Consider the following 57,231-nt stretch of genomic DNA (forward strand, 5'->3'; position numbering starts at 1 on the left):
GGGTGTCGAATTCGGCGGCTTCGCCGGGGGTGAGGATTACGTCGTGATCGCCGAGGATCAGGCGGAGGCGGCCGTTGAGGACGTAGAGCCATTCGTAGCCCTCATGGGTTCGTGGGTCGGGCTCGTCGCGGGTGTTCGGAGGGATGACCAGTTTGTAGGCCTGGATGCCGCCGGCTCGGCGAGTCAGGGGCAAGTACGTCATGCCGTGGCGGTTGATGGGACGCAGATGGATGCGCGGGTCGCCGGTGGGTGGCGCGTCCACGAGTTCGTCCAGGGTGACGCCGTGCGCCTTGGCCAGCGGCAGGAGTAGTTCGAGGGTTGGGCGCCGGGCACCGGATTCCAGACGCGACAGCGTGCTCACGGAGATGCCGGTTTCCGTCGAGAGGTCGGCCAGTGTGGTTTCGCGCCGGCGGCGCAGCGCACGTAACCGAGGTCCGACCGCGTCGAGGGCTCGGCCGAGGTCGTTGTCCATGTTGCCAGCTTGCCATATCGGCAACATTGTTTGCCATTCTTGCCGACCGCCCTGCATGGTCGTCGGGAGGAGGTGGTCATGTGATCGAGCGAAGCGAGGGAACCAGTGAGCACAGCACCAACTGTCGCAGCGGAGCCGAGCGTCAGCGAGGCGCAGCTGTGAGCGATCGGCTGAAAGACGGCTATGACGTGGTGGTGGTCGGCGGTGGCGCGGCCGGATTGAGTGGCGCGCTGATGCTGGCCAGGATGCGACGGTCGGTGGTAGTGCTCGACGCTGGCCAACCGCGTAATGCCCCGGCCGAGGGCGTGCACGGACTGCTCGCCAGGGACGGGACCCCGCCGGGCGAGTTGCTCGAACGCGGTCGAGCCGAGGTCCGCGGCTACGGGGGACATGTGGTGAACGGAGAGGTCACCACCATCGTGCGGGATGCCGACGGGTTCGCGGTGCAGGTCGACGACCAGTCTGTGCGGGCTCGTCGGCTGTTGGTGACCACCGGGCTGGTCGATGTGCTACCCGAGATCGCGGGACTGCGGGAGCGTTGGGGCCGCGATGTGATCCATTGCCCGTACTGCCACGGCTGGGAGGTTCGCGACCAGGCCATCGGGGTGCTCGGGACCGGCCCGATGGGGGTGCACCAGGCTCTGCTCTTCCGTCAGCTGAGTGCCGATGTCACATACTTCTCGCACACCACGCCGCTGACCGCCGAACAGTCCGAGGAGTTGAACGCCTCTGGTATTCGCATGGTGGACGGTGCGGTGACCGCGCTGGAAATCGTCGACGACCGCATCGCGGGAGTGCGATTGAGCGACGGCACCGTGGTCCCCCGTGCGGTCGTGACGGTCGGCTCGCGGATGGTCGCCCGCGCGAACTTCCTCGCAACACTCGGGCTGCGACCGACCGAACATCCCGCCGGAGTCGGCGAATACATCCCCACCGATGCCGCAGGCCGCACCGACGTACCCGGCGTCTGGGCCGCGGGAAACGTCACCGACCTGACAGCCCAGGTCGGCGCGGCCGCAGCGGCAGGCGCCGCCGCAGCAGCCCAGATCAATGCCGATTTGGTCGCCGAGCAGACCCGCCGAGTCGTTGCCGCCTACCGCGAACCGTTCTCCGCCGCGTCCGAAGCGCAACTGCGCGAGGCCGAAATCGGCGAAGGGCGGCACGACAGGTAGCCGGGGCCACACCTCAGACCGTCGTCGGCTCGGGAGCCGGGGCGCTGGCCCGGCGCCCGAGCCGAACCGGCATCCGCTCATATCCGTGCAGCGTGAACAGCTTTCGGCGCTGCGGTTTTCCATCCAGTTGCAGGTCCGGGAATCGCTCGAACAAGGATTGCAGCGCGTACGTGGCTTCCATCCGGGCCAGGCTCGCCCCGAGGCAGGCATGGATGCCGCTACTGAATGTCAAGTGCTCCTTGGCATTCGAACGGCCGACATCGAAGACATCGGGATTGTCGAAGACCGCGGGATCGCGGTTCGCACCTGCCAGCGACAGCACCACGGTGCTGCCCTTGTGCAACCGCACACCCTCGAGTTCCAAGTCGGTCGATGCGATTCGCGCCGTTGTCTGCACCGGCGCATCGAAGCGCAACACCTCTTCGACGGCATTCGGCCAGAGATCGGGTTCGGCGCGCAATCGATCCAATTGTTCTGGATGAGTGACCAATTGGGCGATACCGTTGCCGATGAGGTTGACCGTGGTCTCGAAACCCGCGCCCATCAACAGGCTCGCGGTCGCCTTCAACGCGAAATCGTCGAGTTCATCCGCGGTGACCAGGCTGCTGAGAATGTCATCGCCCGGTTCACGGCGCAGCCGCGCGATATGGTCGTCGAGGTAGTCGTTCATTACCTCCATCGACCCGAACGCACGCCGGAACGCCCGCCAGGAAATCCCGATATCGAGCAGCGGGGTCATCCGATCGCCCCAGTCCAGGAATGACTTTCGGTCCTCTTCCGGGAAGCCGAGCATTTCCGAGATGATGGCGATCGGCACCTGTGCGGCATACGACTCGATCAGATCTGCCGAACCACCCGACGGCAGTGCACCGAGCAGTTCCTCGGTGACCGTCTCGACCCGTTCCCGCAGGCGGCCGATCGCGCGCGGAGTGAAGGCCGAGGCGACCGGCTTGCGCATCCGCGTATGCTCCGGCGGATCGATGACCAGCATGGATGGTGGCTCGACCGGATTGGGCGGCACGGGAAGTCGCTCGGCGAGTAACCGCAGCGGCTTCGGAATATTGAAGGCGTCGGTGGTGCGCACACCGAATCGGCTATCCCGCAGGACGGCGCGACACAGATCGTGATCGAAACTCGCCCAGGCGATCGAAGTGCGCAGCAGCCGCCCCTGCCCGCGCAGCCGCTCGATCAGTGGATAGGGGTCGGCGAGACCGTCCGGTCCGCCCATCAGTTGGGCGAACGGATCGCCGCGCCGCGCCTGGGTGCGCAGGGCCAACCGCGGCGCACCCTGCACCGATAACCAGCGGAACCAATACTGCGGCTTCATCTGTTCACCAACCCCATCGTCGCGCGACAATTCCACCGTACTGACTCCCCGATGCGGGTGGAATGTCCCGTGGTCGGACGCCGTCCTGTACCAGGGTAGGAGTCAGCCGCGCTGCGCGGTAACCCGCTCGGATGCGATGCGCTGCTCGCGCAGCACCGGATCCGGATTGACCACCTGCACCAGCGAGGCCCCGGCGACCAGCACCGCAACGAACCCGTCGATCAGTTCGGCGGCGGTATCCCAGGACGTGCTCGACAGCACCCGGTCACCCTCGGAAAACCCTTGTAGCACAGCGGATTTTCGGGCCACGGCGAGCACCTCGGAGACCGGCATCCCGTCCAGCGCCATCCCGGCGCCGCGTGGCATGAAGTGGTCTCCATGTACCCGCACGGAGGTGGCGAAATCGGTGATGCCGATCGGCAGATCGCGCACCGGCATGCCGAAGGCGTCCAATGAGAGCGCGGCGACCTCCGGAATATCGTCGGTTTCGTCCAATCGCGCTGCGGTCGCCAGCGCCAGATCGGCATCCGGATCGGGCCCGAGCACCACCTCGGTCCCGGCCCACCAGCAGCCGAGTAGCACTGCGGCGGTCTGCCAGTGTGCGGGCAGCAGCACCGCGACGCGCGCCCCAGGACTCAGTCCGAATTCGTCGCGGACCAGGTTGGCGGTCTTGGCCGCCCAGTTCGCCAGAGTCAGCCCGGATAGTTCGATCCGAGTGCCGGTGGCGTCGTCGTAGTAGGTAATACGCGGACCAGCCGGGTCGCGCTCGAGGATCGGATCCAGCACCGCCTCGGTGAGCGTCAGTACATGGTCGTGGTCACGCATCGGTCAATTCACGCATAGTCAATTCACGCATTTCGGTCCATTCTGGCGTGCGTCGATCGGTGGGGCCGGCGGCACGGGCGTAGCGGTGCTCGACGTTCCGGAGAAGTCGAACATGCGGCCCGCGGTCGAGCCGGGACCAGAATAGTCGCTCGTCAGCACGACGCTGACCGAATCCGGGGACAACGTGGTGTCCGCGATGACCGTCAGCCCGCCGAGTGCCTTCGCGACCTCCCTGGCCTTCGGATTCGAAGTATCCAGCGCGAGGACTCGACTGCTGGTGACGCTGGGCCCGGTGTAGTTGCCGACCAATCCCTGCTGGAATCCCTTGGCTATCAACGCCTGTGCCACCTGACCGGCCAGCCCGCCGATCCCGCTCGCGTTGAACACACTGACGCTCACCGATGCCGGATCGATCGTCGGCTCGGCGTGATCATCGGACTTGCCGTCGACCAGCGATGCCACAAACGACTTGACCGCCTTCGGATCCACCCGCACGACCGATTCACCCTCGCTGGTCGTGTCGTTGAGATCGGCGACCGGAATCGTCTCGAAACTGACCTGACCGCCCGAAAGATTCTTCAGCTGTTGCAGAAACGCGAGCACATTCCAATCGTCGTCCAGTACGATCGTGCGCCCGACCGCATCACTGAGATTTCGCAATTTGCCTGGATTGCTCAGTGTCTTGGCACTGAGCACCTGGCCGACCAACTGCGCCATGAAGACCTGCTGGCGCACGATCCGGTCCAGATCGCCGCGCGGCAGCTCATGGCGCTGGCGCACGAAGCTCAAAGCCTGTGGCCCGTTGAGCTTCTGGCGCCCCGCCCGGAAGTCGGCGCCGGACATCCATTCGTCCACGGGATTGTTCAGGCATACCTCGACCCCGCCGACCGCATCGGTCAGCAGCACGAAACCGACCAAACTGACCTCGGCGTAGTGGTCGACGGTGATACCCGTGAGATCGGACACGGTCTTGATCAGCGCCTGGCGCCCCGCCTGGGTGGACTGTTTTTCCGCCTCGGCCGCTGAAACGCCCTGGTTGATCAGCTTGCGCCGCTGGGTTTCCTTGGTCGAGCCATAGGCCGAGTTGATCTTGCCTTTGCCGACGCCCGGAATGTCGACGTAGGAGTCGCGCGGGATGGAGATGGCGCTGGCGGAGCGGCCGTCGTTCGGCACGCGAACCAGCACAATGGTGTCGGTATTGGTGCCGACCTCATCGCCCGCGTGCAACAGGGCGCGCTCGCTGCTGGTAAGTGGATTGCCGTGCGCGTCGGTGCGGCTGTCCACACCGACCAGCAGGATGTCCACGGCGCCGTCGCGGCCACCGCCGAGGCCGAGGCCGCCGATGCGTTCGATATTCGAGATCAGCGAGTCCACACTGTGCCAGGCGAATCCGGTGATGAGCAGGACCAGCACCGCACCGACCGCCACGAACGCGCGCAGCGGACCGACGCCGGCCCCAGCCTCGGCCAGTCGCGACGACGCTGTCGCCCTCACCTTCTGCGGCACCACTGCATCCTCTCGCCGAACCGAGCATCCCGCCCAAGCGGGCTGTGCTTGCCCTAGCGCTCCCAGCTGATGTTGCGACCGCGCAGCGCCGGTTTCGTCGAAGCCGACGCGGCGCTGACTCGACGCCCCGCGTCCGGTAGCCCCCGTATCCGTTGCCTCAAGGCTAACCAACGGCTACGACGGCGGACCCCAACCGCAGGTGCTACGGCGTGCCAGACTCGTGCCCGTGACCGCGATATCGTCCTCCTCGACCGTAGCCGCGCGCCTCGTCGTGACCGGAGCAGGTGGGCAGTTGGGACGCGAACTGTTGCGCCGCGCCCCCGACGCCCACGCCTTCGGTCGCGATGAATTGGACATCACCGACGCGGCCGCGGTGCGCGCCGCGCTCGAACCGGGTGATGTCGTGCTGAACTGCGCCGCCTACACCGCCGTCGACCAGGCCGAATCCGATCCCGAGGCCGCCTTCGCGGTCAACGCGACCGGACCGGCCGTCCTCGCCACCGCCTGTGCGCGGGTGGCTGCCCGATTGATCCATATCTCGACCGACTACGTCTTCGCCGGAAACCACGACAAGCCCTACGACACCGACGACCCGACCGACCCCGCGACCGTCTACGGCCGATCGAAATTGGCAGGCGAACAGGCCGTGCTGGAAACCGCGCCACACGCCCATGTGGTGCGAACGGCGTGGGTATACACCGGGCGCGGAAGCGATTTCGTCGCGACCATGCTGCGGCTGGAACGCGAACGCGACACCCTCGACGTGGTCGACGACCAACTCGGCTCCCCGACCTACGCCGGCGATCTGGCCACCGGACTCCTCGAATTGGCGGGTCGGCCGGATGCGCCGCGAGTGCTGCACGCCACCAACTCCGGCCAGGTCAGCTGGTTCGAATTCGCGCGCGCGATATTCGCCGGAGTCGGCGCGGATCCGACTCGGGTGCACTCGTGCGACTCGACCGCATTTGCGAGACCCGCACGGCGCCCGGCATATTCGGTGTTGTCCAACCGTTCCTGGGCCGATGCCGGACTGACGCCTCTGCGGCCGTGGAAGGTCGCACTCGGGGACGTGCTATCAGGGTTGTCACAGTAGGCTGCATGGCCGTGAGGAGCGTCAGCGAGTGAACCATCAACACAGCGTGCAATCGCGCACGACCGAACCGAGTGTCAGCGAGGCGCAGTCGTGAGTGATTCCGGATCCCCAGCCCCCGGCGGTCTTGTCGTCGTCACGGTGACTTATTCACCCGGCGAGCATCTCGAGCACTTCATCACCACCCTGGCCGCAGCCACCAGCGAAAAACCGCAGGTGATCCTGGCCGACAACGGTTCGGTCGACGGTGCGCCGGAGTTGGCGGCGGAGGCGAACGCGCACGTGCGACTACTGCGGACCGGCGGAAATATCGGCTACGGCGGTGCGATCAACCGGGCGGTCGCGGAGATCGATCCGAGTGTTGAATTCATCGTCATCGCCAATCCGGATATCCGCTGGGGCACCGATTCCATCGACACAATGCTCGCCGCGGCGAAGCGCTGGCCGCGGGCGGGCGCGCTCGGGCCGATGGTGCGCGAGCCCGACGGCAGCGTCTACCCGTCCGCGCGCTCGGTGCCCGGACTGCTCGACGGCGCCGGACACGCGATTCTCGGCACGGTGTGGCCGTCGAATCCGTGGACCCTGCGCTACCGCCAGGACAACGAACAGATCTCCGAGCGGGCCGTCGGTTGGCTGTCCGGTTCGTGTCTGCTGGTGCGGCGCGCGGCCTTCGATTCGATCGACGGCTTCGACTCGCGCTACTTCATGTACATGGAAGATGTGGACTTCGGCGACCGGATGGGCAAGGCGGGTTGGCACAACGTCTTCGTGCCCGACGCTGAGGTCACTCACGCCAAGGGACATGCGGCCGGACGCCATCCCGAAGTGATGCTCCCTGCGCACCACGCGAGCGCGTACCGATTCCAGGCCGATCGCCATCCGCACTGGTGGCAGGCGCCGTTGCGGTTGGCGTTGCGGGCCGGACTTGCGGTCCGCTCCCGAATTGCGGTTCGATCTGCGCTGCGTCAACAGGCGCGGGAAGCCCAGAGCTGAGCGAGCTGTCGGTGCCCTGCGGCAGGCTGCGGTCTATCCGGGGCACCGACACTGCTGCCTCGGGTGCGGGAGCCCGAAGCCCGAGCCCCGGGTGACCAACGTCCGTGGATGCCGACGGCGCCGGTGTGGTGAAACCAACATCGGATGAAGCGGAAACCGAAGTGCGCGGTCTCGTGGTGCGCGCGGAGGACATCCGAGCAGGATGGGTGCCTGGAAGTGCCGAAACTGGTTTCCAGACACGCTGTAACGTCACAAGTTCGGCACGCAAGGGTGCCGAATCTGCATCGCTGGGTACTGAAACTGGTGACGGTACCCAGCGGGCGCACTACCGAGCACACGATCCACTGTGAACATGGGAGCATGATGGCAGGAAATGCAGGCACCGACGCCGTGATTCTGGTCGGCGGCCAGGGCACGCGGTTACGTCCGCTCACCCTGTCGGCGCCCAAGCCGATGCTGCCGACGGCTGGACTGCCGTTCCTGACCCATCTGCTCGCCCGCATCGCAGACGCCGGAATCACCCATATCGTGCTCGGCACCTCGTTCAAAGCGGAGGTCTTCGAGGAACACTTCGGTGACGGCGCCGACCTCGGCCTGGAGCTCGAGTACGTCACCGAGACCGAACCGCTCGGCACCGGCGGTGGCATCCGCAATGTGCTGCCCAAGCTGCGCGCAGACAACATCATGGTGTTCAACGGCGACGTGCTCGGCGGCACCGATCTCGGTGCGATTCTGGATACCCACGAGTCCACGCATGCGGATGTGACGCTGCATCTGGTTCGGGTGAGCGATCCGCGCGCGTTCGGCTGTGTGCCGACCGACGAGGAGGGCCGGGTCACCGCCTTCCTGGAGAAGACACAGGATCCGCCGACCGATCAGATCAATGCCGGTTGTTATGTCTTCCGGCGCGAATACATCGAGAAGATCCCGGTGGGGCGGCCGGTGTCGGTGGAGCGCGAAGTATTCCCGGCGCTGCTGGCCGAGGGTGCCCATGTGCAGGGTCACGTCGACTCCTCCTACTGGCGCGATATGGGTACCCCGGAGGATTTCGTCCGTGGTTCGGCCGATCTGGTCCGCGGCATCGCTCCCTCCCCGGCCCTGCCCGGTCAGCGTGGTGAGTCGCTGGTCCACGAGGGTGCCGGTGTCGCCCCGGGTGCCTTGCTCATCGGCGGCACCGTGGTCGGTCGCGGCGCCGAAGTCGGGGCGGGTGCTCGCCTCGACGGCGCGGTGCTGTTCGACGGCGCCCGTATCGAGGCAGGCGCCACCGTGGAGCGTTCGATCATCGGCTTCGGCGCGCGCATCGGTCCCCGCGCGCTGGTCCGCGATGCCGTCATCGGTGACGGCGCGAACGTCGGCGCCCGCTGCGAACTGCTGCGCGGTGCCCGCATCTGGCCCGGCGTCGACATTCCAGACGGTGGCATCCGCTTCTCCACGGACGTGTAATACGTAGGCGCGCTTCGCATTGTGCGTGTGCGCGTGGACCTCAGCTGAAGCCGACGGCTTGTTCGCCCCATGCAGTGTGCAGATCGCGGTCCGGGTTGTCGACTACGCGGTCGAAATTGTCGATGAGGAGGGTGGTGCGCGTGCTGGGGCGGTAGGGCGGCCAATGTTTGGAGCCGTCTATCGCAGCCGGGACACCGTGGGTGGCGAAGGCGAGCCAGCGGCGTTGCATGCGACCGGAGACTTCCATCGCTACCTTGCGGCCGCCGAGCCAGAAGGTGGGGTCATGGTTCAAGGTGCCGAAATTGCCGAAGACATACGGTAATTCGGTGGCATGACCAGCGCCGACGCGGGCCGCCTTCAGCATGGGGGTGGCGTGGTCGAAGCGGTACGTCCAGGTCGGTGAGTGCTCGGCGTGGCCGTCGGCGACCCAGTGAGCTGGCATCCGGAAGGCTGCGTCGGTCGACATGGCAAGTGCGCCACGAATTTTCGTGAGATCCGGGTATGCCGAGGTGATTTCGGCGATGCGCTCGGGCGACATGTCCGGATGGTTGGCGGCCACATCGCGCAGCATGACGTTCACCGCGTCCGGGGTCACCGGCATGATCGGCGAGCGGAAGAGGCGGAACAGCGAGGCCTCGTCCTTATTGGTGCCGATGATCAGCGGCACGCGATGCGAGCGGCCCTGCTGGAAGCGATCGATCGGATAGGTCGGGACCAGATTGCCGTCGACGACGGGCGCGGCGGCCAGTCGGCCCGGCTCCTTCAATGGAATCTCGTCCAGCAGCACGCCCGCGGCGGTCACGATCCGTTCGATCGGGCATTCCAGCAATTCGCTTGCACGGGAATACGGTAGTTCGATCAGTTCCAGAAAGCGTTGGGCCACAGCGGCTGCCCGCGCCTGGCCGAAAACCGTTGTCGCGGGCGGGCTTTGCGCGATCGCCTGGTGGAACAGCCCGACCGCGGGCGGTGCGGTCAGCAGTGCGGTCACACATCCGGCGCCGGAGGATTCACCGAACAGGGTCACATTGCCCGGATCGCCGCCGAATGCGGCGATATTGTCGCGGACCCACTGCAGTGCGGCGATCTGGTCGTGCAGACCGAGATTCGGCGTGAAATCGTCGGAGAGTGACGACAAGTCGAGGAAACCGAGCGCGCCGAGGCGGTAATTGACCGTCACCACCACAACGTCGCCGGCTTCGGCCAGCTTGCGACCGTCGTAGATCGCCTGGGCCGCGGTGCCGAGGCAGTAGGCGCCACCGTGCAACCACACCAGCACCGGCCGCGGCACACCGGTATCGGCGGAACTGCGCGGTGACCACACATTCAGCCACAGACAGTCCTCCCCCATCCGCAGGCCGGAATCGACCGGGACCATAGTGCCCATTGTCTGCGGAGCGATCTCGCCGAAGGCCGTGCACTCGCGAATTCCGTCCCATGGCCGCGGCGGCAGTGGCGGCCGGAAACGGTTCGGACCGGACGGCGCGGCCGCGTACGGAATGCTGCGCCACACCGCGACAGGTCCGTCCCAGCGTCCGCTCACGCGGCCCCAGGTCGTTTGCGCGACCGGTTCGGTGTCGCCGACCTCGGAGCCCGGTTCTACCTCGAACCGAGTGGTCATGACTGCGCCTCGCTGGCGCTAGGCTCCGTCATGACCACTCGGGTGGCTGCACCTTTGATTCGCTCGCTCCGCTCGCTCATGTCCTTCCGCACCTCCTGCCTACGACCCGGGCAGTGCACTGCGAGTTTGCTCCGGCCGGGTCCAAGCACCTAGCGATCTCTCATTCGAGAGTACGTCCAGTCGGATAGTGGGATAGGTGATGAAGCACCTCTCGCCCTTGGCGCTACGCTGGCCCGATGCCGAGTTATAGCTTCCGGTGCCGCAGTTGTGGTGACACTTTCGAGGTCAACCGTCCGATGGCGGAGGCGTCGAATCCTGCGGCCTGCCCGAACGGCCACAATGACACGGTCAAGCTGCTGACCACATTTGCCACGGTCAGTAGGGGTGGCGGCGGTGCCGCGGCGCCCGCGCCCGCACCGCGCCCCGCCGGTGGCGGATGCTGCGGTGGCGGCTGCTGCTCCTGAATCCGGCGTGGTCGATATCACGCTCGGTCGGACGACGAGTCCCTTTTGTCGGCATGGCCGAGATCACGGTCCGGTGCGACGCGATCGCGCACGCGCTGCTTGAGTACCGCGATATCCGGGAATCCGCCGTCCGCCTTGCGCTCCCAGATCTGGTCGCCGTCGATGGTGATGCGGAAGACGCCGCCCGTGCCGGGTATCAGCGCCACCTCACCGAGTTCGGTGGCGAAGGTGCTCAGCAGTTCCTGTGCCATCCAACTCGCGCGCAGCAGCCAGCGACATTGCGTGCAGTATTCGATCGCGACACGTGGCATGGGTGGCACGCTACCCGTCACGGTTCGATGATGCCGTCGAGGTAGACCCAGGCGCCGTCCACGCGGTGGAATGTGCTGACCTCGTGCAGAGACCCGCGTCGACCGTGGACTCGGTAGTGGGCGATGAATTCCACGGTGCCGGTGTCGTCGAACGGTCCGCCGCGCTCGGTGCGCACGATTTCCAGGAATCGCCAGCGCTGGTCCGGATCCAGTTCGAGCGTTCGCGGTCGGGTGCGTGGATGCCAGGACCGGAGCAGGTATTCGGTATCGCCGACCGCGAATGCGGTGTAGCGCGAACGCATCAGCGCCTCGGCCGTCGCCGCGGACCGCTCCCCCGCCAGCACCGGTCCACAACAGACCCCGAACGCCTCCCCACGCTTACACGGGCACAGCTCCGACTCATCCATAACTGGAGAATCTTGCTCGCCGCGCGCCCCTTGATCAAGATCAGGTGGTACTGGCGGCGGAGGCTTCTCGGGCCGATGCCGCCATGGATTCCACCTGATCTTGATCGGATACTCGGGGGCTCAACGGCGCGAATGGATTTCGGAGTGGCGATGGTCCGGCGTGTCATGCGGAGTGTCGCGTCAAGGTGTGCTGACGGCGGCGATCCGGGGAGTTCAGAGCGACGAATCACGGTGTGAACGTGGGGAAGTGTCGATGACGATCAAGGAGCCCGCCATGGGACTGCTGAATGTGTTGAATATCTTGGGTACCGGTTCCGCGATTGCCTCGACCAGCATTTCGCTACTGACCAGCATCATCGGGCTGTTCGGTTCGTCCTGATACCGCGCGCCGCCAAGGCAATGCGGCGCAATAGCTTCGATGGATCCGTTGCGCAGTGGTCCGCAGGTGCGCGGGCGTGCCGATGCGCCGCAGCGTCGACCCGCGCGGCACAGATGAAGTTGGGCCACGCCCAGCAGACGCCAGGCCGGACGCGGAGACCGACACCAAGCCTCGGGCACATTGTTGATCACGTCGGCCGGTACGGCGGCCGACGTGGCGACGCGGGCCGATGCGCCCACGCGCTACTGCACTGGTGAGCGACGCCAGCAATGCGCCGCTACATCAGTGTGCGGCAGTGGCAATGCGTTGGTCAGCGAGTGACGGCTGTGGCTAGTGAGGTGGCGATCGCGGCGGTCTGCTCGCGCCAGCGGCGTAGTTCGGTGACGCTCGGGGCGAGTTCGTAATCGTGGTGGTGGGCAGCGCGGGACAAGGCCGCCCATACCGTCGCGACCTGCGCGGCGGTGTCGTCGCCCGCGAAGACACGCAGTGCGAGCAGTTGGGCGCGCATCGGACAGCGCGCCAATTCCGGTGCCACCCTTAGCCACAACTCGTCGACGGACTGCTCGAGCGCAAGCCGCAGAATCCACACCGTCGCCCGTGACCACAGCCCGTCGGCATCGGTCACCGACCCGTCGAGCAACCGATCCACCGCATCGAATCGCTCGGCCACCGTCGGCCGCGGCGGATGCGGTTTCCCGGTCCCCGGGTTACGCGCACCGCCCCGCCGCCCTCCGCCACCCGCGTTCCGCTGCCGAGCTCCCCTGCCCCGCTGAGTTTTACGCCCTTGTCGCCCCGCGCCGCCTTCCCAGCCCGGGTCGCCCGACCCACCTGCCCCGGCTTGCCTTCCCGCCCAGCCGATTCCGCCCTGCCTGATCGACTTCCCTCGCGAGCCACTGTCTTTCCGATCCGCAGCGTCCCGTCGTCCCTCGGCACCGCCTATACCCCCACCGGCTCGACGACCCGCTACCTCCCGCAGCTCCGCACCGCCCTGCTGCCCCTCGACTCTTCGCCGACTCCCCCCGCCCTGCCGTCCCTCAGCACCGCGAGGGTCCGCATCGCCCAGCCGATCTTCCCCGGCCTGCCGTTCCTCCACGTCTGGCCGACCAACAGCACCCCGCAAACCCGCACCGGCTTGTCGCCCCCTGGAACCCCGCAGATTCTCACCGCTCGGCTGATCCGCAGCACCTCCAAGGCCAGCATCATCCCCGGTGCGCCCGTGATCACCAGCGCCTCGCAATTCCGGGTTGCCCTGTTGATCACCATCTCGCGCCCGGCCGTCGTCCGCGGCGCCCGACGCGCCCGCGTCATCACGCGAACTCACCGCCGCCTCCGGGCTATCGATGCGCGGCAGTCGTTCATCGGCGTAGCCAGCCGACGAACTTCTCGGTGTCCGCGATCAGGTCGCGCATGCTGCGGCCGATCGGGACGTGGGCACCCGCGGTGGCGTCGCGGAGGGCGTCGACGACCCATTTGCCTTCGCGGGCGAGGTGTTTGTTGAGGTCGTCCACTCGGCCCTCGATGCCCATGACCGCCAGTGCGACCATGGCGCGGGTTGTCTGGGCGCCTTCGATATGGCGTTCGACCTCGCGGTGGTCCATGCCTTCGGCGAGCAGATTGCGCCGGGCTCTGGCCAGGCTGGCCGCTTCCACGGCAGAGCGGCAACAGGTGGCCACCAGTTCATCGGCGATCGCCGGGGGGAGTTGGGGCGTGCGGACGAGGGAGCGGGCGTCATCGAGGTAGCGGCGGATGGGGTCGCTGGATATCCGTACTTCCACTACCGATCGCTCGCGGCGCTGCACCTCCAGCACGCTGGCGTCGAGTTGCATGCGCCGCACCGCCTCGGCCAGCCGCTCGTCATGGGTGAAGACGATCACCTGCCGCGTCCACGCCATGACCTCGAGCACCCTGGCCAGTCCGTCCACCTTCGCCGGATCCATGGCCTGCACCGGGTCATCGATCATGACGAAGCGAAAAGGACTGTCCTCCACCGTCGCTCGCGGCAGAAACAGTGAAAGTCCGAGAGCGTGCAGCTCGCCCTGACTCATCACCCCGAGCGCGGCACCGTCCACCTCGTCGACGGTGACATCGAGCAGCACCCGCCGCGCGGTTCCGGCATTGCCCTGCAATCGAATCGCACCGAGTTCGACATTGCTCTGCTGACGCAGTGTGCGCCACACCCAACGCGCCGTTGTTTCCAGCGGCGCCATCCGCTCCCCGCGCAATCCGGCCGTCGCGGATTTGAGCCAATCCTCGGCACGCTTGAGTGTGCGCAGTTCGCTGCTGTTCGCGACGACCGCACGGGCCCCCTCCAGCCAGCCGCTGATGCGCGGCACCAGGGGCGACCACACCTCGTCGAGGCGGTTCAGTTCCTTACGGGTGCCCTGCTGCAGCAACTCGAGTTCATCGACCAGGCGGGTATGCGCACCGCGCAGCCGATCCGCCAGATCGGGCGTGTAATCGGCACCGGTAAGCGCCGCCCAGTCCGTCCAGGCGCGACGCACCGCGGTGGTGTCGACGGTAGGCGGATTGCGCGGGTCGAAATCCAGTTCCGGAGGGATGTGGTCCGGTAGCGCGCGGGCGTCGCGGACGGCCTGCCGCAGCGCGGCCCGAGCGGTCGCGAGCGCGTCGACTCGGGAGGTCAGCTCGGCAATGGCGGCTTCCGCCCCACGCAACCACGTCGCGTCCAATTCGCCGCGCCCGCAGACCGGGCAGGCACATTCCCCGCTGGCTCCGACATGCGCGCGCGCTCGCCGCAGCAATTCCAATACGCGCAGATCAGCCTCGGCATCCGCGGTCGAATCGCGAGCAAGCACCACGCGGCACTCTTCGAGGCGCGCGGCGATGGCTTCCACCTCGGCGCCCGAGGGCAAGACCAGCCGCACGATGGCCCGCAACCCATCCGGCCCCACCGGATTCTCTGCCGTGCCGAGGATTTCGCGACCGATGGCCGTGAGATCGGGGCGGTCCGGGCGCAGCAACGCCGCCATCCGCACCGCACGATCGTCGGCCACGGCACCGAGCGCGGTCACCAATTCTATGCGTTCCTGACGCGAATCCCGTGCGGCGCGTTCGAATTCCAGTCGACGGGTGCGAATCCGCTCCTGCGCCATGGTCAATTCGTCGAGGCCGAGCAGCCGGTGCAGCGCGTCGAACAGATCGCTCGGTTTACCGTCGACGAGCGCGCCGAGTTCGCTATAGGACAAGAAGGGGCGATACAGTTCCAGCAAACCCGCCCAACGATCGCCGTCGAAATCCGTTGGCGCGGAGCCTGATCGCTGCTCGGTCCAGTGTGCCTGGGCCAGATCGGCCTGCGGCGACCACTCTTTGGCGATGGTCAGTTCGGGATCTGGCCCGGCAGTGAGCAATTCGAGATCGATCCGCGCCTCGCCGCCGTCGTGCAGATTCCGCCAGCCCTCGCGCCACGCCGCCGAGCGGCCGTCCCAGCGGCGATTGCTGCCGGTGAGCACCAGTTCGGCGGCCTCGGCGAAGCTCGACTTACCACTTCCGTTGCGGCCCACCACCAAGGTGAGGCCGGGACCCGGCGGCAGCTGAAGCGTCGCCTCGGGGCCGATGCCACGGAAGCCGCGTACCCGGATCGCACGCAGGAAGATGCCGGAGCCGTCGAATTCGGTTGTCAGATCCTCGGATTTGCCACCGCCGAGGGCGCTGAGCACGGCATGCGTCACATCGGGGGTGACCGCGGGATCCGCTGCAAGCCGCCGGGATACCACTTCGGTCAGGCGGGGCACCGCCGCAGTATCGGTTCCGGGATCTGTACGCATGGGTAACCCCCTACACCACCGAACCGCGGCACATCCTCCAACCCCGCTTGGGGATCACTGTTGAAAGCTCAGCGAAACGGTACCCGATGGCGTCGAATTCGCCCACAGCGGAGCCGTTTCGCGTGGCCGGGCGGGGAAAAGCGAATCTGCCCGCGGGGATGGTATGGCCATCGAACAGGCTGGGCCCCACTCGATGTCCACCCCTCGCCAACCCCGGCGGGCAGCTCGATGGTGTGTCACCCGATGTGGGTGGCTCGGTCGGAGCCGAACAGGACAGAATGCCAGAATCGGGCAACCAGCGCAAGACAATGTGCCCGCCGAATCTGTCATCCGCGCAGCGTATTCCAGAGAAATACCCGCTCACCACGTAACTTGTCGGTGGGCTGCGATAGAAATTCGGCAACCGAGTAACGGGGGAAGACATGACATACAGCCGATCCGGGGCCACCGGATGAACCAGGCGGGAGCCATCACATGACCGCGCCGTGGACCGAGGAGCAGGTCAGCGCGCTCGCACCGGATGCGAGTTCGCTATCCGCCGCGCGCACGCTCGCCGGGCGCTGGCACGGCACCGGGCAGTTCGACACCGCGCTGTGGGGCCTGTGTCAGGGCAGCGGCGCCAAGCCGTATCAGACGATCGTGGATCTGGCGGGTCCGGCGTACAAGTGCTCGTGTCCCAGCCGCAAGTTCCCGTGCGAGCACGCACTGTCGCTGTTGCTCGCCTGGTCGGGCGGTGCGGTCGCCGCGGCGAGCGCGATCGCGGACTTCGCGGCGGAATGGATCAACGCACGCGTGGTCCGCGCGGCCGAGCCCGCCACCGCCCCGCAGGCCGGCACGCCCGATCCGGCGACCGCGGAACAGCGGCGGGTGCGGGTGACGGCAGGTCTGGCGGAACTCGATATCTGGCTCGGCGATCAGGTGCGCACCGGGCTGGCCCAGTCCGATCGCTCGTTTCGCGCTTTCGAGGCGATCGCGGCGCGCATGGTCGACGCGCAGGCTCCCGGTGTCGCCGCCGCACTGCGCCAGCTGCCGAACACGGTGGTGACCAGGGCGGACTGGCCCGATGTCGTACTCGCCGAGTATGCGCGGCTGCATCTGCTGATCGCCGCGCATCGCCGCCTCGACGAATTGTCGCCCGAGCTGCGGGCCAGTGTCCGCACTCATATCGGCTATCCGACATCGGGCGAATCCGTCCGTGCCGAACCGGCGGTCCGGGATCAGTGGCAGGTACTCGGCATCCGGACCAGCGAGGAAGAGCGGCTGTATACGCGCCGAACGTGGTTGTACGGCAGGCGAACTCGACGCTGGGGCCTGCTGCTCGAGCACTCCTTCGGTGCACCGAGCTTCTCGGCCGAGGTGCCGCTGCCCGGCATGATGGCCGAAGCGGATCTGCACTACTACCCGGGCGGCGCGCCGCTGCGAGCACTCTGGGGTGCACGGCATGGCCCGGCCGAACCGTTCACCACGCTGCCGGTCGCCGATGGGTCGATCGCCGCCGTATTGACCGAACATGCCGAGGCGCTCGCCGGCGATCCATGGCTGAGATTCCGACCGGTGCTGCTCACCGATGTCATGCCGGTATGGACCGAAAATGGCTGGTATATCACCGAATCCGGCGGCACGGCACTACCGGTTGCGGCCACCGAGCAGCCGTGGCGACTGCTCGGGGTGTCCGGCGGGCATCCGGTGACGCTAGCCGCCGAATGGAGTGTGGCCGGATTGGTGCCGATCTCGGTATTCACCGCGGGTGAGGTCATCGATGTCGGCAGCGCGGAGCTCGGCACACATGCGGCGTCGCATGCGCCCGCCGCGCCGGTGTCGGAGGAGCTGACCTCGGTCGCGCTGCTCGGCACGGCCCGCAGGGCGGCCGATCCCACGCGGCTCGAGGCTCCGGTGGCCGCCGCCGCGACCCGGTTGCGCACCGATCCGGCACTGCTGCTGCTCGAATCCGCTGCGCTGCGTGGCGCTTTCGCATGCGGCGGCGTATCCGTCAGCACGGCAACCAAGCCCGAACCCGCTGCGGACGACGACCGTCGACTCCTGCCCCGGGCTGCGGCATCCCGCCTCGCCCGTATGTTGCGGGATCGATCCGCTTTTCTGCCCGAATGGTTCGCGGCCGCAGCACCAGGCGAATATCGCGCCCCGGACGCACTGTGCGCGCTACTGCTCATGCAGGCGAAGGCGAATACCGAACTGCGCGAGCCGCTATTGCGCCTGGCCGGAACCCGCGGCCGCTGGTTGGCCGACCAGCATCCGGACTGGCGCGACCTGGTGCGGCAAACACCGTCCGATGCGCCGACAGAGCAGAGCTGGCAGTTCGGCCAGCCGCCCGAACGGCGCGAATGGCTCACCGATCTGCGTCATCGGGATGCCAAGGCCGCACGTGTGGCACTGACCGCGTCTTGGCCGAAGGAATCCGGTCCGCTGAAAGCGGAGCTATTGGCCCTCCTCGCCGAGGGGATTTCGGCCGACGACGAACCGCTGCTCGAGACGGCATTGGACGACCGGCGATCGGATGTGCGCAGAATCGCGGCCGGATTGCTACCACTGCTGCCGGATTCGGCATTCACGCAGCGCATGACTCGGCGCGCGAGCGCATGGGTCACGGTCGAACATTCGCCGCTGCATCCGAATCTGATTGTCCGGGTGCCGGAGGAGCTCGACGATGCCGACCGCAGGGACGGCATTACCGACCGCACCGTGGAGTTCACCTATCGCTGGGACGGCGCGCCGGATCTGCGGGCAGGTCGCCTGCGGCAACTCGTCGCGGCGACACCGTTGACGCACTGGGCGTCCGAACTCGGCGCACCGGATAAGGCCACCCGGGCCGAGATCAGTGACAGGTTCCGGCAACCGCTATTCGACGGTTGGGTGGATGCCGCACTGGCACAACATGATCCGACCTGGGCGCGGGCACTGTTCGATGCCGGGGTGCCGACCGATCTGGCGATGCTTCGGCGCCGCGAATTGTTCGCACTGCTACCGCTGCCCGATCGCACCCGGCATCTGCTGCAACTGGACGGCTCGTGGCTCTCCGAGCTCGAGGCGTTGCTACCGGCGATGGGCCATCCGTGGCCGGAACCCCTTGCCCAACACCTATTTCTGTTGTTATTCGAACGCGCACGTGCCGCGGCCAAACGCCCCGAAGCGCATGGCACCGGCCCGAGCGCACATCGGTCGCTGCTGTCTGCGGCGGCCGTGCACGTGCCCGTCACCGCGGCGCGGACGGCCACCTCGGTGGCACGCCGCTGCGCCGATCCCGATTGGGAGCGAGCCTTCGATCAGCTCGCCCACGACCTCAACCACCGCTCGATGATGCTCGAGGAGTTGCAGTGACCACTACCGATTCGATGCCGGAGCTGTTGCGTCCGCATGCCGAACAGGCCTATGCCGAGGAACTGCGCGCACTGGCCGCGATCGACGATCGGCCGCGGCCGCCGTCGTGGCAACTGTCGCCGTGGGCGGTGGTCACCTATCTACTCGGTGGCACGCTCGATGACGGCACGGTGATCACCCCCAAGTACGTCGGACCGCGCCGCCTCATGGAGGTGGCGGTCGCGACGCTGGCGACGGATCGGGCGCTGCTGTTGCTCGGCGTGCCTGGCACCGCGAAAACCTGGGTATCGGAACACCTTTCGGCGGCGATCGGCGGTGCGTCGACGCTGCTCGTACAGGGCACATCGGGCACTGCAGAAGAGGCGATCCGCTACGGCTGGAACTATGCGCGGCTGCTCGCGGAGGGGCCGAGCGAAGGTGCGCTGGTGCCATCGCCGGTCATGACCGCGATGCGTCGCGGTGCCATCGCCCGGATCGAAGAACTCACCCGTATTCCGTCCGATGTGCAGGATGCGCTGATCACCGTGCTGTCCGAAAAGACGCTGCCGGTACCGGAACTCGGGATGGAGGTGCAGGCCGCCAAGGGCTTCAATGTCATTGCCACCGCCAATGACCGCGACCGTGGCGTCAACGACCTGTCCTCCGCACTGCGCCGCCGTTTCAATACCGTCGTGCTGCCGCTGCCAGCCAGCGAGGACGAGGAGGTCGCCATCGTGACCCGCCGGGTCGAACAGCTCGGCTCCGCACTCGAACTTCCGACGGTTCCGACCGCGGCCGAGGAGGTGCGCCGAGTTGTGCGGGTATTCCGCGAATTGCGCTCCGGTGTGACCGCCGACGGCCGCACCAAACTCAAGACCCCGTCCGGCACGCTCTCCACCGCCGAGGCGATTTCGGTGATCACCAATGGCATTGCCCTGTCGGCGCATTTCGGCGATGGCACCCTGCGGGCATCCGATATCGCGGGCGCGGTACTCGGCTCGGTCATCAAGGATCCGGTGGCCGACGCCGTCATCTGGACCGAATATCTGGAAGCCGTTGTGCGCGAACGCCCGGAGTGGTCCGACTTCTATCGCGCCTGCCGCGAGGTCACCGGATGAGGGCGCAAGGCCGCCGACTGATTCGAACGCACCGCATGTGCAACCGGGGGGTGACACAGTGAGCAAGACGAACACGGCCGACGACGACCAACGCAGCGCCGCCCCGACAGGTCCGGTGACCCGGGTGTTCGGCATCCGCCATCACGGCCCGGGCTCGGCCAGATCCCTGCGCACCGCGCTGGAGCAGTTTCGCCCCGACGCTATTCTGATCGAGGGCCCGGCCGATGCCGACCCCTTGGTCGGTTACGTTGCGGCCGAGGGAATGTCGCCGCCCGTCGCGCTACTGGCCTATGTGCCGGACCAGCCCGCCAGGGCCGCGTTTTGGCCGTACGCGGTGTTCTCGCCGGAATGGCAGGCGCTGCGCTATGCGGTGGAACACGAGGTTCCGGTACGGTTCTGCGATCTGCCCGCGACCAATGTCCTGGCCGCCGAGAACGAACCAGGCGACCGCATCGACCCGCTCGCCGAGTTGGCCGCCACCGCTGGCTACGACGATGCCGAACGCTGGTGGGACGCGGTGGTCGAATCCGCCGCCGACGCGGACGCTTTCGAAGCGATCACCGAGGCGATGGGTGCGCTGCGCGAAGCCACGGAACGAGGCATGTTCACACCCGGAACTGCCACGGCCACAACCGAAGACCCTTCGCCGGGGCAATCGCCCGACCAGGAGCGCGATATCCCGCTGGGTGATCGCTCGGCCCTAGGTGGCGCTGGCGGCGAGGCGCTCGAGCCCGACAACGAACCCGCGTCCACTGCACATGATGGGTCGGTCAGCGACAACCCGCTGACCGACGACGCAGCGATCGAGATCGACACCAACAGCGCACACGCGGCGGCTGGGGGTCGAGTCCCTACCTCGCGCCCGGCATCCGATGACCTGCCAAGCCATGCCGCACAAAGATCGGCCAGCGACAACCCGGCGCGCGGCGACACAGTCGGCGAAGCGGTCCGGCTCGAAGATGCCGAGTGTGAGCCCATCGGCATCGACGCGCACACCTTGCGGCGTGAGGCGTATATGCGACAGACGATGCGTAAGGCGTTGAAGGAGGGAGCGCAGCGGCTTGCGGTGGTGTGCGGGGCGTGGCATGCACCGGTGTTGGCCGGAAAGTTGGGGCCGGCGACGGCCGATACCAAGTTGCTCAAGGGTCTTGCGAAGGTGAAAGCGACAGTGACCTGGGTGCCGTGGACGCATTCCCGGCTGGCGACGACCTCGGGATACGGTGCCGGAATCCCCTCACCGGGCTGGTACCACCACCTGTTCACCGAGACCGAGCAGCCGATCGCGCGTTGGCTGACGAAGGTGGCGGGGGTGTTGCGCGCGCACGATCTGCCGGTCTCGAGTGCACACATCATCGAATCCGTCCGGCTCGCCGACACACTCGCGGCGCTGCGAGCTCGGCCGCTGGCCGGGCTGTCGGAAGTCACCGAGGCGGTGCGGTCGGTGATGTGCGCGGGCGACGAGACGATGCTGCGGCTCGTCGCGTCCGAATTGGTGGTCGGCGAGGCGCTCGGCGCGGTTCCCGATGGCACGCCGACCGTTCCGCTGGATGCCGATCTGCGTGCCCGGATCCGGACGCTGCGGCTGAAGCAGGAAGCCCTGTCCCGCAATCTCGATCTCGACCTGCGCAAGGAGCGCGAAGTCGAGCGCTCCCGGCTGCTGCACCGGTTGCGCGTACTCGGAATCGAGTGGGGCACACCGACAACCGGCGAAGTACGCAGCACCGGCACCTTCCGCGAATCCTGGACCCTGCGGTGGCGGCCCGAATTCGCCGTCTCGATCATCGAGGCCTCCCGTTGGGGCACCACCATCCGCACCGCGGCGGAAGCCAAAATCCTCGATACCGCCGCTCGCGAAGACCGGACCGTCGGCAAGCTCACCGCCGCACTGGAGGTCGCATTCCTCGCCGACCTCGGCGACGCCATCAACGGCCTGATCACCCGCCTGGAATCGACCGCGGCACTCGACCACGACATAACCCATCTGCTCGCCGCCCTCCCCAACCTGACCCGCACGCTGCGCTACGGTGACGTCCGGGGCACCGATACCAAGACACTCACCCACGTCGCCGACGGTCTGCTCGTGCGGATCTGCGCCGGCCTGCCCGGCGCGGTCACCGGCCTCGATACCGAAGCCGCCGAACAACTCCGCACCCAACTCGATGCCGCGCACATTGCCATCCACACCCGCGACAACGACTGGGCCAGCGGCGAATGGCTCGCCGCCCTGCACCGCCTCGCGGATCGCGACGACGTGCACGGCGCCCTCGTCGGCCGCGCCGTCCGATTGCTCGCCGATGCCGGTCGCATCGACGAATCCGATTCCGCACGTAGGCTTTCCGCCGCACTCTCGATCGGCAATACCGCCGCCGCCAAGGCCGCCTGGATCGACGGGTTCCTCGGTGGTCGCGGTCTGCTGCTGGTCCACGACCGAGAGTTGTTGCGGCTCATCGACGATTGGCTCCGCGGACTCGGTGACGATATGTTCGTCGAAATCCTGCCGCTGCTCCGCCGTACCTTCGGGGCCTTCGAATCCGGCGAGCGCCGCGCCATCGGCCAGGCGGTCCGCGACGATGGCTGCGGCGCATCGCGGGCCGACGATGGCGCGACCTTCGATGTGGAACGAGGACTCGTCGCCATGCGCACGGTCGCGGATATCTTGGGGGTGCGGGTATGAGTCCGCGCGACCCACGCCAATTCAGCTCGCCGCGAGGTACATCGGCGTCGGCACAGCCTTCGATGCCCATCGCCGCCGGGACTCTCGGGAGCGTCGGGATGGCGCAACGCACCGAGACCCGGTCGCGGGCGCATTACACGGACCCGAGACAGTCGGGAATTGCGCCCGCCGGTCCGGCAGCACCACGCGCGCGAATTCGCCTCGCCGCAGCGTCCGATGCCGCGGTTACGGGAGGCAGTCCGCGAGCAGCCGAAGGCGATCCGGCAATACCGCACCCGGCCCGAACCACGATGTGGCGGCATCCTGCCGTCACCTACCTCCCCGGAGTGACCGGATGAACGCGATCGATGAAACCCAGGCCAGGCGTTGGCGTCTGGTACTCGGCACCGCCGCCGAACAACCCCTCGGCGGTTTGGGTTCCGCGGACGACGAGGCGATGGACCGAGCCTTGGGCGCGGTCTACAACACCGACGACCAGACCTCCGGTAAGCGCTCCGCCGGACTCGGCGGCTCCGCGCCGAAGGTGGCCCGCTGGCTCGGCGATATCCGCACCTACTTCCCATCCACCGTCGTCGAGGTCATGCAGCGCGATGCCGTCGATCGCCTCAATCTGACCCAACTTCTGCTGGAACCGGAATTGCTGGAAGCGGTGGAACCCGATGTACACCTGGTCGGCACCCTGCTGAGCCTCAATCGGGTCATGCCCGAAACCACCAAGGCGACAGCGCGAACGGTGGTCGAGAAGGTGGTCCGCGAAATCGAACAGCGCATTGCCGCGCATACCGTCGCCGCCGTCTCCGGCGCGCTGAATCGCGCCGCCCGCGTCACCCGACCTCGGCTGCGCGATATCGACTGGGATCGCACCATCCGCAAGAATCTCGCCAACTACCTCCCCGAGCATCGGACGGTGGTGCCCGAACGCCTGGTCGGCTACGGCCGCAAGTCGCAGGCGGTGCGCCGCGATGTCGTCCTCGCCATCGATCAATCCGGCTCGATGGCCTCCAGCGTGGTCTATGCCTCGGTCTTCGGCGCGGTGCTGGCCTCCATGCGCTCGCTGAAAACGTCCCTGGTCGTTTTCGATACCGAGGTCGTCGACCTGACCGAACAACTCGCCGATCCGGTCGAGGTCCTCTTCGGCACCCAACTCGGCGGCGGCACGGATATCAACCGCGCCATCGCCTACGCCCAATCCCTCATCACCCGCCCCGCCGACACCCTGTTCGTCCTCATCTCCGATCTCTACGAGGGTGGCATCCGCGAGGAGATGTTGCGCCGCGTGAATGCCATGCGGGAATCCGGCGTCCAGGTGGTCGTCCTGCTCGCCCTCTCCGACGACGGCGCTCCCGCCTTCGACCACGACAACGCCGCGGCTCTGGCCGCCCTCGGCATCCCGGCCTTCGCCTGCACCCCCGACAAGTTCCCGGACCTGCTCGCCCTGGCCCTGGATCGCGGCGATATCCAAGCCTGGGCCAACCGGAATGCCGGAACCAACTGAGTCACCGTGTCGGCACCGGCTGCGGACCCACCGGCCCCATCACACCCCACGCCGTGGCCGAGGCAGGCACCACCAGCGGATGCAGCAGCGCTGCCAACCCGAGCAGCACAACCGCGATTATCGCGTCGAGCCAGTAGTGATTGCCGGTCCCGACCACAACCACCGTGGTGAGTACCGGATGCGCGAGCGCCAGCCATCGCCAGGAACTACGGGTCGCCGCGACCAGGGCGAAGGCCAGTAGCAAGGCCCACCCGACATGCAGCGAGGGCATTGCCGCGAACTGATTCGAGAGCCCGCCGGAATCCGGTGAGCCATAGACGGATTGGCCATACAAGGCAGCGAGGTCGACGAATCCGTATTCGGGCAGCATGCGCGGCGGTGCGAGCGGTAACAGCACATGCACCACCAGCGCGGCTCCAGTCAATGCCACCATCAGATTGCGAGTCCAGCGATAGTGCTCCGGCCGGAAAACCCACAGCCACAACAGCACTCCGACCGCCACCGTGAAATGTGCGGTGGCGTAATAGAAATTGGCCGGTACCGCAAGAAAATCCCGATACCGGAATACTGCCTGCACCGTGGTCTCCTCCGGCAGCCCGAGCCTATCCTCGAATTCGAGTATGGCCCTGGCATTGCCGAGTGCATCCACGGTGTTGTCGGCGGTGCTCATCCGCCCGACCCGATAGGCCAGATACAGCACGGTGGTCACGGCGAGTTGTCGAACCGCATCGCCGCCGCGGCCGCGCACCGCCCTCATCTTCTCGGCGATGCCGCGCAACGCGGATGAAAAATCCACGTTCGGACCACCGAGACCCACTGCCACCATTGCCAGCGGCCTCCTTCCCCATCCAACCCCGGCCGCCATCTGCGTTAAACGGAGTAACAACCTCCGTTTAACGTAGCATCAGTCGTTAGCAAGGCTCAGCACATTGTGATCTGACAGACACAGCTGTGGATCACCATGCAGTTCGTGGATGGTGTCGATTCCGCGACAGCCGCCGCGGAATCCCGCCCGAGTGGCGCACCACGCTCGATGCCGGTCCGTTCATCGAACGCTCGGCCGCGGAATTCGGCATCGAATGTGGGGATCGGCCTGACCCGGCAACGCACTGTTCCTCGATGACCTGCGTGACCTCGGTGTATGCCGAGTCACGGTCGGCGGCGGCATCGGAACCACTGCGCCGAGCGACACCTCCCGTGCGTTGGCGGCGAAGTGGAACGCCTGCTATTTCCCGAGGTAGACCTACAGATCCGCGATGGCGGCCAGCGGTGGCGTACGGGCGGCCCGGATGCCCGGCCACAGCGCGGCGAGCACACCGACCACGGCCGAGCTGATGAGCACCAGCACCAGTTGGTTCCACGGGATGGCGATCTCGTCGATACCCATGTCACGCAGAGTCCGCAGGAAGCCGACACCGAGACCGAGTCCGAGCAGCATCCCGACAATCGCACCGAAGACCGCAATCAGCATCGATTCCAGATAGATGGTCCGGCGCACCTGCGCCCGTTGCATACCGACCGCACGCAACATGCCGATCTCCCGACGCCGCTCCACCACCGATAGCGCAAGGGTATTGACGATACCGAGAATGGCGATCACGACCGCGAGCGCGAGCAGTCCGTACAGGATGGCGAGCAGCGTATTGATCTGCTTGCCCTGCGCGCCCTTGAACTCCTCCCGGTCCTGCACCTGAACCACGACGAACTGCTCGGTCGCATTCTCCAGATCGGTCCGCATCTGAGTCAGATCGGCACTGGGCTTGGCCTTGACGAACATGAACAGGTTGGTCCGGAAGTTGGCCGGCATCACCTCTTCGTACATGGCCGGCGACACCACCAGCTGGCCGAGCAGCGGCGTTTTCTTGTAGATGCCGACCACCTTGACCGGAATCTTCTTGAACCCCAGGCTCGTCACGCTGACCTGATCGCCGACCTTCCAGCCGCGCTTATCGGCCTCCTCCTTCGACACCATCACATCGTGATCACCCAGCGTGCTGGTGCCCTTGATCATGTCGTAGTTGATGACGCTGTCGGGCGAGCCGTCGAATTCGGTGCCGCCGATCTGCTCGTCGCCGATCTTGAGCGCGACGCCGCGCAAGCCGACCACATCCGCCACCCCGGGCACCGATTTGCGCACGGCATCACCCGCGCCGAGCGGCACACCGATCATCTGCGGTCCGGCCAGCACATAGTCGGCCTTCACCCCCTTATCGACGAGCACGCTCACGCTGGCCTTCGCCGATGCGCCGAGCATGCTGATCGCGGTCACCAGCATCAGACCGAGGGTGAGCGCGAAAGCCGTCGCGGCAGTGCGCCGTGGGTTGCGCGCGGCATTATTGCGCGACATCCGGCCGATCGGTCCGAACGGCCGCAGCAGCACCCCGAGACCGCCCACCACTGGCCGCGACAGCGCGGGCGCCGCGAGCAGTACCGCGAAGATCAGGCCGAGCGCGCCGATCCCGACCGTCAACGCGGCATGGCCGCCGGTCTTCTGCGCACCGAGTACCACGAGCACCACACCCGCGACGGCCAACGCAAAGCCGATCCCGGTCCGCAGCCGCAGCGACTCACCGGTCGAGGCGAACTCCTCGCGCATGGCCTCCACGGGCGGGATCTTGGCGGCGCGGCGGGCGGGCGCATAGGCACTGACCACCGTCACCAGCAGCCCGATGAACAATCCGACGATCACCGTGCGCGGCAGCACCGTCAATGATCCCGTCGGCAGGCCGAGATCGAACGCGTTGAGCAGTGCCGAGAGTCCGAACGCCAGACCGATGCCACCCGCCAAACCGATTGCACTGCCGATCAATCCGATGACCAGCGCCTCCACCACAACGGATCGGCCGACCTGTTGTCGACTCGCGCCGACGGCGCGCAACAGCGCCAGCTCGCGCAACCGCTGGGCCACGATCATCGAGAAGGTGTTGTAGATGATGAAGGTGCCGACGATCAGTGCGATCGCGCCGAAGGCGAGCAGGAAGTAGTTGATGAAGTTGAGCGCGTTGGAGACTTCCTTCTTCAGATCGACGCGCACCTGATCGCCGTTCTGCACCTTGTAATCCACCAGGACATTGGCGATCTTGTCGCGCAATTCGTCGGCCGATATACCGGCAGCCGCGATATCGACGTAGGCGACATGCGAGCCGTCGGTGAACAGCTGGCGCGCCTGTGCGTCGTCGAACAGCACGCCGATGAATCCGCCGGTATCCGAGGAGACTTCGTAGATTCCGGTGAGGGTGACGTCGATCGGGTTGCCGTGTGAGGGAATCAGCACCTTGGTCTTGTCACCGACATGCAGACCCGCGCGTTCGGCGCCACCGGTATTGAGCGCGATTTCGCCCTCGTGCGCGGGTGGGACGCCCTGCACGAACTTATTCGGTTCGGCGACCGCCTTATCCGGCGGAAGGTAGGACTGACCGAAAGTCGGTGCGCCACCGGTCTGTACGGCCTTCTTACCGTCCGGATACAGCAGCACCAGCGGTCCGTTGACGCTCGGCGCGACCGACCGCACCCCATCCATCTTCGAGATCTGATCGACGACACTGAGCGGAATGCCCTGCGCCTGTAGCTTCTGCGGGCTCACCCGCACATCGACGCCCTTGGCCTGATTGGCGAAGATCCCGTCGAAGGTCCGCTGAAGCGTATCGGTGAACACGAATGAGCCTGCGATGAACGCGGTGCCGAGTACCACCGATAGCAGGGTCAAGGCCAGGCGCACCTTGTGCGCCGCGAGATTGCGCAAGACCACCTTGCGCATCGGTTTACCACTCATTACGCCTGCTCCAGCGACTTCATCTTGTCGAGCACCGATTCGGCAGTCGGATCGCGTAACTCGTCGACAATGCGACCGTCCGCGAGGAACACCACCCGGTCGGCATATCCCGCCGCATGCGGCTCATGGGTGACGATGACGACCGTCTGCTCGAATTCGTCCACCGCCGCGCGCAGGATCGAGAGCACCTCCTCCGAGGCGCGCGAGTCCAGATTGCCGGTCGGCTCGTCACCGAAGATGATCTCCGGCTTACCGGCCAGCGCCCGCGCGCACGCCACCCGCTGCTGCTGCCCGCCGGACAGTTCGCTCGGCCGGTGCGTGAGTCGATCGGTGAGCCCGAGCCGCTTGATGACCGTATCCAGCCAGTCCTGGTTGGGCTTGCGACCCGCGATATCCAGCGGCAGGGTGATGTTCTCCTGCGCGGTCAGCGTCGGCACCAGGTTGAAGGCCTGGAAGACGAAGCCGATGCGATCGCGCCGCAGCCGGGTCATCTGCTTATCGGAGAGTCCGGCGAGATCGGTATCGCCGATCCGCACGGTTCCGGTACTGGCGCTGTCCAGGCCCGCCAGGCAGTGCATCAGAGTCGATTTGCCCGATCCGGACGGCCCCATGATCGCGGTGAACTCCCCCTTCATGAACTCGGCCGATACCCCGTCCAGTGCCCTGACCTGTGTATCACCGTGACCATAGATCTTCACCAGGTCGACGGCGCGAGCCGCCACAGTAGTGGCGGCAGCCGTTTGCTCGAGGTCGGCACCCAGGGCATGCGAAGTCATGCAACCCAGTCTGTCGGGTCTCGCGCGCCCGCGCCATCCGGAACCTCCCCCAACCGTCGAGGTCACAATGAACCCTTAGAACTATTCCGACCCGCCAGACCGAAGACCCGCGGCCGATGGCCGAGTCCTTGTCGGTATCACTTGGCCAGCTGTCCGACTCGCTGGCGCGCTACACCGAGCAGAGTTGCGACATCGACGTCGGGAACATCTTCGCGCCGGAGCTCCTTCACGAGAGCACGCTGTTCAGCATTGAGTTGGTTCGACAGGCGGTCGATTTCCGCACGAAGTTCGGCAATGCGTTCGGTGCGCATTTGCAGGTCATGCGCGTCGCCGAAGTCGTCGACAATCACATGCGTTTCGACCCGAGAAAGCGGAACATCGAGCTTCGCGGCAATAATCGTGCGCGCCTCATAGCCGACGTCGGTCAGATGCCGTGCTTGTCCACACGGATCTTGCCCATACACATCAGGGATAGTGATTTCCCACCATCGCCCAACGCGGCTCGCGTGAATGTCGTAGGTGACAGCCTTACTCACTGTTCCTCCTTCGGGCAATCGCAGGAGTCAACGGCCCTGTTGATGGTGCGGACCACACCCGGCGAAATGGTGCGGTGGCCATCCGGAACACTCACGTCGTGCTTGCTGGTCGGACACCCGTAGATGGTGTGACTACCCGCACCATCGCGCAGCGGGGACCAACCGGCCTCCTTGAGTGCCTTGAGGACCTTCCTGGTCGGCTGCTCCGCGATCACGAATCACGCTAGCATGATAGCGAAAAATTCGGCAAGCCCACTTGCATAAGTCTAATGCGGCCGTGATCGCCGCGCTTGAAATTCCGGGACCGGCCGCTACTTCAGGATGAGCAGCGCCGATTTCTCGATGCGGTCGGCGATTTCGGAGTAGGAGGCATAGCCCATACCCGCGCGGACCAGGGCACCCGCGTAGACGAGTTCCAGGGATTCGACTACGTCCCGGTCGGCGTCGGGGCCGAGGGCGCGCACCAGCCGTTTGCGGATTTCCATCCCGATCCGCGCACGCAGGTGAGCCACATCCGGATCGCGGCCTAGCAGGGCGCTGGTCACCGCACCCGAGAGTTCTTGTTCGTCGGCGACCAGCATGGCGATATTGCGGAGTTCGGCGATGACCCGGATGGTGGGATCCGGGTCATCGCTGACCGGAGCCGAGCTGGCGAGCAGGCGACGCCAGAAGACCTCGGCGACGAGGTGTTCCTTGGAGGAGAAGTAGGTATATGCCGTGGCGGTGCCGACGCCGGCCGCCGCGGCGACCATGCGGACGGTCATCCCAGCGAAGCCTTCGCGCGCAAGCACTTCCACTGCGGCCCTGGTCAGCTTGTCGACTGTGTCGGCCTGCTTCTCGGTGAGGCGACGCCGGGTCGCCTCGAGGATGATGGACTCGCCTTCGGACATGTGTCCAGATCCTACTTTGCGGCGGCCCGACCGGCGCGCCGGCCATAGAAGCTGCCGTCACCGAGGGACGCACCGCTCACATAGCCACCAGCACAGAGCCCGGAGGTGCAGCGACCCGCGGCGAACAAGCCGGGAATCGGTTCGCCGGAGACGTGCAGCACCCGCGAGTCCAGATCGGTGTGCAACCCGCCGAGGGTGAACCCCGCGGTGAATCCGCGCATATCGAAGGCTGCGAGCGGGGTGCCGATCGGCTTGACCCACTCCGGCTTCTTGCCGAGCAATGGATCCTTGCCATCGGCGGCGTGCAGGTTGTAGCAGTCGATGGTGCCCTGCAATGCGCGCTCCGGCAGCCCCATATCGGACTCCAGCTCCGCGACCGTCTCGGCCACCCAGGTCGGCGGCTGCCGGAAGAACGGCGTGGATGTCACCGTGGCCAGCGCGGCCTCGAGCGACTCCTCATCGATGATCAGAAATGCTTGATTCTCCTGCTGGATCAGCGTCGCCTGCCCGATCCGGCCCGGATAGGTGTCCTCCGGGATATAGCGCTGACCGCGCCCGTTGACCAGAATGCCACGCGCCAACAGCTGCGGATCACCGAAGAACGCCACCTCGGTGGCGTCCATATGCGCCAACTCCGCGCCCAGCGCCTGCGCGACCAGAATGCCGATGCCATCGTGCTCTTCGATGGCGGCGGCGGGCCGCCCGATCAGCCGCGGCGCATAGCCCTCGACCATCTGCTGGTGGTAGGCGAAACTGCCGGTGGCGAGCACAACCGCGCGTTCGGCGCGAATCGCGACCTGCTTGCCGAAGCGGGTCGCGATGACGCCGACCACCCGATCGGTCTCGTCGATTACCAGCCGCCGGATCCGGATGTCGTATTCGACACGGACACCGAGACTTTCGGCGGTATCGGCGAGCGGCTTCATCAGCATGTAGCCGCCGCTCTTGGCACCGATCTTCTTATCCGCCATTTGCGGAACATGGCCGCGTGGAGCGGGTTTCGCGATCGCATTGAACGGCGCGGCATTCTCGCCGCCGGAGTACATCAGCCCTTCGTCGTGCGGCGGTTCCCAGCCGGGCTCACCCCAGAACTCCTGCTTGAACGGCACACCGCAGGAAACCAGCCAGTTGTAGTGCTCGACGCTGTTCTGGCAATAGTCCGCGATCTTGGCCCTGTCCTGTCCCGGCCCCAGCGCAGCCTGCAGGAAGGTCTCCATATTCTCCGGCGTGTCCTCGAAGCCGAGCGCCTGCTGCAAGGGGGTGCCACCACCGAGGTAGATGAATCCGCCCGCCATGGCCGCCGCACCGCCCCAGCCGCCGGTGCGTTCCAGGATCAGCACGTCGGCGCCGGCGCGCGCAGCCTCGATGGCGGCACAGACCCCGGCGATGCCGTATCCGGCGACGACGACATCCGCCTCGAAATCCCATGCGGCGATGGCGTCGGCGCGCAGCGGCCGGATCTTTGTAGCATCAGACATGTTTCGGGTTCCTCACTTGCTCACGTCTTGTCCACCCGCTGCCCGGCCGCCACCGCTCACCGATTCGCTGCGCGATGCCGCATTCATACATGCTCCGATACTGCCTGGACAGGTGTATGGAATATAGTCTCGGCGCCCGAATCGGCGCAAGAACTCGTTTCAGAATGACCCTTCGAAACCGCCCCGACCCTTGCCAAGAAGAGCCACCGCCGTAGCGCAGACCGAGCCCGAAGTTCAGCTCTGCGATGACGGATTTTTCAGGGAAAACTCTGTCGCTTCCCGTGCGCCGATGGTACCGTCCAGACACATGTCCAGCTATGTGTCTCTCATCGCTGCCGCGACACGGGTTATCGATGAGAACTGGTTCTCGAATACCGGGTTATCGCGATGACGGACGCCGCACTCGGGCCCCTGACCTTCAACCCCTACGACTACGCACCCGGTCCGGCGCCGCCTTCACCTTTACCAACCGCGGCATTCCGCTGCCGCTCACCGTCATTGGCTGAGAGTGAATTGCCATGTCCCACAACTTCGCCGACCTGTTCGAACATGCGGTCGACGCGATGCCGCAGCGTACCGCGCTGATCGAGGGCGATCTCACACTCTCCTTCACCGAACTCGACGCCCGCGCGAATCGCCTCGCCGACCATCTCGGCACGATCGGCGTCGGCCCCGGTACCCATGTGGGTTTCCAGATGCACAACGGCATCGAGACCATGACCACCCTCATCGCCTGTTTCAAGGCACGCGCCGTCCCGATCAACATCAACTACCGTTACGGGGTCGAAGAACTCGGCTACCTCTACGACAATGCCGACCTCGAAGCACTTGTGTGCCATCAGAAATACGCGAATGCGGCCCGGGAAGCACTGGCCGAAACGCCGTCGATCCACCTGCTGATCGTCGACGACCGGCCACCCGCCCCCATTCCCACCGATACCACCACCCCGGGAGGGCTTTCCACAGCGTACGAGCAGGCCCTGCGCTCGGGCTCGCCCATCCGTCGCGCCATCGAACGCACGTCCGACGACCTGTTCATGATGTACACCGGCGGCACCACCGGCCGACCCAAGGGCGTGATGTGGCGGCAAGAGGATATGTGGCGGGTACTCGGCGGCGGCATCGACTTCTTTACGAACCAACCGGTTTCCGACGAATATCAGCAGTCCCGGGTCGGTGCGGCGGGCGAGCCGAGCAACTGGTTCGTTTTGCCGCCGCTCATCCACGCCGCCGCGATGATGCCCTCCTTCATCGCCCTGTGGACCGGCAATGCCGTGATCTTCGAGCCCAAGTTCGACGCCGAGCGCGTGTGGCAGGTGGTTGAACGCCGTCGCCCGCACATCATGGTGATCACCGGCGATGCCATGGCGCGTCCGCTGATCGATGCCTATCGCGCCGCTCCGGTGGACGCATCCTCGCTCGGCGTTATCGGCTCCGGTGCCGCGCTGCTGTCGCAGCCGGTGAAAAACGCACTGCTGGAACTGTTTCCGTCGACGGTCGTCTCCGATTCCATCGGCTCCTCCGAAACCGGTTTCGGCGGTATCGGTTTCGCGCAGAAGGACGACAATCCCGGTCGCGGTCCGCACGTACAGAGGGGACGCGGTGTGATCGTGGTCGATGATGCCGGACGGCAGGTCGAACCCGGTTCCCAGGGCTGGCTCGCCAAGACCGGTTCGGCGCCGATCGGCTATTACAAGGACCCGGAGCAGACCGAGCGGCTGTTCAAGACGGTCGACGGCACCCGGATTGTGGTGACCGACGATCGCGCCAGGGCCGAGCCGGACGGCTCGGTGACCCTGATCGGCCGCGGCAATATGGTTGTCGATACCGGCGGCGAGAAGGTCTTCGTCGAAGAGGTCGAGAGCGTGGTGAAGGCGTACGAGGCCATTTACGACGCCGTGGTGATCGGGGTCCCGCACGAGCGCTGGGGCCAGCAGGTTGCGGCCGTGGTATCCGTCGCGGGCGCCGGACCGGTGGATTTCACCGCGCTGGAGCGCCATGTGCGCAAACATCTCGCGGGGTACAAGGTGCCGAAGCAGATCTGGGTCGCCGACGTCGTCATGCGCGCCCCGAGCGGCAAACCGGACTACCGTTGGGCGCGGGAGTTCACGATGGGCCGCGCGCCGGATCATCAGGTGGGTTGACAATGGCTCGGCAGGCATTCGACCAGGTCATCCCCATCAAGACCCGGACAGCCGCGCCGAGAACGTGTTCTAATTCGAGAGCATCTGCCGTCAGCACGGAGAAGGTCCGATGAATACCACCGAAGCCAAGAAGGATTCAGCACCGGCGCTGCCCGCACGGATCACCGAAGCGTTGATCGGCGGGCTGACCGACATGGTCACTGCCTCCGGCACCGCCGATCCGTATTCGATGGTCGAGGTCTACACCGGCGCCGTGGTCGGCGAACTACCGCAGTCGACCCCCGAGGACGTCGCCACCGCCTATGCGACCGCGCGAGCGGCCCAGCGGGAGTGGGCCGCCTGGCCGCTGCAACGTCGACTCGAGGTCTTCGAACGCGCACACGACCTGATCATCGCCGAATACGAGACCATCGCCGATCTGATCCAGATCGGCTGCGGTAAGACCCGCCGGATGGCCTTCGAGGAATCCTGCGACGTCCCGATGGTCATCAGCCACTACCTCAAGACCGCACGCCGGGTGCTGAAGCCCAGGCGGCGCGGTGGCCCGGTGCCGCTGATCACCACGTCGACCGAGGAGCATCGCCCCAAAGGTGTCGTCGCGGTGATCGCGCCGTGGAATTTCCCCTTCGCCATCGCGCTGTCGGATTCGATGCCCGCGCTGATTGCGGGCAATGGCGTCGTACTCAAGCCCGACAACAAGACCGCGCTCTGCGCACTGTTCGGGGTGGAGCTGCTGTACCGGGCGGGTCTGCCGAAGGGGCTGTTCCAGGTCATCTGCGGTGCGGGCCCCGATGTTGGTCCGGCCTTGATCGACAATGCCGACTTCGTCATGTTCACCGGCTCGACCGCGACCGGGCGGGTGGTCGGCGAAGGCGCGGGCCGCAATCTCATCGGCTGCAGTCTCGAACTCGGGGGCAAGAACCCGATGATCGTGCTGGACGATGCGAATCTCGACGAGGTGATTCCCGGTGCGTCCTTCGCGGTCTTCGCGAATTCGGGCCAGGCCTGTATGCACATCGAGCGGATCTATGTGCAGGACAGGCTGTATGACGAATTCGTGCGCCGATTGGTCACCGCGGCTCAGGAATTGAATGCCAAGATCGGCGCGGCCTACGACTTCACACCGGAATTCGGCTCGCTGGTCTCGGCGCCGCATATGGAGCGGGTCACGGCGCATGTCGAGGATGCCCGCGCGAAGGGCGCGACGGTACTGACCGGCGGCAAAGCACGGCCGGATGTCGGCCCGGCATTCTATGAACCCACGGTCCTCACCGATGTCACCCCCGAGATGACGCACGCGACCGCGGAAACCTTCGGTCCCGTGGTGAGCGTCTACCGGTTCACCGACGAGCAGGAGGCCATCCGGCTCGCCAACGACACCAGCTACGGTTTGAATGCCAGCGTCTGGAGCCGAGATCTGGCCCGCGCCAATCGAATCGGCGCCCAACTCGAGGCCGGGAATATCAATATCAACGACGGTTTCGTGACCACCTATGCCGCCAAGGGCACCCCGTCCGGCGGTGTCAAACAATCCGGCGTCGGCACCAGGCACGGCGATCAGGGCCTGCTCAAATACACCGACAGCGTGAATATCGGCGTGCAGAAGCGCCAGATGATGGCGGCCCGCGCGGGTCTGCCGTATGAGAAGCAGCTGAAGACGACACTGACAACCCTGCGACTCATGCGCCGACTCAGGCTGCGCTGAACCACTGTTCAATCCTCTGGAGATCGATGTGATGTTCCATGCGATCGTCGATGTAATGTCCAAGATCATCCAGGTCGCCGATCCGGTACGGTTGCGGCCGGGGTGGATCAACGGCATCAAGAACTGGCAGGTCCGATACGAATGAATATCCGCAATATTCCACTACGAACCCTCTCCGGCGACCCGGCAACACTGGGCGAACTGGTCGGAGATAAGGCAGTACTGCTGGTCAATGTGGCCTCCAAGTGTGGACTGACACCGCAGTACACCGGACTCGTCGAACTTCAGCAGACCTACGGCGACCGCGGCTTCAGCGTGGTCGGGGTGCCGTGTAATCAGTTCATGGGCCAGGAGCCGGGCACCGCCGAGGAAATCGCGGAATTCTGCTCGACCACCTATGGTGTCGACTTTCCGCTGCTGGAGAAGACCGATGTCAACGGCGACGACCGGCATCCGCTCTACCAGGCACTGGCGCAGACCACGGATGCCGAGGGCACGGCCGGTGATATCCAGTGGAACTTCGAGAAATTCCTGATCGATCGCGAAGGTGCGGTGGTCGGCCGGTTCCGGCCGCGCACCACACCCGACGACGCCGCGGTCGTCTCGGCGGTCGAATCCGTGCTTTAGCGATAGCGGCCGGAGCTCGTCGCCCGAGCTCCGGCCCGCATGCTTACGCCATGGCGAAATGCAGCAGGGCCTGCTTATCGCCCTGCTTTACCTTGCCCTTACGATTGAGCACCTCGAGCTGCCAGCTACCACCGCTGCGGAACGCCTTGGCCACCGCATTGGCGTTATCCGTGCCGAGCAGCGACGGCCAGATGTCGGCCACCTGCTGAGTGCTGCCGCCGGTCGCGTCGTAGATCTTGAACGAGATGTTATTGGCTTTCTCGAACGATGAGCCCTTTTTGAATGCCGCGGCCACGAAAACGATCGCGTCGATGGCCTCGGGCACATTCGCGAAGGTGACGTGCACCGCCTCGTCGTCGCCGGAGGCGGCGCCGGTCTGTTCGTCGCCGGTGTGCTGGACCGAACCATTGCCCAGCGGGTCGAGGGAGTCGAGACCGGCGAAACGCACCGGCTCGGCGCCCTGCATGAGAATGGCGATCAGATCCAGATCCACACCGCGCTTGCGGCGCAGCATCCCGAGCGCACCGCCGCTGGTGCCCCCCGACGGGTCCCAGCTCACTCCGACCGTCAGCTTGGTGATGCCGTTGAGATCGGCGGCACCATCTTCCTTCTTGAGCGTGATCATATCTTCACATTACAAGCGAATTCGCCAAGCCCCGTGGGGCACAGCATCTTCCCGCTCATACTCGCGTAACTGGGTGTTCGCCTGGGCCTTTCGCCGCTGGGGGTGGAGATCAGCGCGAAGTTCCAGCGCTGCGTGGACCGACCCACTGCACATTCCGACCGTCGGGGCGCGTGGTAGTGGACGCTATCCCGGCCTGCGCTGGAAGGCCCGCGCCCCAACGCCCGGTGCGTAGCGAGTAGCGGTGAGCGCCAACGCATCTCCGCATCCGACCGAACCCGATGTGCACCTGAGCGTCTTCCTGCACGGCGCGCGCTTCGACTACGTCGCCTGCCTCACCCCGCATTGCTATGCATCCAGGGACACCAAGCCAAGCACTACGCCGATGCCGTCACCATCGACCTCGCCGACACCGGCGCCCTACCATGCCTCCCCTGCGAACGCCTCTACCCGGAGCCCTGGGCCGATTGTTGCCGTTGTACCTACCAGCGCGGGTCCATCGGCCCTGCACACATCGCGTGGCACCGGCCGACACTGGCAGGAGCCGACGGATCGGTCATTCGAAGTCGAGAGCACGATGGAGGAAGCGCGATGAATGTCACGGATATTCTTGCTACCGCGAAGGACTCGATGACGGCGAAACGAGCATTCGCGGAGCCGGTCGAACGAGACGGCACAACGGTGATCCCGGCGGCCGCGGTCACCGGTGGCGGCGGTGGGGGCGGCACCGACAAAGAAGGACAGGAAGGATCCGGTGGCGGTTTCGGGATGGGCGCCAAGCCGGTCGGGGCATATGTCATCAAGGGCGGGCAGGTGCGCTGGCAGCCCGCGGTCGATATCAACCGACTGATCATGGTGGTCGGCATTGTCGCGGTGACCGCACTGCTTGTCGGTGCCCGCATCGCGAAACTTCAGGCACAGTAGCCCTATCGGACAGGGCCGATAGGATCAAGGGCGAAAGGTTGTTGAGATCGGTCTGGGTGAGTTGTTCGGCGGCATAGATGAAGGTGCCGCAGTCGGCCAATTCGTGTGCGGTATCGGGACCGGGCGCGAGCCATTTTTTCGCGCCGGCTCTGCAAATCAGTTCAGCGGGGCCGAACGCCACCAGCGCAGGACATCGTACATCCCGCCCGTCAAGCCGTCGGCGTATATGAGGAATTGGGCGCGTTTGCTGTCGCCGGTGAAAGCGGTGACGATCTTCGGCCCGTCGTTGACGAATTTGTAGTTGGTGTAGGACTTTCCACCGTTGGTGTCGGTCGACTTGGTGGCATCGGCGGGCAGGTTGCTCAGCGCCTTTTGTACATCGGAGGCGTTCTCGTAGACGTATATCGTGTAGAACGGGTCGTCGTTGTCACCGCCGCCGTAGCAATCCCATTGCGCGGCCCACGCGCCGAAGTCGGGCGTGCCCGGGGTAGGCAGGGTCAGGTCACCGGTCTTGTGGGCATTGCATTTCGCGCCGTTGTAGCCGACCGAATCGGATTCGCTGGCGGGCACCATGGCCGGGAACTCTTTGCTGATCGCGGCCGCAGTCGCGTCCAGCGCGCCGTTGCCGCGATTGGACGAAGTCGACGAGGTCGTCGAGGTCGTCGTGCTGCTGCCGCCGGAGTTCGATGAACCGCTGTTCGATACCACGCCGATGATCGCGAGCACGATCACCAACAGCATGACCAGACCGACGCACAGCGCGACGATCAGCCCGACATTCGATTTGCGCTGCGGCGGTCCGGGCGGTCGCGGGCCGCTCATCGGAGGCAGGGGCGGGGTCGCGAATCCGAGCGGCTGCTGATTGTAGGGATTGCTCGGATGCGGTTGCTGTTGGGTCGGCGCGGCCTGCACCTGCTGCGGATGTTGGGTGCTCTGCGAAGCCGGATTGACCGTCGTCGGTGCCAACGGCTGCATGGTGGGCGGCGCGCTGGTCTGCGAATACGGGCCGCTGGTCTGCGGATACGGTCCGGCCGTCTGCGGGTACGGCCCGTTCGTCACCGGATGCGGCGTACCGGTCACCGGAATCGCCGGTCCGGTACCCGGGCGCGAACCGCCGACCACCGGCATCGCCGGTGCGCTCGGATTGGTGAATGCCTGCTTGGCCGCCAACGCGAATTCCGAGCAGGAGGCGAACCGGTCCTCGGGCCGCTTGGCCATCGCCTTTGCCAGCACCGCGTCCAGCTGGTACGGCAGGCCGGGACGGACGCTGCTCAATGCCGGGGGTGTGCCCTGCAGATGTCCCTGGATCACCGCCGCCGGATTGGTCGCGGCGAACGGACCGGACCCGGTGAACAACCAGAACAGTGCGCACGCCAACGAGTACTGATCCGATCGGTGATCGAGCGAGGCACCGGTGAGCTGTTCGGGCGAGGCGTAGGCCAAGGTGGCGGTGAAGGTGCCGGTCTGGGTGAGATGGCCGGTGTCGTCGCGCAGCCGCGCGATACCGAAGTCGGTCAGGTAGACCCGCTCACCGCGCCCGCCGCCGGAGCGAGCCAGCAGGATATTCGCGGGCTTCACATCGCGGTGCAGCACGCCCATGCTGTGCGCGTAGTCGAGCGCGTCGGCGGTCTCCTTGACGATCTGAACAGCGCGCTCCGGCGGCAGCGACTTGGGGTCGACCGACGCGGCATCGATGCCGTCGATGTACTGCATCGAGATCCACAGCTGCTCGTCCTCGAGGCCGCGGTCGTACACGGTGACGATATTCGGGTGATCGAGCTGGGCAACCAGATCCGCCTCCCGCTCGAACCGCGCCCGCACCTCCTTGTCGAAGAACATCTCGCGATTCAGCAGCTTCAATGCCGTCATCCGCGGCAGTCGCGGATGTTTCGCCAGGTACACCGAACCCATGCCACCGCGACCCAGTTGCCGATCGATGACATAACCGACGAATACGTCACCGTTGGCCAGCATGTCTGCTCCACTTCCCGCCGCGCACCGGGACCCACCGATGCGCCGACGTACAGCATAAGAATGCGCGATCAGGACCTCCCGACCACGGAAAACATCGAAACCTTAGCAGGATTCGCTTAAGCCCTGGTTATCGTCGACTTATCGGTATCGCGTGCGGTTTTCGACTGTTTCCGGCTATGGCGGCGGGCGTGCCGCGGGGCCGGGCGGCGTTCTCCCGGGGCGACGTGGGATATCGGGCAGCGCGATGGTGCCGGGTCGCGGTGCCCGGCGCGGCGGCAGTGGCAGGCGCGGCTGGGATGTCCTCGGCGGCACAGGGGCCGGTTGGGCCGGACGTGCGGTTCCACTGCTGCCCAGCGGATCAGAAGTATTGGTGGGCACCGGGTTTCGGGGCAGAACCGCGGTGCTCAGCGATTCCAGCGGCGGGCGGTTCGGCCCCGGCGGACCATAGCGCGGCTGCGGCGCCGACGACAGCAGCGCCCGGCGGGCGGCCAGCGCGAATTCGGTGCAGCTGCCGAATCGGTCCGTGGGCCGTTTGGCCATCGCGCGCGCCAGCACCGCATCCAAACCCGCTGGCACATCCGGCCGATACCGGCGCAGCGACGGAATCGCGCCGGACAGATGGCCATTGATGACCGCCATCGGATTGGCCCCGTGGAAGGGCGCGACACCGGTCAGCATCCAGAACAGCGAACAGGCCAGCGAGTATTGGTCGGCAAGGTAGTCGGGCGTCCCGGTCAGTTGCTCCGGTGCGGCGTAGGCCAGCGTGGCGGTAATGGTTCCCGCCGAACTCAGCGTGGATTCGCCATCGCGCATGCCCGCGATGCCGAAGTCGGTGAGCAGCACTCGTTCCGGCTGTCCGATCGGCGCCTTGGCCAGCAAGATATTCGCCGGTTTCACATCGCGATGCAGCACGCCGTTGCCGTGGGCGAAATCCAGGGCGGCCGCGGTATCGGCGACAATCTGCACCGCGCGGCCCGGCGCGAGCACGTTGACATCCGCGCAGGACGCATCCGCGCCCGGCACGAATTGCATCGAGATCCACAGCTGCTGATCCTCGGCGCCACGGTCGTAGACGGCGACGATATTCGGATGGTCGAGCTGGGCGACCAGATCGGCCTCCCGCTCGAAGCGGCGCCGGATCTCGGCATCGGTATACAGTTCGCGCTTCAACAATTTCAGCGCGGTCAGGCGCGGCAAGCGCGGATGCTGGGCCAGATACACGGTGCCCATACCCCCCTGGCCGAGCACACGTTTGATCGCGTAACCAGCGAAAACATCGCCAGGTCGCAGCACAGTGGATTCACCCCCCGTATCGGGTCGAGCACCTGGATCCTACCGATGTATCTGTTCGCATGGCCCGGACGCAACATGTTCGTTGCGGTGCCGCAGACGATGTCGGTGGCACTCGTTAGGCTCGGCCCCATGCGCATTGGAGCACACGTCCGGCTCGACAGCGATCCGATCGGCTTCGGTGAGAAACTCGGCGCCGATGTCATCCAACTGTTCGTCGTCGACCCGCAGAGTTGGGATAAACCGACCCCGCATCCGCGGACCGAGGAGATCCTCGCCAGTCCGATCGATGTGGTGGTGCACTCGTCCTATCAGATCAATGTGGCCAGTCTGAACAATCGCCTGCGCATGCCGTCGCGCAATGCGGTCGCGCAGCAGGCGAAGGCCGCCGCCGATATCGGCGCGTTCGGTCTGGTGGTGCACGGCGGACATGTCCGTTCCGACGACGAACTGGAGACCGGAATCGATAACTGGCGCAAGCTGTTCGAGCGTCAGCAGGACAAGGGCGGCTTCCCGGTGCCGATCCTGATCGAGAACACCGCCGGTGGTAACCACGCCATGGCCCGGCATTTCGACTCGATCGCCCGGCTCTGGGACGCGGTCGGCGGCTTCGGCGCGGGCTTCTGCCTGGACACCTGTCACGCCTGGGCGGGCGGTGAGGATCTGGTCGGCGTCGTCGAGCGGATCAAGGCCATTACCGGCCGCATCGACCTGGTGCATCTGAACTCCTCTCGCGACGAGTTCAATTCGGGCGCGGACCGGCATGCCAACTTCGCCGACGGGACGATCGATCCGGAGCTGCTCGCGCAGGTGTGCCGGACGGCGGATGCTCCGGTGGTTCTGGAGACGCCCGCCGAGGGTGTCGCCGAGGATCTGGCGTACCTGCGCGAGCACGTCGGCTGAACCACCTGCCTGTCCGGCGGGCGAGGTCAGAGCAGGAGCGGCCGGGCAGCTATGTCGCGGAGCGAGCGGGCAGTACAGCGCACGGCGGGCAGCTCGGCGCGCGGCGGGGACCCGAGCTAGTCGAATGGTCGGTGGTCTCGGCGTCAGCGCCAGCGCCTATTCTCGGTCCGTTTCTGCGTGATCCGCCTGAGAATGGGCGCTGAGGTCAACTCGTCCCTGAGAAACGGCGTTGGGATCACGGCGACGAAAACCCTGGTCGGGGTGGGTGTTTCGGTGATGTGCTCGAGGCGCATCAACCGATTCAACCCAGCGAAGGTGATCCCATGACGATCGACTACGCCCAGACAACCGCCACCGTGACCAAAATCGGCGCTCGCATCGGCGCCCAGGTCGACAATGTCCGGCTCGGCGACGATGTGGACGCGGCAACCGTCGCGGTGATTCGGCGCGCGCTGCTCGAGCACAAGGTCATCTTCTTCCGCGGGCAGGACCATTTGACCGAGGACGGACAGTACGAGTTCGCGCGACTGCTCGGCACCCCGACCACCCCGCATCCGACGGTCACCTCGCACGGTGTCAAGAGCTTGGCCATCGACTCCGAGTACGGCCGCGCCAATAGTTGGCACACCGACGTCACCTTCGTCGACCGAATCCCGAAGGCCTCCATCCTGCGCGCGGTCACCCTGCCGACCTACGGCGGCTCGACCACCTGGGCCTCCACCGTGGCCGCGTACGATTCGCTGCCGGAGCCGCTCAAGCGCCTGGCCGAGAACCTGCGGGCGGTGCACACAAATCTCTACGACTACGCCGCCACCGATGTCGACCGGAGCAACCCGAACACCGATGCCTACCGTGCGGAGTTCCAGTCCGACTACTACGAGACCGAGCATCCGGTGGTGCGGGTGCACCCGGAGACCGGTGAACGCGCACTGCTGGTCGGGCACTTCGTCAAGCGCTTCGTCGGGGTCTCCACCAGCGAGTCCCAGGCCCTGTTCCGCCTTTTCCAAGATCGGGTGACCCGGCTGGAGAACACCACGCGATGGCACTGGCAGGCCGGTGACGTCGCCATCTGGGACAACCGCGCCACCCAGCACTATGCCGTCGACGACTACGACGACCAGCCGCGCAAGCTGACCCGAATCACCCTCGCCGGCGATATCCCGGTCGGTGTCGACGGTGTCACGAGCACGTCGCACCACGGCAATGCCGAGCACTACTCGGTCATCGAGGAAGCTTTCCGACTCGAATCGTGACGGCGACCGCACGGCTGCCGCAGCATCTGGCGATTGTGTTGCGGCGGTTGAGGGGCCGTGCGGTTGCTGGACCGGAATTCGTGCCGGGACCAGGTCGGGCCGTTGCCGGGTGGCACGATAGTACAGACTGATGCCATGAGTATCAGCCCGCTGGACGGGGTTCGCGTCCTGGAACTCGGCAATTACATCGCCGCGCCGACCGCTGGTCGCATCCTCGGCGATTTCGGTGCCGAGGTGATCAAAGTGGAGCGGCCGAAGGCCGGAGACGAGCTACGCAACTGGCGGCTCTACGGCGGCGATACCTCGATGCTGTACCGGACCATCAACCGGAACAAGAAGTCGATCACGCTGGATCTGCGCACCGAAGCGGGCCGGGGCATCGTCCTGGATCTGCTCCGGCACTGCGATGTGCTGCTGGAGAATTTCCGGCCGGGCATGCTGGAGAAGTGGGGCCTGGGCCCAGAGGTGCTGAACGAGGTCAATCCGGATCTGGTGATCACCCGGATCTCCGCGTACGGACAGACCGGGCCGCTGGCGGCGCGGCCCGGTTTCGCCGCGGTCGCCGAGGCGGTCGGCGGGCTGCGCGAACTGGTCGGGGATCCGGATCGGCCGCCGGTGCGGGTCGGTGTATCCATCGGTGATTCGATCGCGGGGATCTACGCGGCCTTCGGCACGGTGATGGCGCTGTTCCAGCGGGCACGCACCAACGCATCGATTCCGCTGCGGGAACGCGTCATCGATGTGGCGCTGAACGAGGCGATCCTGTCGGTAATGGAATCGCTGGTGCCCGACTATCTCGCGTACGGCATCAATCGCGAGCGGGTCGGCGGGCGGATGGAGGGCATCGCGCCGAGTAATGCCTACCCGACCAGCGACGGTACGAGCATCATTATCGGCGGCAACGGTGATGCGATCTTCCAGCGCTATATGGAAGTGATCGGCCGTCCCGATCTGGCCGCCGACCCGGAACTGCAGGACAATGCCGGCCGCTGGCGCCATCGCGAACGGCTCGACGCGTCGATTGCCGAGTGGACCGTGCGGCACACTCGCGACGAGGCGCTGAAGCTCTTGGATGCGGCGGCCATTCCGTGCGGCCCCATCTACACCGCCGCCGATATCGTCGCCGACGAGCAGTACAAGGCGCGCAATATGATTCAGCCGTTCCCGGTGGATGTCGGTGCGCCGCAACCGAAGACGGTCGGCTTTCCCGGCATCGTGCCGGTGATCGGCGAACATTCCCTGCCGATCCGCAATGTCGGACCAGACCTGGGTGAGCACACACGCGAGGTGCTGTCGGAACTGCTCGGCATGAGCGATGCCGATATCGCCGGATTGGAGGCGTGATGCGCGCCGGTATCGACGGAGTGGAGGCGGTATGACGCGACGGGTATACGGCAGGCGTCGACCGCCGGGGCGCGGTGCGCGCGAATTGCGCGCACCCGGTCACGCGCGTCCGACGGTGCATCCCACCCCCGCCACGAACGAAAAGCCTTGCGGTGGTGTGATGTGCGTTCCGCCGCACGTGCGTCAGGCGCCGCCGGTCCGGGATGTGCGGGAGGAGGAGTGATACTGCGCGATGTGACTCTGCGCGACGGGTTGCAGTTGACCGGAAAGGTGCTGCCGGTCGAGCGCAAGGTGGATATCGTGCGCCAGCTACTCGCCGTTGGCGTGCCCGAGCTGGAGATCGGTTCGATGGCGCGTCCCGATCTGGTGCCGCCGATGGCCAACACCATGGAGCTCATTGCCGCGCTGAGTCCCGAAGAGCTGCGACGCTGTTGGGTGTGGGTGGCCACACCGCGCCATGTGGAGAAGGCCGCCGCAGCGGGCGTGCGCAACTTCCAGTACTGCTTCTCCGCATCGGACGCACACAATAAGGCCAATATCGGCCGCAGCACCGAAGACAGCGTCGCCGCCATGCCGGATGCCGTTCGGTTGGCGCGAGAGGCGGGCGGCGAAATCCAGCTCTGCCTCGCCACCAGCTTCACCTGCCCCTTCGACGGTCCCGTCGATCCGGAGCGCGTGTTGGCCATAGCCAACGATCCGCGCACCGAGGGCGCTTGCGACATCGTCATCGCCGATACCCTGGGCCAGGCCCACCCGACCCGGGTATCGGAACTGATCTCGGCAGTCCGCGACCGAACCCCGCACCGCCGCATCGTCTTCCACGGTCACGACACCTGGGGTATGGGCGTCGCCAATACCCTCGCCGCGCTACAGGCCGGAGCCACCATGGTCGACGGCTCCCTCGGCGGCCTCGGCGGCTGCCCCTTCGCACCCGGCGCGAGCGGCAATACCTCCACCGAGGACATCCTCTTCGCCACCCGCCCCACCTGGTTCACCCCACCAGTCCTGGCCACCCTGGTAACCCTCACCGAATCGCTACTCACCGAACTCGGCGAACCCAACCGCTCCCGCACCGCCGAAGGCGCCCGCTCCAAAGCCGCCGCTTTCGAATGGGTCACCCCCGTCACCGCATAGGCAGCGCGAACCGCGCACAGGCTATAGATCTCGGGCACAACACCGCTGAGGTCGGTGCCTCGAGCCGACGTGCGAGAGCGCCGGCTGTGCTGTCTATCCGCGCCCGCACCGCACGCGCTGTCCGTTCACGGTTTGATTGTGGCCGAAGTGAATTGGTAGTACACGAAATCACGGACGGGTTCGAAGCCGATGGTGCGGTAGATACTGTTCGCAGTCGAGTTGGCAAGATCGGCGAACAGGCAGACATTCAGATTTTGCCCGCGCAGGGTGCGGCACACCTGGGCGGTGAGAATGCTGGCGTACCCGTTGCCGCGGTGCTCGGGTGGGGTGTAGACGGGGCCGATTCGGGACCAGCCGAACACCGGGACCTGGTGTGCGGCAAGGGAGACGGGCACACCGTCGCGTTCCCAGAGCCACCAGCGGCCGGTCGCGATTCGCTTCCGGATGGCAATGGTGGTCAGACTCGGTGGCGGCATGCCGGATTCGCGGCGCATGGCCTCGGCCCAGTCGACGCACAGCCCGACATCGGATTCGGTTGCACGCCGGGGTGATCCGGCAGCAATCGGAAAGTTCAGCTGCGCGAGCCGGTAGAGGCGAGTCGAGTACTCCTCCCGATAGCCGACACCGTGGCGCTCGCCCCAGTGCTCGGCGAATTCGGTGGCATCATCGGTCGCGCCCTCGACGTCGTCCACGTCCGAAGCTACCTCGGCGATGGCATCGGCAACGGCCGCAATACTTCCCGCGGGCAGCTCACCGAGATACACCCCATGCCCGGCCGCGCGCATGGCGGCACCGATCACCGTCGCATCGTCATCGTGGACGGAGAGGAATCGCGAGCGGTCAGCGTCGACCTGCATGCCGGTGAGATGGTTGGCGATGCCGGTGGTGATCACCGTATGCCGCAATGGATCACGCAGCAGGAATGGCTCGGTCAGCGACCGGAAGCGCGCGGCATCGGCGGTGATCTCGATCCTCATACGAATCACGTTAGAGCCCGAAAGCCCTGCGCGCTCCCGATTTCCCTTGTGCCACCGCGGCGCGGGCCGGTTCGATTCAGCTGGTTCGATCCGCTCCGTCGGCGCGCAGCTTCAGCAGCACCAGTCCGGCGGTACACGCGAGAATCAGTCCGGCGACGGTGATTTCGACGTGCAGTCCGGCGATGCCGAGCACGGCTCCGACGATACCGCCGATGAAAATCAGCCAGGCGGTTATCCGCGACAGCATCGTGGACTTGGTGCGCACTGGCGGGTTCGACACGACTTGCTGCGAAGTTTCCGGGACCGCCGATTCGTCGGCCGTGGCGGAGGCTCGCAACGGAGTTGTCGAGTAAGCTCCCATCATCAACTCCTCGATGACGCCGATCAGAGTATTGCCGTCGCCCGATTTGCACCGCGCGTCTCTCATCTAGGTGTTGGCGTCTCACGCGTAACTTTGATCACACACGCTACGGCCATCGGACGCGGTTCGACCACGACACGTGCCCGCGACACGCCGAAGAGACCAATTCGATATCTGAATCGCCACTGTTTAATTCGCGCCGCATCGCGCGTGCCCAGCGTGTGCTCATCTGGCCGGGCGGACCGGCCTCGATTATTGTGAGCCCCACTCGAAACGACCAGGAGTGTTACCGATGCAGAGCAGCAGGACCAAGATCGCCGGTCCGGTGATCGCCGCGGGCGCGGTCTCGCTCGGACTCGTTCTCATCGGCGCCTGCGGACTCGGCAAACACGACACCTACGTCGCACCGCCACCGATCAAATCCGCCAATGACGATGCCGCCCCGGCCGTGCGCTACGGGACAAGCACCTCGACGGCACCGAAAGTGATCATCCCGCCGTCGCCGAGCTGGCAGGTCGCACCTCCGGGACCGCCGCGCAAGCCGGCCGGATTCACCGTCCCGTCCAGCGCGCCCGAGTCCGCGAGCCCCGGCCCGCGAACCTCCACGCCGTACGGCACTCAGACGGCCGAGCTCGAGCCGCCGACCACAACACACCACGCGCCGGGTCCGAGCGACGACGAATAGCAAAACGGCGGCGCATATCTCGCACGCGCCGCCGTTCGGAACTACCGGGTCCTACAGCTCCGGCAGGTCGTAGTCACCGACCTGAGCACTGAGCACCCGCAGGTGGTCGAGCCCACCACCGAGCGTGCGCTCGATCGCGGTGAGCCGGGCGACGTAATGGCTCACCGGGTACTCCGCGGTGACGCCGATACCGCCGTGCATCTGAATCGCCTCTTGGCCGATATGCCGAGCAGAGCGACCAACCTGCAGCCGCGCCCGCGAGGCGATGACCGGATCGTTGGCACCATCGGCCAACGACGCATTCGCGTAGAGGCTCATGCTGCGCGCCAGTTCCAGCGAGACGTACATATTCGCCGCCCGCTGGGTCAGCGTCTGGAACTTCGACAGCGTGACGCCGAACTGCTTGCGCGTCTTCAGATAATCCGTCGTCAGCCGCAGCGCCTCCGCCATCGCACCGATGGACTCCGCGCACAGCGCGGCCTGGGCGTGCGCGATCGTGATCTGCACCGCCTCGGCGGCGTCGATATTGTCACCGAGCAATTCGCCTCGGACCTTGTCGAATTCGAGCTGCGCACCACGCTGACCGTCGAATGTGCGGTACGACTTGCGCTGCACCCCGGCGGGATCGACCAGGAACAGTCCGATGCCGCCGGTCGGCAGCACTGCGCTGACCACCAGCTCATCGGCGCTGTCGCCGTGCGGGACCGGATTCTTCAGACCCGTCAGCGTCCACGAATCACCCTGCTGCACAGCGGTGGTCGCGAGTTCGGTGGACGGCCAGCGCACCCCGGGTTCGGCATGCGCGAACGCGAGCAGTTTGGTGCCGCCGGCCACCTCGGGCAGAATCCGCTGGCGCTGTTCGGCACTGCCGACCCGCGCGACCAAACCACCCGGCAGCAGCACCGCATCCACGAGCGGTTCGGGTGCCAGCCGACGCCCGATCTCCTCGAGTACGACCATGGTCTCCACCGGACCGGCGCCGACACCGCCGTCCTCCTCGGTGAAGCTCAGGCCCAGCACGCCGAGTTCGGCCAGCTGGTTCCAGACATCGCGGCTCCAGCCGAGTTCAGTGTCGGTGACCTTCAGGCGGGTTTCGGGATCGTAGTTGCGGGCCAGTAGTTCGCGCACCGTGTCGCGCAGCATGACCTGTTCATCGGTGAGTTCGAAATCCATGGCTGCGCCTCACAATCCGAGGATCGTGGAGGCGATGATGGTGCGCTGCACCTCGCTGGAGCCTCCGTAGATGGTGGTCTTGCGGTAGTTCAGATAGCCGGGGCCGCTGCGCTGCGCCCAACCGGGCGAGGCGATATCGGCGGCATCGACCGGGAGTGCGTCCTGGCCCGCGATGTCGAGCAGCAACTCGGTCGCGGCCTGCTGCAGTTCGGAACCGCGCAGCTTGAGCACCGACGAGGCCGGATTCGGCTTACCGTCCGAGGAATTGGAGACCACACGGAGCTGGGTGAGTTCCAGTGCGAGCAGTTCGTTCTCCAGTTCGGCGACGCGAGCGGCGAAGACCGGATCCTCGAGCAGGGTGCCCGAACCCGACTTGGTCTGGCGCGCGTAATCCTTCGCGACACCGAGCTTGACCTTGGTGCGCCCGACAGCGGTAATGCCGGTGCGTTCGTTGCCGAGCAGGAATTTGGCGTAGGTCCAGCCCTGGTTCTCCTCGCCAACCAGCTGATCGGCGGGCACCCGCACATTCTCGAAGAAGACCTCGTTGACCTCGTAGCCGCCGTCGATGAGCTTGATCGGGCGGATGGTGACACCGGGAGACTTCACATCGAACAGTAGGAAGGAGATGCCCGCCTGCTTCTTCGGTGCGTTCGGATCGGTGCGGACCAGGCAGAAGATCCAGTCCGCGTACTGACCGAGCGTGGTCCAGATCTTCTGGCCGTTGACGATGTAGGAGTCACCGTCACGCACCGCGGTGGTGCGCAGCGAGGCCAGATCGGATCCGGCGTCGGGTTCGGAGAAGCCCTGGCACCACCAGATATCCAGCGCGGCCGTCGGCGGGAGGAAACGCTCCTTGATCTCCTGCGATCCGAACTGCGCGATCACCGGACCGACCATCTGGGCATTGAACGTCAGCGGCTCGGGCACCGAGGCCAGCTGCATTTCGTCCTGCCAGATGTGCCGTTGAATCGGCGTCCAGTCCTTGCCGCCCCACTCGACCGGCCAGTTCGGCACGGCCAGACCGTGGTCGTTGAGGATCTTCTGCGAAGTGACGATGTCCTCACGGGTCAGTTCGTGGCCGTACTTGAAGCGGTCACGGATATCGGCGGGAATCTCGGTCCGGTAGAAGTTCCGCAGCTCGTCGCGGAAGCTCACCTCGTCGGGCGTCAGACTTAGTTTCATACACATCTCCCGGTGTGTCTCGTACGTCCGAGTCAAACCTACCCCTCGGTAATCTCGCACTGCCGAGTGGGTCACAGGGGTAGGTCGGGTATGTGTCGCGCGTCGGGCCCGCATGGTCGGGTGCGGTTGGTTATGAGTCCCTGGGCGGCGTAAGCGACAAACTGGTACCTTGCTGCACGTGGGGCCGGGCTATCCCGGTGTTCGGTATCGAGGAGAACGAGTGAACGGCAGATCCATCGCACGCGCCGCCGCGGCAGTGACATCTCTCGGCATCGGCGCGGTCCTCGCCCTCACCGGCACAGCCGTCGCCGAAGCATCCCCCGTCGATACCGGACTCGAACAGCTCACCACAGAGGCCGGAGCCGATCCGGCCGCGCAGGCGGGCGTCGGCGCGCTCAGCCAGTTCACCAAGATGGTGGACGTCGCCGAGCTGCGCACTGTCTCGGCCGCCTTCACACCGTTCGCCTATGCCGCGCCGACCTTCGGCTGCGGCAGCGTCGGCCCGGTCACCACGATCATCGCGGCCGCCTCCACCGACGGCGCCAACCCCAATGGCGCGGCGGATCCGTTGCCCGGCAGCCTGCGGTTCAGCGCGACGCCCGCGCATTCGGGCGCACCGCTGTCCTCTGGACTCGTCGTGGCCTGGCTGAACGTGAACACCGGCGCGAGCGGCCTCACCACCCTCGACGACCGGACCGAGTACAACATGCCGACGCTGTCGAAGACCGTGACCAGTGGCCCTGGCACAGTCCTCGCCTCGATGTGGGGCATGATCGACTACCCGTTCGCGCACTGCGTGATGACGCCGACGGTCGGGATGTTCTCCGTACCGGATCAGCCGGTGCTGCCGCCCGCGCCGGCACCGGCGCCCGAGAGCGCCGCGCCGGCGCCCGCACCGGTCGGCGCGGGCGCACCGCAAGCACCGGCATAGCCCGCCTCGACTCGGGACCCGGCACGGCAGCCCGTGGCCCCGGCCGCTTTGAACCACGCGGATTCCGTATCGCAGGGCGAGATCGCGCACCAGAACAACTAACGCACCTTCCCGAAGAACGCCCGGATATCGGCGACGTGCATATCCGGCAGTTCCATCGGCACGAAGTGGTTTCCGGTATTGCCCTCGGGCCAGTGCGCAATGGTGTTGTCGCGCTCGGCCAGGCGCAGCATGAGTGCGGAGCCACCCGCGTAGACGCCCGTCGGCACCGCTTTTTGGCCGGTGGGCCAGACGAATCCGCCGTCGCCGAGTCCGTTGTACATCGGCCAGGACGAGGTGCCCGCCGTATTGGTGAACCAGTACAGGCTGATATTGGTCAGCAGATGATCGCGGTCCATCACCTCCTCGGCCAGGTCGGCCAGCGGGGTGAACTCATCGAATTTCTGCATCAGCCAGGCCAGCAGACCCACCGGGGAATCGGTCCAGGCGTGCGCGAAAGTCTGTGGCGCGGCGTGCAGTAGCGCGTGATGGTTCACGCCGCCGGACATCCAGCCCTGCATCTGATCCCATTCCGCGCGTTCGTCCGGCGTCATGGTCGGCACATCAGCTTCGGTCGGCATGCCGATACCGCCATCGATATGCACGCCGACGACGCGATCCGGTGCGATAGCGGCGATTTCGGGTGCGACGTAGGCCCCGAGATCGCCGCCCTGGGTGCCATAGCGGCGGTAGCCGAGCCGGTCCATCAGCTCGACCCACATCTCGGCCACCCGACGCACGGTCATACCGGTCTCCTTCGGCCCCTCGGAGAAGGTGAAACCGGGCACCGAAGGGACAACGACATGGAACGCCTGCGCCGGATCGAGTCCGTGGGCGCGCGGATCGGCGAGCAGGCCAATGGTTTTGGTGAACTCGACGAACGAATTGGGCCAGCCGTGGGTCAGGATCAGCGGCAGTGCATCCGGTTCCGGCGAACGCACATGCAGGAAATGCACGTCCAAGCCGTCGATTTCGGTAATGAACTGCGGGAACTCGTTCAATGCCGCCTCCTGGGCCCGCCAATCGAATCCGGTGCGCCAGTATTCGGCCAGCTCCCGCAGATAGTCGACCGGAACACCGCGCTCCCAACCCTTGCCCGGAAGCTGCGCCGACCAGCGAGTGCGGGCCAGCCGATCGATCAGATCGTCGATATCAGCCTGCGGAATGTCGATGCGGAAGGGGCGGATCTCGTTCAGCCCACCCGTCTCCCGACCGCCACGCCTCATCGAATCGCTACGCGATGCTGTATTCATCGGACTCCTTTGTTCTCGGGTACGACGACAACGCTAAGTGGCTACTAGGACTATCCATGTCCTAGTTATCTGGAATTCTGAAAATCATGAACGACACCCCCGCCCGCCTGCTGCGACTGCTCTCCCTATTGCAGACACCACGGGAATGGCCGGGCAGCGAACTCGCCGATCGACTCGGCGTCACCGACCGCACTGTGCGCCGCGATATCGACCGGCTGCGCGAACTCGGCTATCCGGTCGAGGCGACGATGGGTGCGGCGGGCGGCTACCGGCTGGTGGCCGGTACCGCGATGCCGCCGCTATTGGTCGATGACGAAGAGGCGGTCGCCATCGCGGTCGGGCTGCGCGCCGCCGCCGGATCGGCCATCGTCGGTATCGAGGAGGCCTCGGTCCGCGCGCTCGCCAAGCTGGAACAGGTGCTGCCCGCGAAATTGCGCCGCCGGGTCCGGGTGCTCGGCACCGCCCTGGTGCCGCACACCGACCACGCCCCGGCCGTCGATCCCGAGGTGCTGACCGCACTGGCCGCGGCCGTAACCGGCAGGGAGCGGGTACGTTTCGCGTATCGCAGCGAATCCGGTGCCGAAACCCGTCGGCATATCGAACCGGTCGGGCTGGTGCCGTCGCGGCGCCGCTGGTACCTCGTCGGCCACGACGTGGACCGCGACGACTGGCGTATCTTCCGCGTCGATCGCATCGACCGACCGCAGCCCACCGGCGCCCGCTACCGCCCACGCGCACTGCCGGCTGCGGATCCGGCCGCCTATGTGGCGGGTCGCCGAACCGATTGGGGCACACCGTCCTTCCGCGTGCGTGTGACGGTCCAGGCCCCGATCGGCCGGGTCGTGGGCCGGCTCGGCGACAGCCCCGGCGATATCGCACCCATCGACGACAACTCCTGCCGCCTGGACGTCACCCGTGACGACGACCCGACTTGGTTGGCCTACCGCCTGATCGACCTCGGCGCGGACTTTCGCGTCCACTCCCCGCCCGTTCTGGTGGACCGGTTGCGTACGATCGCCTCGCGCATCGCCGACGCCGTCACTTGATCGCGCACGACCGCGGTGTAGCACGATAGGAGTTTGATTTCCGAACCGGAGGCCCGAACCGTGCTCGACGCCGACGACGTGCGCCGCATCGCGTTGTCCTTTCCCAAGACTGTGGAGAAGGAACGCTGGAACCATCCCACCTTCGATGTGGCGGGCAAAATGTTCGTCACCATCCCCGACGATCAGACCTCGTTCGCCGTCCGCTGCCCCAAACACGATCGCGATGAACTCATCGCCGCCGAACCGCACAAGTTCTGGGTCCCGCCGCATGAGGCATCCTCGTCCTGGGTGCGGGCCCGCCTCTGCGCCGTGGAGGATGGCGACGAACTGTACGACATCCTGCTGGATTCCTGGCGCCAGGCCGCACCCCCCGACCTCATCGAAGACTGACCGATTCGCTCAGTGCGGCAAGCGAATCCGCAGGAGCGTTCCGCTCTCGGTACCGGCGATGAGTTCGTCGGAACGGCCGGGCACCGCGACCACCGACGTCATCGGTTCGCCGGTCAGCACAGCGCATGCGGTATTTGCGCCCGGATCGACTCGAACGAGCTGGCCGGTCAGGGTGGTCACGTAGAGCACGCCCGCGTCATCGATGACGAAATCGTCTGCGAAATCCGGAATTCCGGGTGTCACCGTCAAGTCGGCGAGAACGGCGACGCGGCCCGGGTCGTCGATCGGGAAGCGCACGATCCGACCGAGCGGATTGCCGTTCATGCTGAGATAGACCGAATTATCCCGCACCACAATGCCATTGGCGCCGGCGAACTTCGCCCGCGCGGTCCAGTCCGCATCGACACTGCCGTCCGGACGAATCCGGATCACACCGAGGGGGGAGGCGACGTAGAGATTGCCCTGCGCATCGAAGGCGGCACCGTTGGGCATGGTGAATCCGGCAGCGAATACCGCCGGCCTCGGATCGTCCGGATCGAAGCGCACCACACCACCTGGGCGCACCACACTCGTCGGTGAATCGCCGAAGACGACGTAGAGCAGACCGTCGGGCCCGAGCCGAATCGCGCCCGGGAATTCGACCGGCACCGTCGCGGTCACCCGGCCCGCGCTGTCGTAGCGCTGCACCTCGTTGCGGTACAGCCGCGATACCCACAGGTTGCCCCGCGCGTCGTAGCCCAGGTTCTCCGACCAGTCGAGCACCGGCAGACCGGCGGGCACGGCGGTCGCGGCCTGGGCCGATGCGCATGCGGCGACGCCGCCCATCTCGGGCTCTGCGATGGCGGCAGCCGCACCCACACCGGCACAGCTCAGGGCGAGTGCGGCGGCCGCCCACATTCGCACGTGCGGAAGATAGAGCTTTCTCACAGCGGAACCTCGACTCTCCAGCCCGACCCTCGCCCGGAAGTTTAGCCATCTTGTCGGTTCTGCGGCGAAAACTAGTCATGTCATGAATTCGACTGAACCTCAGTGAGTTTGTCAGTATTCACCAATGCCCTTCTTCGACGGCGCGCGCGGCCGGATGCACTATCGGCGGTGGCCGGTCGACAACCCGATGGCAGTTGCGGTGCTCTTCCCCGGAATGGGGCAGCACAGCGGCCACTACCACCGCTTCGCCCGCACCCCGAAGTCCGCCGGCATCGAGGTGTGGGCGCTGGATACCTCGGGGCACGGGTTGAGTGAGGGCGATCCGAACAATCCCGGCACGCTGGTGGAACTGGTGGCCGATGCGATGCGGATGATCGAGCTGGTCCGCGCGGAGTTGCCGGATACACCGCAGATCCTGATGGGTCATTCGCTCGGGGCGGCGACCGTCCTGGGCATCCTGGGCGCGGCGGTGCCCGATCCAACCAGCGCGACCGACGACCTGCACGGACTGGAGGCAAAGTTACCGCTGCGGCCGAGCCTGCCGCCGAGCGAGCTGGTCGGGCTGGTGCTGTCCGGAGTGCCGAAGCGAGCACTCGGTGGCGGCGCACCCGGTGCACCCGGCACGCCATTGCCGAGTACTCTGCCCATCCTCACCGTGCACGGTATCGAGGACCGACGGGCGCCAATAGATGCGATGAGGGTCTGGACTCGTCGCCACGATTGGGTAAGTTTGCGTGAGTACGCCGACGCCGGGCACGACCTGTTGCACGAGCCGGTGCAGGCCCGGGTCGCAGCCGACATCGCGGACTGGATGCAGGATGTCGTCGTGGGGTTGGCGCACCGGTGAGTTGATCACGGCTGCGCGGGCAGCACGACGAGGAAGGGGGCGAGATGTCGGACGTGACGGTGCTGAATCAGGCGATCGACGATGGCCAGCTCTGGATCGATGGGGTACTGGTCGCCGAGGGTGCGCACGAGCAGTGCGCCAAACGCTATGAACAACTCGCCGATGAGGTCGAGGCCCAGATCGCCGTATTGAGCGGGGCCACATCACTTCCCGGCTTCGGCGGCTTCGATTCCGGTGCGGCGCTGCGGCGCGGCTTCGAGGACAAGGCCGACGGCGCGATCACCCGATTGCGTGCTTATGCCGACGCCGCGCGGGCGCTCGCGCAGACCTTCCGCGCGGCCGGCGCGGCATACACCCGGGCCGATACGGATCTGGCGGCCGCGGTCGGTCGGGTCGAGGCGGTGGGAGCCGCACATGCGTAAGATGCCGCACACCGGGGAGAAGACCCTCATTCGGTATGCCGACCCCAACTACACCGATCCCAACTACGCGCAGACCGTCGAAATCTTCGACAACCTGTCGCATCAGGAAATTCACGACGGCGTGCAGCTGATGAATCCGGTTGTCCTGGCGGCCGGTCAGCAGGCATGGCAGGGCAGCTCGACCGGGCTCGCCACCGCTGTCGAGCAGGCGCACAGCGAGATTCGGGCCGCGATGGCCGACGGTTGGCGCGGTGCCGCGGCGGATTCCGCCGCCGCAGCGGTGCGCGAATTCGAGCGGCACGGACAGCAACTCGCGGATGTCATGGCCACGGTCGGTCAGCGGCTCGGCCAGGCCGGCGATGCCGCCGAGTCACTGCGCGCCGCGGTAGTCGAACCATCCGGTGAGACAACGGATCTGGCCGGCGCACTGCTGGATCCGACCAAGGCGACCGAGAACACCGCCACCCAGAAAACCGCCGACGGCACCCGCCTGGATGTGGTGCAGGCGATGGACAGCGTCTATACCAATGCGTTCATCGCGACCGGATCCGGCGTGCCCGCCTTCCCGGATGCGGTGACCGCCGAGGTGGCGCAGCCGTCCGGCAGCGCACCTGTCGCGCAGGTAGCCGCGACGCCCGTCCTCGATACCGGTACACAAACCCACACCACCCCAACGGTTTCGGCGACCACGCCGGTACCGACCCCACCGCACACCATCGTCGAACCCGCCGCCGCGACGACTCAACCGGCGGCCGCGCCGACCACCGTCACTCCGGTGAGCACCGTCGACACCACGCCTGCTGCCGCCAAACCCGTTGTCCCTACTGCGGATTCCCCCGCAGCGACAACCCCCGCCGCAGCCACCACATCGACGACCACACCGAATCACTCGGTGCGACCGGGCAGCGGCGCACCGGTGACCACCCCCGCGTCCACTTCGGTGCTCGCCCCGACGGTTCCCGGCACCACCGCCACCACCGACGACGAACGTAAACGCGATGAGCGCAAACGCGACACGAGCGGCGATGCGATCAATGGCGTCGGCGCGGGCGCGGTCGGCGGACTCATGGGCGGTGCCATGGTCGCGGGCGACAGCCCGCGCTCCGGCATGAGCACCAGTGCGTCCGCCGCCCGCGCCCAGGCCCGCGACGAGGATGAGTACGACGACGATTACCACTTCTTCGACGACGATCTGACCTTCCTGGAACCGGCCGATGACGGTGGTGAGCTGATCG

The 57,231-nt window shown here is 66.2% G+C and carries 51 protein-coding genes (2 of these 51 only partly in view); 26 read left to right on the forward strand and 25 right to left on the reverse strand.

Annotation, left to right across the window (positions count from 1 at the left end; all coding sequences use genetic code 11):
• Positions 1-472, reverse strand: partial view of an XRE family transcriptional regulator gene (locus AB0J29_RS13105; RefSeq protein ID WP_364784010.1) — the 5' portion only. 116 nt of this gene lie to the left of the window's left edge; only the first 472 of its 588 coding nucleotides appear in the window; it begins with the start codon at positions 470-472; its stop codon lies off the left edge, out of view.
• Positions 473-630: 158 nt separating this feature from the next.
• Here AB0J29_RS13105 and AB0J29_RS13110 point away from each other — a divergent pair, with 158 nt between their 5' ends.
• On the forward strand, positions 631-1,644 hold the full coding sequence (locus tag AB0J29_RS13110; protein ID WP_364784013.1) for an NAD(P)/FAD-dependent oxidoreductase: 1,014 nt from the start codon (positions 631-633) through the stop codon (positions 1,642-1,644).
• A 13-nt stretch (positions 1,645-1,657) separates the two neighbouring features.
• On the opposite strand, the gene AB0J29_RS13115 is transcribed toward AB0J29_RS13110, so the two are convergent.
• From AB0J29_RS13115 to AB0J29_RS13125, 3 genes are all read right to left on the reverse strand, one after another.
• A complete protein-coding gene (locus tag AB0J29_RS13115) occupies positions 1,658-2,971 on the reverse strand; it encodes a cytochrome P450 (protein ID WP_364784016.1) in 1,314 nt (437 codons plus the stop codon).
• Positions 2,972-3,073: 102 nt separating this feature from the next.
• A complete protein-coding gene (locus AB0J29_RS13120) occupies positions 3,074-3,796 on the reverse strand; it encodes a TIGR03089 family protein (RefSeq protein ID WP_364784019.1) in 723 nt (240 codons plus the stop codon).
• Positions 3,797-3,814: 18 nt separating this feature from the next.
• Positions 3,815-5,236, reverse strand: coding sequence for an LCP family protein (locus AB0J29_RS13125; RefSeq protein WP_364784309.1), 1,422 nt, complete (start codon positions 5,234-5,236; stop codon positions 3,815-3,817).
• A 292-nt stretch (positions 5,237-5,528) separates the two neighbouring features.
• Here AB0J29_RS13125 and rfbD point away from each other — a divergent pair, with 292 nt between their 5' ends.
• The 3 genes from rfbD (at position 5,529) to AB0J29_RS13140 (ending at position 8,828) form a co-directional block, all read left to right on the forward strand.
• On the forward strand, positions 5,529-6,395 hold the full coding sequence (gene rfbD, locus AB0J29_RS13130; protein ID WP_364784022.1) for a dTDP-4-dehydrorhamnose reductase: 867 nt from the start codon (positions 5,529-5,531) through the stop codon (positions 6,393-6,395).
• A 90-nt stretch (positions 6,396-6,485) separates the two neighbouring features.
• Positions 6,486-7,385: a glycosyltransferase family 2 protein gene (locus AB0J29_RS13135; RefSeq protein ID WP_364784025.1), complete on the forward strand. Its 900-nt coding sequence runs from the start codon at positions 6,486-6,488 to the stop codon at positions 7,383-7,385.
• Positions 7,386-7,748: 363 nt separating this feature from the next.
• Positions 7,749-8,828: an NDP-sugar synthase gene (locus AB0J29_RS13140; RefSeq protein WP_364784312.1), complete on the forward strand. Its 1,080-nt coding sequence runs from the start codon at positions 7,749-7,751 to the stop codon at positions 8,826-8,828.
• Positions 8,829-8,868: 40 nt separating this feature from the next.
• Here AB0J29_RS13140 and AB0J29_RS13145 read toward each other — a convergent pair whose 3' ends face one another.
• Positions 8,869-10,446, reverse strand: a complete 1,578-nt coding sequence (locus tag AB0J29_RS13145; protein ID WP_364784028.1) for a carboxylesterase/lipase family protein — start codon at positions 10,444-10,446, stop codon at positions 8,869-8,871.
• 236 nt (positions 10,447-10,682) lie between these two features.
• Between AB0J29_RS13145 and AB0J29_RS13150 the strand changes: the two genes are divergently transcribed.
• A complete protein-coding gene (locus AB0J29_RS13150) occupies positions 10,683-10,910 on the forward strand; it encodes a zinc ribbon domain-containing protein (protein ID WP_364784031.1) in 228 nt (75 codons plus the stop codon).
• Positions 10,911-10,927: 17 nt separating this feature from the next.
• Here the strand turns inward: AB0J29_RS13150 and AB0J29_RS13155 are convergent, their stop codons facing one another.
• Positions 10,928-11,221 carry a SelT/SelW/SelH family protein gene (locus AB0J29_RS13155; protein WP_364784034.1) on the reverse strand — a complete coding sequence of 98 codons (294 nt, stop codon included), beginning with the start codon at positions 11,219-11,221 and terminating at the stop codon, positions 10,928-10,930.
• A 17-nt stretch (positions 11,222-11,238) separates the two neighbouring features.
• Positions 11,239-11,628, reverse strand: a complete 390-nt coding sequence (locus AB0J29_RS13160) for a YchJ family metal-binding protein (RefSeq protein WP_364784037.1) — start codon at positions 11,626-11,628, stop codon at positions 11,239-11,241.
• A gap of 253 nt (positions 11,629-11,881) precedes the next feature.
• Between AB0J29_RS13160 and AB0J29_RS13165 the strand changes: the two genes are divergently transcribed.
• Positions 11,882-12,007 carry a hypothetical protein gene (locus AB0J29_RS13165; RefSeq protein ID WP_364784040.1) on the forward strand — a complete coding sequence of 42 codons (126 nt, stop codon included), beginning with the start codon at positions 11,882-11,884 and terminating at the stop codon, positions 12,005-12,007.
• Between the two features lie 310 nt (positions 12,008-12,317).
• Here AB0J29_RS13165 and AB0J29_RS13170 read toward each other — a convergent pair whose 3' ends face one another.
• The gene (locus AB0J29_RS13170) at positions 12,318-12,677 is read right to left on the reverse strand and encodes a hypothetical protein (protein WP_364784043.1); all 360 of its coding nucleotides are present in this window, start codon (positions 12,675-12,677) and stop codon (positions 12,318-12,320) included.
• Between the two features lie 685 nt (positions 12,678-13,362).
• Positions 13,363-15,789 (reverse strand): AAA family ATPase, encoded by a 2,427-nt coding sequence (locus AB0J29_RS13175; RefSeq protein ID WP_364784046.1) that lies wholly within the window; start codon positions 15,787-15,789, stop codon positions 13,363-13,365.
• Positions 15,790-16,263: 474 nt separating this feature from the next.
• Between AB0J29_RS13175 and AB0J29_RS13180 the strand changes: the two genes are divergently transcribed.
• The 4 genes from AB0J29_RS13180 (at position 16,264) to AB0J29_RS13195 (ending at position 24,391) form a co-directional block, all read left to right on the forward strand.
• On the forward strand, positions 16,264-19,125 hold the full coding sequence (locus tag AB0J29_RS13180; RefSeq protein ID WP_364784049.1) for a DUF5691 domain-containing protein: 2,862 nt from the start codon (positions 16,264-16,266) through the stop codon (positions 19,123-19,125).
• 14 nt (positions 19,126-19,139) lie between these two features.
• A complete protein-coding gene (locus tag AB0J29_RS13185) occupies positions 19,140-20,222 on the forward strand; it encodes an AAA family ATPase (RefSeq protein ID WP_364784315.1) in 1,083 nt (360 codons plus the stop codon).
• Between the two features lie 115 nt (positions 20,223-20,337).
• Positions 20,338-22,896, forward strand: coding sequence for a DUF5682 family protein (locus AB0J29_RS13190; protein WP_364784318.1), 2,559 nt, complete (start codon positions 20,338-20,340; stop codon positions 22,894-22,896).
• A 334-nt stretch (positions 22,897-23,230) separates the two neighbouring features.
• Positions 23,231-24,391: a VWA domain-containing protein gene (locus AB0J29_RS13195; protein ID WP_364784052.1), complete on the forward strand. Its 1,161-nt coding sequence runs from the start codon at positions 23,231-23,233 to the stop codon at positions 24,389-24,391.
• Between the two features lies 1 nt (position 24,392).
• Here the strand turns inward: AB0J29_RS13195 and AB0J29_RS13200 are convergent, their stop codons facing one another.
• The 7 genes from AB0J29_RS13200 to AB0J29_RS13230 all read right to left on the reverse strand — a co-directional run bounded on the left by AB0J29_RS13200 (position 24,393) and on the right by AB0J29_RS13230 (position 31,843).
• The gene (locus AB0J29_RS13200) at positions 24,393-25,217 is read right to left on the reverse strand and encodes a phosphatase PAP2 family protein (protein WP_364784055.1); all 825 of its coding nucleotides are present in this window, start codon (positions 25,215-25,217) and stop codon (positions 24,393-24,395) included.
• 417 nt (positions 25,218-25,634) lie between these two features.
• Complete coding sequence (locus tag AB0J29_RS13205; RefSeq protein WP_364784058.1) at positions 25,635-28,163, reverse strand: FtsX-like permease family protein; 2,529 nt, start codon at positions 28,161-28,163, stop codon at positions 25,635-25,637.
• The gene (locus AB0J29_RS13210) at positions 28,163-28,939 is read right to left on the reverse strand and encodes an ABC transporter ATP-binding protein (protein WP_364784061.1); all 777 of its coding nucleotides are present in this window, start codon (positions 28,937-28,939) and stop codon (positions 28,163-28,165) included. Before AB0J29_RS13210 ends, AB0J29_RS13205 begins: the two co-directional genes overlap by 1 nt.
• A 137-nt stretch (positions 28,940-29,076) precedes the next feature.
• Positions 29,077-29,475 carry a hypothetical protein gene (locus tag AB0J29_RS13215; protein ID WP_364784064.1) on the reverse strand — a complete coding sequence of 133 codons (399 nt, stop codon included), beginning with the start codon at positions 29,473-29,475 and terminating at the stop codon, positions 29,077-29,079.
• Positions 29,472-29,690, reverse strand: coding sequence for a type II toxin-antitoxin system HicA family toxin (locus AB0J29_RS13220; RefSeq protein ID WP_364784067.1), 219 nt, complete (start codon positions 29,688-29,690; stop codon positions 29,472-29,474). Before AB0J29_RS13220 ends, AB0J29_RS13215 begins: the two co-directional genes overlap by 4 nt.
• A 96-nt stretch (positions 29,691-29,786) precedes the next feature.
• The gene (locus AB0J29_RS13225) at positions 29,787-30,365 is read right to left on the reverse strand and encodes a TetR family transcriptional regulator (protein WP_364784070.1); all 579 of its coding nucleotides are present in this window, start codon (positions 30,363-30,365) and stop codon (positions 29,787-29,789) included.
• Positions 30,366-30,376: 11 nt separating this feature from the next.
• Positions 30,377-31,843, reverse strand: coding sequence for an FAD-dependent oxidoreductase (locus AB0J29_RS13230; protein ID WP_364784073.1), 1,467 nt, complete (start codon positions 31,841-31,843; stop codon positions 30,377-30,379).
• Between the two features lie 518 nt (positions 31,844-32,361).
• Here AB0J29_RS13230 and AB0J29_RS13235 point away from each other — a divergent pair.
• From AB0J29_RS13235 to AB0J29_RS13245, 3 genes are all read left to right on the forward strand, one after another.
• On the forward strand, positions 32,362-33,987 hold the full coding sequence (locus AB0J29_RS13235; protein ID WP_364784076.1) for an acyl-CoA synthetase: 1,626 nt from the start codon (positions 32,362-32,364) through the stop codon (positions 33,985-33,987).
• A 109-nt stretch (positions 33,988-34,096) separates the two neighbouring features.
• Positions 34,097-35,692: a succinic semialdehyde dehydrogenase gene (locus AB0J29_RS13240; protein ID WP_364784079.1), complete on the forward strand. Its 1,596-nt coding sequence runs from the start codon at positions 34,097-34,099 to the stop codon at positions 35,690-35,692.
• A 141-nt stretch (positions 35,693-35,833) separates the two neighbouring features.
• Complete coding sequence (locus AB0J29_RS13245; RefSeq protein WP_364784082.1) at positions 35,834-36,319, forward strand: glutathione peroxidase; 486 nt, start codon at positions 35,834-35,836, stop codon at positions 36,317-36,319.
• Positions 36,320-36,362: 43 nt separating this feature from the next.
• Here AB0J29_RS13245 and AB0J29_RS13250 read toward each other — a convergent pair whose 3' ends face one another.
• Complete coding sequence (locus tag AB0J29_RS13250; RefSeq protein WP_364784085.1) at positions 36,363-36,944, reverse strand: TerD family protein; 582 nt, start codon at positions 36,942-36,944, stop codon at positions 36,363-36,365.
• 588 nt (positions 36,945-37,532) lie between these two features.
• Between AB0J29_RS13250 and AB0J29_RS13255 the strand changes: the two genes are divergently transcribed.
• Complete coding sequence (locus AB0J29_RS13255) at positions 37,533-37,865, forward strand: spore germination protein GerW family protein (protein WP_364784088.1); 333 nt, start codon at positions 37,533-37,535, stop codon at positions 37,863-37,865.
• A 156-nt stretch (positions 37,866-38,021) separates the two neighbouring features.
• Here AB0J29_RS13255 and AB0J29_RS13260 read toward each other — a convergent pair whose 3' ends face one another.
• Positions 38,022-39,839, reverse strand: coding sequence for a protein kinase (locus tag AB0J29_RS13260; protein ID WP_364784091.1), 1,818 nt, complete (start codon positions 39,837-39,839; stop codon positions 38,022-38,024).
• A 174-nt stretch (positions 39,840-40,013) separates the two neighbouring features.
• A complete protein-coding gene (locus AB0J29_RS13265; protein ID WP_364784094.1) occupies positions 40,014-41,132 on the reverse strand; it encodes a serine/threonine-protein kinase in 1,119 nt (372 codons plus the stop codon).
• Between the two features lie 129 nt (positions 41,133-41,261).
• On the opposite strand from AB0J29_RS13265, the gene AB0J29_RS13270 reads away from it, so the two are divergent.
• The 5 genes from AB0J29_RS13270 (at position 41,262) to AB0J29_RS13290 (ending at position 45,763) form a co-directional block, all read left to right on the forward strand.
• On the forward strand, positions 41,262-42,032 hold the full coding sequence (locus AB0J29_RS13270; RefSeq protein WP_364784097.1) for a deoxyribonuclease IV: 771 nt from the start codon (positions 41,262-41,264) through the stop codon (positions 42,030-42,032).
• A 323-nt stretch (positions 42,033-42,355) separates the two neighbouring features.
• The gene (locus AB0J29_RS13275) at positions 42,356-43,285 is read left to right on the forward strand and encodes a TauD/TfdA family dioxygenase (RefSeq protein ID WP_364784100.1); all 930 of its coding nucleotides are present in this window, start codon (positions 42,356-42,358) and stop codon (positions 43,283-43,285) included.
• 135 nt (positions 43,286-43,420) lie between these two features.
• Positions 43,421-44,629 carry a CaiB/BaiF CoA-transferase family protein gene (locus tag AB0J29_RS13280; protein WP_364784103.1) on the forward strand — a complete coding sequence of 403 codons (1,209 nt, stop codon included), beginning with the start codon at positions 43,421-43,423 and terminating at the stop codon, positions 44,627-44,629.
• Between the two features lie 31 nt (positions 44,630-44,660).
• Positions 44,661-44,852 (forward strand): hypothetical protein, encoded by a 192-nt coding sequence (locus AB0J29_RS13285; protein WP_364784106.1) that lies wholly within the window; start codon positions 44,661-44,663, stop codon positions 44,850-44,852.
• Between the two features lie 2 nt (positions 44,853-44,854).
• On the forward strand, positions 44,855-45,763 hold the full coding sequence (locus tag AB0J29_RS13290; protein ID WP_364784321.1) for a hydroxymethylglutaryl-CoA lyase: 909 nt from the start codon (positions 44,855-44,857) through the stop codon (positions 45,761-45,763).
• 125 nt (positions 45,764-45,888) lie between these two features.
• Here the strand turns inward: AB0J29_RS13290 and AB0J29_RS13295 are convergent, their stop codons facing one another.
• Positions 45,889-46,740, reverse strand: coding sequence for a GNAT family N-acetyltransferase (locus tag AB0J29_RS13295; RefSeq protein ID WP_364784109.1), 852 nt, complete (start codon positions 46,738-46,740; stop codon positions 45,889-45,891).
• A 76-nt stretch (positions 46,741-46,816) separates the two neighbouring features.
• Complete coding sequence (locus AB0J29_RS13300) at positions 46,817-47,167, reverse strand: hypothetical protein (RefSeq protein WP_364784112.1); 351 nt, start codon at positions 47,165-47,167, stop codon at positions 46,817-46,819.
• Positions 47,168-47,393: 226 nt separating this feature from the next.
• Here AB0J29_RS13300 and AB0J29_RS13305 point away from each other — a divergent pair, with 226 nt between their 5' ends.
• Positions 47,394-47,786 (forward strand): hypothetical protein, encoded by a 393-nt coding sequence (locus AB0J29_RS13305; protein ID WP_364784115.1) that lies wholly within the window; start codon positions 47,394-47,396, stop codon positions 47,784-47,786.
• Positions 47,787-47,837: 51 nt separating this feature from the next.
• Here AB0J29_RS13305 and AB0J29_RS13310 read toward each other — a convergent pair whose 3' ends face one another.
• Both AB0J29_RS13310 and AB0J29_RS13315 read right to left on the reverse strand, forming a co-directional pair.
• Positions 47,838-48,959: an acyl-CoA dehydrogenase family protein gene (locus AB0J29_RS13310; protein WP_364784118.1), complete on the reverse strand. Its 1,122-nt coding sequence runs from the start codon at positions 48,957-48,959 to the stop codon at positions 47,838-47,840.
• Positions 48,960-48,968: 9 nt separating this feature from the next.
• On the reverse strand, positions 48,969-50,141 hold the full coding sequence (locus tag AB0J29_RS13315; RefSeq protein ID WP_364784121.1) for an acyl-CoA dehydrogenase family protein: 1,173 nt from the start codon (positions 50,139-50,141) through the stop codon (positions 48,969-48,971).
• Positions 50,142-50,361: 220 nt separating this feature from the next.
• Between AB0J29_RS13315 and AB0J29_RS13320 the strand changes: the two genes are divergently transcribed.
• Entirely contained in the window at positions 50,362-51,072 is a 711-nt protein-coding gene (locus tag AB0J29_RS13320; protein ID WP_364784124.1) for a hypothetical protein, read from the forward strand.
• A 98-nt stretch (positions 51,073-51,170) separates the two neighbouring features.
• On the opposite strand, the gene AB0J29_RS13325 is transcribed toward AB0J29_RS13320, so the two are convergent.
• Complete coding sequence (locus AB0J29_RS13325) at positions 51,171-52,364, reverse strand: epoxide hydrolase (RefSeq protein ID WP_364784127.1); 1,194 nt, start codon at positions 52,362-52,364, stop codon at positions 51,171-51,173.
• Positions 52,365-52,450: 86 nt separating this feature from the next.
• Between AB0J29_RS13325 and AB0J29_RS13330 the strand changes: the two genes are divergently transcribed.
• Positions 52,451-53,410: a YafY family protein gene (locus AB0J29_RS13330; protein WP_364784130.1), complete on the forward strand. Its 960-nt coding sequence runs from the start codon at positions 52,451-52,453 to the stop codon at positions 53,408-53,410.
• 33 nt (positions 53,411-53,443) lie between these two features.
• Positions 53,444-53,800, forward strand: coding sequence for an MmcQ/YjbR family DNA-binding protein (locus tag AB0J29_RS13335; protein WP_364784133.1), 357 nt, complete (start codon positions 53,444-53,446; stop codon positions 53,798-53,800).
• A 9-nt stretch (positions 53,801-53,809) separates the two neighbouring features.
• Here the strand turns inward: AB0J29_RS13335 and AB0J29_RS13340 are convergent, their stop codons facing one another.
• On the reverse strand, positions 53,810-54,727 hold the full coding sequence (locus AB0J29_RS13340) for a hypothetical protein (protein WP_364784136.1): 918 nt from the start codon (positions 54,725-54,727) through the stop codon (positions 53,810-53,812).
• A gap of 124 nt (positions 54,728-54,851) precedes the next feature.
• On the opposite strand from AB0J29_RS13340, the gene AB0J29_RS13345 reads away from it, so the two are divergent.
• The 3 genes in view from AB0J29_RS13345 to AB0J29_RS13355 are tightly spaced (at most 44 nt apart) and all read left to right on the forward strand, a layout consistent with a single transcriptional unit that may run on beyond the window.
• Positions 54,852-55,574 (forward strand): alpha/beta hydrolase, encoded by a 723-nt coding sequence (locus AB0J29_RS13345; protein ID WP_364784139.1) that lies wholly within the window; start codon positions 54,852-54,854, stop codon positions 55,572-55,574.
• A gap of 44 nt (positions 55,575-55,618) precedes the next feature.
• Complete coding sequence (locus tag AB0J29_RS13350; protein WP_364784142.1) at positions 55,619-55,996, forward strand: hypothetical protein; 378 nt, start codon at positions 55,619-55,621, stop codon at positions 55,994-55,996.
• A protein-coding gene (locus tag AB0J29_RS13355; RefSeq protein ID WP_364784145.1) for a hypothetical protein crosses the window boundary here: on the forward strand, positions 55,989-57,231 show its 5' portion. Its footprint extends 56 nt past the window's final position; 1,243 of the gene's 1,299 nt are visible here — the first part of the coding sequence; it begins with the start codon at positions 55,989-55,991; its stop codon lies off the right edge, out of view. The genes AB0J29_RS13350 and AB0J29_RS13355 overlap by 8 nt, the downstream gene beginning before the upstream one ends.

It is taken from the genome of Nocardia sp. NPDC049707 (assembly GCF_040674855.1).
In the GTDB taxonomy this organism is placed as follows: domain Bacteria; phylum Actinomycetota; class Actinomycetes; order Mycobacteriales; family Mycobacteriaceae; genus Nocardia.

What these genes read in the sequence shown, in the direction of transcription:
- AB0J29_RS13115 (WP_364784016.1), bottom strand. Translation starts at nt 2,971, where the DNA reads ATGAAGCCGCAGTATTGGTTCCGCTGGTTATCGGTGCAGGGTGCGCCG.
- AB0J29_RS13120 (WP_364784019.1), bottom strand. Translation starts at nt 3,796, where the DNA reads ATGCGTGACCACGACCATGTACTGACGCTCACCGAGGCGGTGCTGGAT.
- AB0J29_RS13140 (WP_364784312.1), top strand. Translation starts at nt 7,749, where the DNA reads ATGGCAGGAAATGCAGGCACCGACGCCGTGATTCTGGTCGGCGGCCAG.
- AB0J29_RS13145 (WP_364784028.1), bottom strand. Translation starts at nt 10,446, where the DNA reads ATGACCACTCGGTTCGAGGTAGAACCGGGCTCCGAGGTCGGCGACACC.
- AB0J29_RS13150 (WP_364784031.1), top strand. Translation starts at nt 10,683, where the DNA reads ATGCCGAGTTATAGCTTCCGGTGCCGCAGTTGTGGTGACACTTTCGAG.
- AB0J29_RS13155 (WP_364784034.1), bottom strand. Translation starts at nt 11,221, where the DNA reads ATGCCACGTGTCGCGATCGAATACTGCACGCAATGTCGCTGGCTGCTG.
- AB0J29_RS13160 (WP_364784037.1), bottom strand. Translation starts at nt 11,628, where the DNA reads ATGGATGAGTCGGAGCTGTGCCCGTGTAAGCGTGGGGAGGCGTTCGGG.
- AB0J29_RS13165 (WP_364784040.1), top strand. Translation starts at nt 11,882, where the DNA reads ATGACGATCAAGGAGCCCGCCATGGGACTGCTGAATGTGTTGAATATC.
- AB0J29_RS13175 (WP_364784046.1), bottom strand. Translation starts at nt 15,789, where the DNA reads ATGCGTACAGATCCCGGAACCGATACTGCGGCGGTGCCCCGCCTGACC.
- AB0J29_RS13180 (WP_364784049.1), top strand. Translation starts at nt 16,264, where the DNA reads ATGACCGCGCCGTGGACCGAGGAGCAGGTCAGCGCGCTCGCACCGGAT.
- AB0J29_RS13185 (WP_364784315.1), top strand. Translation starts at nt 19,140, where the DNA reads ATGCCGGAGCTGTTGCGTCCGCATGCCGAACAGGCCTATGCCGAGGAA.
- AB0J29_RS13195 (WP_364784052.1), top strand. Translation starts at nt 23,231, where the DNA reads ATGAACGCGATCGATGAAACCCAGGCCAGGCGTTGGCGTCTGGTACTC.
- AB0J29_RS13200 (WP_364784055.1), bottom strand. Translation starts at nt 25,217, where the DNA reads ATGGTGGCAGTGGGTCTCGGTGGTCCGAACGTGGATTTTTCATCCGCG.
- AB0J29_RS13205 (WP_364784058.1), bottom strand. Translation starts at nt 28,163, where the DNA reads ATGAGTGGTAAACCGATGCGCAAGGTGGTCTTGCGCAATCTCGCGGCG.
- AB0J29_RS13210 (WP_364784061.1), bottom strand. Translation starts at nt 28,939, where the DNA reads ATGACTTCGCATGCCCTGGGTGCCGACCTCGAGCAAACGGCTGCCGCC.
- AB0J29_RS13225 (WP_364784070.1), bottom strand. Translation starts at nt 30,365, where the DNA reads ATGTCCGAAGGCGAGTCCATCATCCTCGAGGCGACCCGGCGTCGCCTC.
- AB0J29_RS13230 (WP_364784073.1), bottom strand. Translation starts at nt 31,843, where the DNA reads ATGTCTGATGCTACAAAGATCCGGCCGCTGCGCGCCGACGCCATCGCC.
- AB0J29_RS13235 (WP_364784076.1), top strand. Translation starts at nt 32,362, where the DNA reads ATGTCCCACAACTTCGCCGACCTGTTCGAACATGCGGTCGACGCGATG.
- AB0J29_RS13240 (WP_364784079.1), top strand. Translation starts at nt 34,097, where the DNA reads ATGAATACCACCGAAGCCAAGAAGGATTCAGCACCGGCGCTGCCCGCA.
- AB0J29_RS13245 (WP_364784082.1), top strand. Translation starts at nt 35,834, where the DNA reads ATGAATATCCGCAATATTCCACTACGAACCCTCTCCGGCGACCCGGCA.
- AB0J29_RS13250 (WP_364784085.1), bottom strand. Translation starts at nt 36,944, where the DNA reads ATGATCACGCTCAAGAAGGAAGATGGTGCCGCCGATCTCAACGGCATC.
- AB0J29_RS13255 (WP_364784088.1), top strand. Translation starts at nt 37,533, where the DNA reads ATGAATGTCACGGATATTCTTGCTACCGCGAAGGACTCGATGACGGCG.
- AB0J29_RS13260 (WP_364784091.1), bottom strand. Translation starts at nt 39,839, where the DNA reads ATGCTGGCCAACGGTGACGTATTCGTCGGTTATGTCATCGATCGGCAA.
- AB0J29_RS13270 (WP_364784097.1), top strand. Translation starts at nt 41,262, where the DNA reads ATGCGCATTGGAGCACACGTCCGGCTCGACAGCGATCCGATCGGCTTC.
- AB0J29_RS13275 (WP_364784100.1), top strand. Translation starts at nt 42,356, where the DNA reads ATGACGATCGACTACGCCCAGACAACCGCCACCGTGACCAAAATCGGC.
- AB0J29_RS13280 (WP_364784103.1), top strand. Translation starts at nt 43,421, where the DNA reads ATGAGTATCAGCCCGCTGGACGGGGTTCGCGTCCTGGAACTCGGCAAT.
- AB0J29_RS13285 (WP_364784106.1), top strand. Translation starts at nt 44,661, where the DNA reads ATGACGCGACGGGTATACGGCAGGCGTCGACCGCCGGGGCGCGGTGCG.
- AB0J29_RS13295 (WP_364784109.1), bottom strand. Translation starts at nt 46,740, where the DNA reads ATGAGGATCGAGATCACCGCCGATGCCGCGCGCTTCCGGTCGCTGACC.
- AB0J29_RS13300 (WP_364784112.1), bottom strand. Translation starts at nt 47,167, where the DNA reads ATGAGAGACGCGCGGTGCAAATCGGGCGACGGCAATACTCTGATCGGC.
- AB0J29_RS13305 (WP_364784115.1), top strand. Translation starts at nt 47,394, where the DNA reads ATGCAGAGCAGCAGGACCAAGATCGCCGGTCCGGTGATCGCCGCGGGC.
- AB0J29_RS13310 (WP_364784118.1), bottom strand. Translation starts at nt 48,959, where the DNA reads ATGGATTTCGAACTCACCGATGAACAGGTCATGCTGCGCGACACGGTG.
- AB0J29_RS13315 (WP_364784121.1), bottom strand. Translation starts at nt 50,141, where the DNA reads ATGAAACTAAGTCTGACGCCCGACGAGGTGAGCTTCCGCGACGAGCTG.
- AB0J29_RS13325 (WP_364784127.1), bottom strand. Translation starts at nt 52,364, where the DNA reads ATGAATACAGCATCGCGTAGCGATTCGATGAGGCGTGGCGGTCGGGAG.
- AB0J29_RS13330 (WP_364784130.1), top strand. Translation starts at nt 52,451, where the DNA reads ATGAACGACACCCCCGCCCGCCTGCTGCGACTGCTCTCCCTATTGCAG.
- AB0J29_RS13345 (WP_364784139.1), top strand. Translation starts at nt 54,852, where the DNA reads ATGCCCTTCTTCGACGGCGCGCGCGGCCGGATGCACTATCGGCGGTGG.
- AB0J29_RS13350 (WP_364784142.1), top strand. Translation starts at nt 55,619, where the DNA reads ATGTCGGACGTGACGGTGCTGAATCAGGCGATCGACGATGGCCAGCTC.